Annotated in this window: 61 protein-coding genes and 1 tRNA gene (2 of these 62 running past the window's edge); 25 read left to right on the top strand and 37 right to left on the bottom strand. The window is 70.8% G+C overall.

The features are described 5' to 3' along the window. Positions 1-253: the 5' end (the start) of a phosphoribosyltransferase gene (locus ACZ6BB_RS19425; protein WP_471616392.1), read on the bottom strand. The gene continues 290 nt to the left of window position 1, outside the view; the window shows 253 of its 543 coding nt (coding positions 1-253); it begins with the start codon at positions 251-253; the stop codon falls past the left edge of the window. Next, entirely contained in the window at positions 250-825 is a 576-nt protein-coding gene (dcd, locus tag ACZ6BB_RS19420; protein ID WP_013001952.1) for a dCTP deaminase, read from the bottom strand. The genes ACZ6BB_RS19425 and dcd overlap by 4 nt, the downstream gene beginning before the upstream one ends. A gap of 611 nt (positions 826-1436) precedes the next feature. Between dcd and ACZ6BB_RS19415 the strand changes: the two genes are divergently transcribed. The 4 genes from ACZ6BB_RS19415 to ACZ6BB_RS19400 all read left to right on the top strand — a co-directional run bounded on the left by ACZ6BB_RS19415 (position 1437) and on the right by ACZ6BB_RS19400 (position 4313). Then, positions 1437-1510, top strand: a tRNA-Gly gene (locus ACZ6BB_RS19415). A 37-nt stretch (positions 1511-1547) separates the two neighbouring features. After that, complete coding sequence (locus ACZ6BB_RS19410; protein ID WP_471616391.1) at positions 1548-2024, top strand: hypothetical protein; 477 nt, start codon at positions 1548-1550, stop codon at positions 2022-2024. Positions 2025-2395: 371 nt separating this feature from the next. Beyond that, positions 2396-2683, top strand: coding sequence for a hypothetical protein (locus tag ACZ6BB_RS19405; RefSeq protein ID WP_471616390.1), 288 nt, complete (start codon positions 2396-2398; stop codon positions 2681-2683). A 349-nt stretch (positions 2684-3032) separates the two neighbouring features. Beyond that, a complete protein-coding gene (locus tag ACZ6BB_RS19400) occupies positions 3033-4313 on the top strand; it encodes an MFS transporter (protein ID WP_471616389.1) in 1281 nt (426 codons plus the stop codon). A 290-nt stretch (positions 4314-4603) separates the two neighbouring features. Here ACZ6BB_RS19400 and ACZ6BB_RS19395 read toward each other — a convergent pair whose 3' ends face one another. Beyond that, positions 4604-5545: a LysR family transcriptional regulator gene (locus tag ACZ6BB_RS19395; protein WP_471616388.1), complete on the bottom strand. Its 942-nt coding sequence runs from the start codon at positions 5543-5545 to the stop codon at positions 4604-4606. Positions 5546-5665: 120 nt separating this feature from the next. On the opposite strand from ACZ6BB_RS19395, the gene ACZ6BB_RS19390 reads away from it, so the two are divergent. From ACZ6BB_RS19390 to ACZ6BB_RS19350, 9 genes are all read left to right on the top strand, one after another. Continuing rightward, a complete protein-coding gene (locus ACZ6BB_RS19390; protein WP_471616387.1) occupies positions 5666-6649 on the top strand; it encodes a fumarylacetoacetate hydrolase family protein in 984 nt (327 codons plus the stop codon). Beyond that, complete coding sequence (locus ACZ6BB_RS19385; RefSeq protein ID WP_471616386.1) at positions 6646-7608, top strand: cyclase family protein; 963 nt, start codon at positions 6646-6648, stop codon at positions 7606-7608. Before ACZ6BB_RS19390 ends, ACZ6BB_RS19385 begins: the two co-directional genes overlap by 4 nt. Before the next feature lie 153 nt (positions 7609-7761). Continuing rightward, positions 7762-8925 (top strand): FAD-dependent oxidoreductase, encoded by a 1164-nt coding sequence (locus tag ACZ6BB_RS19380; RefSeq protein WP_471616385.1) that lies wholly within the window; start codon positions 7762-7764, stop codon positions 8923-8925. Then, positions 8922-9932, top strand: a complete 1011-nt coding sequence (locus ACZ6BB_RS19375; protein WP_471616384.1) for an amidohydrolase family protein — start codon at positions 8922-8924, stop codon at positions 9930-9932. Before ACZ6BB_RS19380 ends, ACZ6BB_RS19375 begins: the two co-directional genes overlap by 4 nt. A gap of 11 nt (positions 9933-9943) precedes the next feature. Continuing rightward, positions 9944-10882 (top strand): VOC family protein, encoded by a 939-nt coding sequence (locus ACZ6BB_RS19370; protein ID WP_471616383.1) that lies wholly within the window; start codon positions 9944-9946, stop codon positions 10880-10882. Positions 10883-10996: 114 nt separating this feature from the next. Next, positions 10997-11968 carry a fumarylacetoacetate hydrolase family protein gene (locus ACZ6BB_RS19365; protein WP_471616382.1) on the top strand — a complete coding sequence of 324 codons (972 nt, stop codon included), beginning with the start codon at positions 10997-10999 and terminating at the stop codon, positions 11966-11968. Continuing rightward, on the top strand, positions 11965-12708 hold the full coding sequence (locus ACZ6BB_RS19360; RefSeq protein WP_471616381.1) for an SDR family oxidoreductase: 744 nt from the start codon (positions 11965-11967) through the stop codon (positions 12706-12708). Before ACZ6BB_RS19365 ends, ACZ6BB_RS19360 begins: the two co-directional genes overlap by 4 nt. Before the next feature lie 22 nt (positions 12709-12730). After that, positions 12731-13486 (top strand): CoA transferase subunit A, encoded by a 756-nt coding sequence (locus tag ACZ6BB_RS19355; protein WP_471616380.1) that lies wholly within the window; start codon positions 12731-12733, stop codon positions 13484-13486. Then, on the top strand, positions 13486-14121 hold the full coding sequence (locus ACZ6BB_RS19350; protein WP_471616379.1) for a CoA transferase subunit B: 636 nt from the start codon (positions 13486-13488) through the stop codon (positions 14119-14121). The genes ACZ6BB_RS19355 and ACZ6BB_RS19350 overlap by 1 nt, the downstream gene beginning before the upstream one ends. A 356-nt stretch (positions 14122-14477) precedes the next feature. Here the strand turns inward: ACZ6BB_RS19350 and ACZ6BB_RS19345 are convergent, their stop codons facing one another. Together ACZ6BB_RS19345 and ACZ6BB_RS19340 are read right to left on the bottom strand one after the other, a co-directional pair. Next, entirely contained in the window at positions 14478-14855 is a 378-nt protein-coding gene (locus ACZ6BB_RS19345; RefSeq protein ID WP_471616378.1) for a DUF5958 family protein, read from the bottom strand. A gap of 645 nt (positions 14856-15500) precedes the next feature. Continuing rightward, positions 15501-16199: a hypothetical protein gene (locus tag ACZ6BB_RS19340; RefSeq protein ID WP_471616377.1), complete on the bottom strand. Its 699-nt coding sequence runs from the start codon at positions 16197-16199 to the stop codon at positions 15501-15503. Between the two features lie 273 nt (positions 16200-16472). On the opposite strand from ACZ6BB_RS19340, the gene ACZ6BB_RS19335 reads away from it, so the two are divergent. Continuing rightward, positions 16473-16787: a CPCC family cysteine-rich protein gene (locus tag ACZ6BB_RS19335; RefSeq protein WP_471616593.1), complete on the top strand. Its 315-nt coding sequence runs from the start codon at positions 16473-16475 to the stop codon at positions 16785-16787. Positions 16788-17026: 239 nt separating this feature from the next. On the opposite strand, the gene ACZ6BB_RS19330 is transcribed toward ACZ6BB_RS19335, so the two are convergent. The 3 genes from ACZ6BB_RS19330 to ACZ6BB_RS19320 are packed head-to-tail and all read right to left on the bottom strand — an operon-like array spanning position 17027 to position 18596. Next, positions 17027-17251 (bottom strand): hypothetical protein, encoded by a 225-nt coding sequence (locus ACZ6BB_RS19330; RefSeq protein ID WP_471616376.1) that lies wholly within the window; start codon positions 17249-17251, stop codon positions 17027-17029. Continuing rightward, positions 17176-17394 (bottom strand): LAETG motif-containing sortase-dependent surface protein, encoded by a 219-nt coding sequence (locus ACZ6BB_RS19325; protein ID WP_471616592.1) that lies wholly within the window; start codon positions 17392-17394, stop codon positions 17176-17178. The genes ACZ6BB_RS19330 and ACZ6BB_RS19325 overlap by 76 nt, the downstream gene beginning before the upstream one ends. A gap of 35 nt (positions 17395-17429) precedes the next feature. Further along, positions 17430-18596 (bottom strand): PQQ-dependent sugar dehydrogenase, encoded by a 1167-nt coding sequence (locus ACZ6BB_RS19320; RefSeq protein ID WP_471616375.1) that lies wholly within the window; start codon positions 18594-18596, stop codon positions 17430-17432. A gap of 614 nt (positions 18597-19210) precedes the next feature. On the opposite strand from ACZ6BB_RS19320, the gene ACZ6BB_RS19315 reads away from it, so the two are divergent. Next, a complete protein-coding gene (locus ACZ6BB_RS19315) occupies positions 19211-20731 on the top strand; it encodes an NCS1 family nucleobase:cation symporter-1 (protein WP_471616374.1) in 1521 nt (506 codons plus the stop codon). Between the two features lie 1219 nt (positions 20732-21950). Here the strand turns inward: ACZ6BB_RS19315 and abc-f are convergent. Further along, positions 21951-23579 carry a ribosomal protection-like ABC-F family protein gene (abc-f, locus tag ACZ6BB_RS19310; protein ID WP_471616373.1) on the bottom strand — a complete coding sequence of 543 codons (1629 nt, stop codon included), beginning with the start codon at positions 23577-23579 and terminating at the stop codon, positions 21951-21953. 351 nt (positions 23580-23930) lie between these two features. On the opposite strand from abc-f, the gene ACZ6BB_RS19305 reads away from it, so the two are divergent. Then, positions 23931-25199, top strand: coding sequence for an ATP-binding protein (locus ACZ6BB_RS19305; RefSeq protein ID WP_471616372.1), 1269 nt, complete (start codon positions 23931-23933; stop codon positions 25197-25199). Between the two features lie 407 nt (positions 25200-25606). Here the strand turns inward: ACZ6BB_RS19305 and ACZ6BB_RS19300 are convergent, their stop codons facing one another. From ACZ6BB_RS19300 to ACZ6BB_RS19225, 16 genes are all read right to left on the bottom strand, one after another. Beyond that, positions 25607-25957 carry an ArsR/SmtB family transcription factor gene (locus tag ACZ6BB_RS19300; RefSeq protein ID WP_471616371.1) on the bottom strand — a complete coding sequence of 117 codons (351 nt, stop codon included), beginning with the start codon at positions 25955-25957 and terminating at the stop codon, positions 25607-25609. 246 nt (positions 25958-26203) lie between these two features. Next, positions 26204-26557, bottom strand: coding sequence for a zinc ribbon domain-containing protein YjdM (locus tag ACZ6BB_RS19295; protein ID WP_471616370.1), 354 nt, complete (start codon positions 26555-26557; stop codon positions 26204-26206). 56 nt (positions 26558-26613) lie between these two features. Beyond that, positions 26614-27009 carry an STAS domain-containing protein gene (locus ACZ6BB_RS19290; RefSeq protein ID WP_471616369.1) on the bottom strand — a complete coding sequence of 132 codons (396 nt, stop codon included), beginning with the start codon at positions 27007-27009 and terminating at the stop codon, positions 26614-26616. Between the two features lie 36 nt (positions 27010-27045). Continuing rightward, positions 27046-27462, bottom strand: a complete 417-nt coding sequence (locus ACZ6BB_RS19285) for an ATP-binding protein (RefSeq protein ID WP_471616591.1) — start codon at positions 27460-27462, stop codon at positions 27046-27048. Beyond that, positions 27462-27869: a pyridoxamine 5'-phosphate oxidase family protein gene (locus ACZ6BB_RS19280; protein ID WP_471616368.1), complete on the bottom strand. Its 408-nt coding sequence runs from the start codon at positions 27867-27869 to the stop codon at positions 27462-27464. Before ACZ6BB_RS19280 ends, ACZ6BB_RS19285 begins: the two co-directional genes overlap by 1 nt. Further along, positions 27866-29590 carry a SulP family inorganic anion transporter gene (locus tag ACZ6BB_RS19275; protein WP_471616367.1) on the bottom strand — a complete coding sequence of 575 codons (1725 nt, stop codon included), beginning with the start codon at positions 29588-29590 and terminating at the stop codon, positions 27866-27868. The genes ACZ6BB_RS19280 and ACZ6BB_RS19275 overlap by 4 nt, the downstream gene beginning before the upstream one ends. Beyond that, positions 29587-29928, bottom strand: coding sequence for an ArsR/SmtB family transcription factor (locus ACZ6BB_RS19270; RefSeq protein WP_471616366.1), 342 nt, complete (start codon positions 29926-29928; stop codon positions 29587-29589). The genes ACZ6BB_RS19275 and ACZ6BB_RS19270 overlap by 4 nt, the downstream gene beginning before the upstream one ends. Positions 29929-30214: 286 nt before the next feature. After that, a complete protein-coding gene (locus ACZ6BB_RS19265; RefSeq protein WP_471616365.1) occupies positions 30215-31435 on the bottom strand; it encodes an HTTM domain-containing protein in 1221 nt (406 codons plus the stop codon). Continuing rightward, positions 31425-32117: a DUF5819 family protein gene (locus ACZ6BB_RS19260; protein ID WP_471616364.1), complete on the bottom strand. Its 693-nt coding sequence runs from the start codon at positions 32115-32117 to the stop codon at positions 31425-31427. The genes ACZ6BB_RS19265 and ACZ6BB_RS19260 overlap by 11 nt, the downstream gene beginning before the upstream one ends. 233 nt (positions 32118-32350) lie before the next feature. Then, positions 32351-33598, bottom strand: a complete 1248-nt coding sequence (locus ACZ6BB_RS19255; protein WP_471616590.1) for an ice-binding family protein — start codon at positions 33596-33598, stop codon at positions 32351-32353. A gap of 595 nt (positions 33599-34193) precedes the next feature. Beyond that, positions 34194-34364, bottom strand: coding sequence for a hypothetical protein (locus tag ACZ6BB_RS19250; RefSeq protein ID WP_471616363.1), 171 nt, complete (start codon positions 34362-34364; stop codon positions 34194-34196). Between the two features lie 157 nt (positions 34365-34521). After that, the gene (gene amaP / locus ACZ6BB_RS19245; protein ID WP_471616362.1) at positions 34522-35115 is read right to left on the bottom strand and encodes an alkaline shock response membrane anchor protein AmaP; all 594 of its coding nucleotides are present in this window, start codon (positions 35113-35115) and stop codon (positions 34522-34524) included. A 10-nt stretch (positions 35116-35125) separates the two neighbouring features. Continuing rightward, complete coding sequence (locus ACZ6BB_RS19240; protein WP_471616361.1) at positions 35126-35908, bottom strand: DUF6286 domain-containing protein; 783 nt, start codon at positions 35906-35908, stop codon at positions 35126-35128. Next, a complete protein-coding gene (locus tag ACZ6BB_RS19235) occupies positions 35905-36354 on the bottom strand; it encodes an Asp23/Gls24 family envelope stress response protein (RefSeq protein ID WP_471616360.1) in 450 nt (149 codons plus the stop codon). The genes ACZ6BB_RS19240 and ACZ6BB_RS19235 overlap by 4 nt, the downstream gene beginning before the upstream one ends. Beyond that, positions 36351-36578 (bottom strand): hypothetical protein, encoded by a 228-nt coding sequence (locus tag ACZ6BB_RS19230; protein ID WP_230215084.1) that lies wholly within the window; start codon positions 36576-36578, stop codon positions 36351-36353. The genes ACZ6BB_RS19235 and ACZ6BB_RS19230 overlap by 4 nt, the downstream gene beginning before the upstream one ends. A gap of 56 nt (positions 36579-36634) precedes the next feature. Further along, positions 36635-37066 (bottom strand): Asp23/Gls24 family envelope stress response protein, encoded by a 432-nt coding sequence (locus ACZ6BB_RS19225; protein WP_471616359.1) that lies wholly within the window; start codon positions 37064-37066, stop codon positions 36635-36637. 172 nt (positions 37067-37238) lie between these two features. Between ACZ6BB_RS19225 and ACZ6BB_RS19220 the strand changes: the two genes are divergently transcribed. After that, on the top strand, positions 37239-38012 hold the full coding sequence (locus ACZ6BB_RS19220; protein WP_471616358.1) for a hypothetical protein: 774 nt from the start codon (positions 37239-37241) through the stop codon (positions 38010-38012). Between the two features lie 168 nt (positions 38013-38180). Here the strand turns inward: ACZ6BB_RS19220 and ACZ6BB_RS19215 are convergent, their stop codons facing one another. From ACZ6BB_RS19215 to ACZ6BB_RS19205, 3 genes are all read right to left on the bottom strand, one after another. Further along, entirely contained in the window at positions 38181-38552 is a 372-nt protein-coding gene (locus tag ACZ6BB_RS19215; RefSeq protein WP_471616357.1) for an STAS domain-containing protein, read from the bottom strand. A gap of 511 nt (positions 38553-39063) precedes the next feature. Continuing rightward, on the bottom strand, positions 39064-39357 hold the full coding sequence (locus ACZ6BB_RS19210) for a hypothetical protein (RefSeq protein ID WP_471616356.1): 294 nt from the start codon (positions 39355-39357) through the stop codon (positions 39064-39066). A 5-nt stretch (positions 39358-39362) separates the two neighbouring features. After that, the gene (locus ACZ6BB_RS19205; RefSeq protein WP_471616355.1) at positions 39363-40007 is read right to left on the bottom strand and encodes a DUF5994 family protein; all 645 of its coding nucleotides are present in this window, start codon (positions 40005-40007) and stop codon (positions 39363-39365) included. Between the two features lie 369 nt (positions 40008-40376). On the opposite strand from ACZ6BB_RS19205, the gene ACZ6BB_RS19200 reads away from it, so the two are divergent. The 8 genes from ACZ6BB_RS19200 (at position 40377) to ACZ6BB_RS19165 (ending at position 46556) form a co-directional block, all read left to right on the top strand. Next, positions 40377-40649 (top strand): hypothetical protein, encoded by a 273-nt coding sequence (locus ACZ6BB_RS19200; protein ID WP_471616354.1) that lies wholly within the window; start codon positions 40377-40379, stop codon positions 40647-40649. 82 nt (positions 40650-40731) lie between these two features. Continuing rightward, entirely contained in the window at positions 40732-41088 is a 357-nt protein-coding gene (locus ACZ6BB_RS19195) for a PRC-barrel domain-containing protein (protein WP_471616353.1), read from the top strand. Positions 41089-41125: 37 nt separating this feature from the next. Further along, entirely contained in the window at positions 41126-41296 is a 171-nt protein-coding gene (locus tag ACZ6BB_RS19190) for a hypothetical protein (RefSeq protein ID WP_471616352.1), read from the top strand. 249 nt (positions 41297-41545) lie between these two features. Further along, positions 41546-43294 carry a PP2C family protein-serine/threonine phosphatase gene (locus tag ACZ6BB_RS19185; RefSeq protein ID WP_471616351.1) on the top strand — a complete coding sequence of 583 codons (1749 nt, stop codon included), beginning with the start codon at positions 41546-41548 and terminating at the stop codon, positions 43292-43294. A 248-nt stretch (positions 43295-43542) separates the two neighbouring features. After that, positions 43543-43788 (top strand): MerR family transcriptional regulator, encoded by a 246-nt coding sequence (locus ACZ6BB_RS19180; protein WP_471616350.1) that lies wholly within the window; start codon positions 43543-43545, stop codon positions 43786-43788. Next, a complete protein-coding gene (gene modA / locus ACZ6BB_RS19175) occupies positions 43742-44584 on the top strand; it encodes a molybdate ABC transporter substrate-binding protein (protein WP_471616349.1) in 843 nt (280 codons plus the stop codon). The genes ACZ6BB_RS19180 and modA overlap by 47 nt, the downstream gene beginning before the upstream one ends. Then, positions 44581-45468, top strand: coding sequence for a molybdate ABC transporter permease subunit (gene modB, locus ACZ6BB_RS19170; protein WP_471616348.1), 888 nt, complete (start codon positions 44581-44583; stop codon positions 45466-45468). The genes modA and modB overlap by 4 nt, the downstream gene beginning before the upstream one ends. After that, positions 45465-46556: an ABC transporter ATP-binding protein gene (locus tag ACZ6BB_RS19165; protein WP_471616347.1), complete on the top strand. Its 1092-nt coding sequence runs from the start codon at positions 45465-45467 to the stop codon at positions 46554-46556. Before modB ends, ACZ6BB_RS19165 begins: the two co-directional genes overlap by 4 nt. 59 nt (positions 46557-46615) lie before the next feature. On the opposite strand, the gene ACZ6BB_RS19160 is transcribed toward ACZ6BB_RS19165, so the two are convergent. From ACZ6BB_RS19160 to lanKC, 9 genes are all read right to left on the bottom strand, one after another. Then, positions 46616-47416, bottom strand: coding sequence for an ABC transporter ATP-binding protein (locus tag ACZ6BB_RS19160; protein ID WP_471616346.1), 801 nt, complete (start codon positions 47414-47416; stop codon positions 46616-46618). After that, a complete protein-coding gene (locus ACZ6BB_RS19155; protein WP_471616345.1) occupies positions 47413-49539 on the bottom strand; it encodes a prolyl oligopeptidase family serine peptidase in 2127 nt (708 codons plus the stop codon). Before ACZ6BB_RS19155 ends, ACZ6BB_RS19160 begins: the two co-directional genes overlap by 4 nt. Continuing rightward, on the bottom strand, positions 49532-50803 hold the full coding sequence (locus ACZ6BB_RS19150) for an MFS transporter (protein WP_471616344.1): 1272 nt from the start codon (positions 50801-50803) through the stop codon (positions 49532-49534). The genes ACZ6BB_RS19155 and ACZ6BB_RS19150 overlap by 8 nt, the downstream gene beginning before the upstream one ends. Further along, positions 50800-52743 carry an FtsX-like permease family protein gene (locus ACZ6BB_RS19145; RefSeq protein WP_471616343.1) on the bottom strand — a complete coding sequence of 648 codons (1944 nt, stop codon included), beginning with the start codon at positions 52741-52743 and terminating at the stop codon, positions 50800-50802. The genes ACZ6BB_RS19150 and ACZ6BB_RS19145 overlap by 4 nt, the downstream gene beginning before the upstream one ends. Before the next feature lie 103 nt (positions 52744-52846). After that, entirely contained in the window at positions 52847-52936 is a 90-nt protein-coding gene (locus ACZ6BB_RS19140; protein ID WP_471616342.1) for a class III lanthipeptide, read from the bottom strand. Between the two features lie 59 nt (positions 52937-52995). After that, positions 52996-53085, bottom strand: a complete 90-nt coding sequence (locus tag ACZ6BB_RS19135) for a class III lanthipeptide (RefSeq protein ID WP_199845602.1) — start codon at positions 53083-53085, stop codon at positions 52996-52998. A 55-nt stretch (positions 53086-53140) separates the two neighbouring features. Beyond that, a complete protein-coding gene (locus tag ACZ6BB_RS19130) occupies positions 53141-53230 on the bottom strand; it encodes a class III lanthipeptide (protein WP_199845602.1) in 90 nt (29 codons plus the stop codon). 53 nt (positions 53231-53283) lie between these two features. After that, entirely contained in the window at positions 53284-53373 is a 90-nt protein-coding gene (locus ACZ6BB_RS19125; protein ID WP_199845601.1) for a class III lanthipeptide, read from the bottom strand. After that, positions 53367-54420, bottom strand: the final stretch of a protein-coding gene (gene lanKC / locus ACZ6BB_RS19120; protein WP_471616341.1) for a class III lanthionine synthetase LanKC. Its footprint extends 1541 nt past the window's final position; only the last 1054 of its 2595 coding nucleotides appear in the window; the start codon falls outside the window, past its right edge; the stop codon is at positions 53367-53369. Before lanKC ends, ACZ6BB_RS19125 begins: the two co-directional genes overlap by 7 nt.

Genomic DNA, 54420 nt, shown 5'->3' with positions numbered 1-54420 from the left:
TGTCGAGGGTCGTGCCGACGCCCGTGTAGAACTCCACGTTCACGAGGTGGATGTTCTTGCAGTCCAGGGCGTAGGCCAGCCCGCCGGCGACGAAGACACCGCCCCGGGCGATGGACAGGACGATGTCGGGCTCGTACCCGTCGTCGGCGATGGTCTGCGCGAGTTCGCGTACGGCTGTGCCGAACGCCTCGTAGGTGAGGTTCTCGCGGGCGGGCGCGTCGCCGCCGGTACCAGCCGTCGCCTTGGTGCTCATACCTGGGTCCGGTGGAAGTTGAGGAAGGAGCGGGAAGCGGTCGGCCCGCGCTGCCCCTGGTAACGGGAGCCGTAGCGCTCGCTGCCGTACGGGAACTCGGCCGGCGAACTGAGCCGGAACAGGCACAGCTGCCCGATCTTCATGCCCGGCCAGAGCTTGATCGGAAGCGTCGCGAGGTTCGAGAGCTCCAGGGTCACGTGCCCGGAGAAGCCGGGGTCGATGAATCCGGCGGTGGAGTGGGTGACGAGCCCGAGCCGCCCGAGGGAACTCTTGCCCTCCAGTCGCGAGGCGAGATCGTCGGGAAGGGTGATGACCTCGTACGTACTCGCGAGCACGAACTCGCCCGGGTGCAGGATGAACGGCTCGTCGCCCTCGGGCTCCACGAGCCGCGTGAGGTCGGCCTGCTCCACGGACGGATCGATGTGGGGGTACCGGTGGTTCTCGAACACCCGGAAGAACCGGTCGAGACGCACGTCGACGCTCGACGGCTGCACCATGGATTCGTCGTACGGATCGATGCGTACCCGTCCGGAGTCGATCTCGGCCCGGATGTCCTTGTCTGAGAGAAGCACGCCCCGAGGATACGCAAGACGCGCGGACCGCCCCTAACCAGCCGGACGAACCCGCGCGCCTGTCCCTGCCCTGCCCGCTTCCACAGCGTCCGCGTTCTCGACCGACTGCTTCCGCCGCTTCTCCTGCTACCGCTGTTGCTGCTTCTGTTGCTGCTTCCGTTACCGCTTCTGCAGCGCCACCGGTACGACACTGCGCAACCGGGCGCAGCGTGGGCAGCGCATGAGCCGACCGGGGCCGAGGCGTTCGGCCTGCTGCATCGGGAACGAAGCGGTGCTGAACATGTGCCCATCGGCACAGCGGACGACGGTGCGCTCCATCAAGTCCAAGAGTCCCTTCCCCAAGAGGCGCGTCTGGCTGTCGACCTACGTCGACCTGACGACGAACCGCCACATTACGGGATACTTGGGACGGCCCTCCAGGCGGCACTCCGATCCCGCCGAAGGCCCACCCGGACCCTCTTCCGCACCTCCACCGTACGCCCCAACTCCCGCGCCCCGCAGCCCTGTCCCCACCCCACGAACACAACCGGGCCCCACGCCTTCAGCGCCCGGGGCCCGACATGAGGTAAAGTAACGAAGCGTTCCGACACCGGCACCGACCGGCGTCTTACGCGGGTGTAGTTTAATGGTAGAACATCAGCTTCCCAAGCTGAGAGCGCGAGTTCGATTCTCGTCACCCGCTCCAGAAAGAAACCCCAGGTCAGCGGCCTGGGGTTTGCTTGTTGTCTAGTCCAATTCGAGGCTCTGGTCCGGCCGCATACGCCGACCTCTACGAACGGCGTTACGCCGATGCCGCCACCGCGCTCTCGGCTGCCGAGAGGGTGGCGCGGCGAGGAGACAGCTCCCTGTCCACCCGCCACTGGGCCGCCTCCGTCCAGGCCGAGGCGTATGCCGGACTCGGGAACCTGTCCGCCTGCGAACGCGCCCTGGACGAAGCGGAGAAGGTCACAGATCTCAACGGCCCGTTCCACAACGGCGGCTGGCTGCGCTTCGACGGCTCCCGCCTCGCCGAGGAACGCGGTGCCCGCTACCTCCAACTCGGCCGCCTCGACCTCGCCGAGAAGGCCCTCACCACCGCTTTGAGCCAGGGCGTGCTCGCCTCCGGGCAGTCCTTCCGGCGCCGCGGCGCCGTCCTGCCCGACTGGCAGAAGGAAACCGACGCCGACATCTTCGAGGCCATCGAAGACGCCTCGAAGTAGCCGCGCCCCCGTTGGAGGGGAACGCCCCTGGGGCGCTACCTGCGATGGTGCTGGTGCCGACGCTTCGTCCCGTGGCCTAGGACATGAGCCCTCAACCGCAGTCACCGGATTCTGCCGACGCGTCCTGTTCGACTTCTGGCGAGGCATGGCGGCTGGGTAGGAGGGCGCGCCCGCTAGGGCCACTGGCGCAGCAGCAGGACGTCAACGGCAGCGGCCTCTGCAGCCCGTCCGGAACCAAGGACGCTGTCCATCCCTGCCTGTCAGCTCGTGTGGAGAACGGAGTGGAGTGCCGTGTCGATCGTGGGGTGGCCGAAGGTGAAGCCCGCCTTGTGCAGGGCCGCTTGGCGAGACGACGGACGACCGCCCAGCCGATGGCGCCGAGGACGACGCCGAACACCGTCAGCGGCGCGTACGCGGAGTGGTGCAGCGCAGCGAAGTCGTCCGACGCCCCCGCCGCGTGGGCGAGCAACCCGGCGGGGCTGCTGCGGTGGCTGGTGCCCGTGCTCGTGGTCGTGTCGTTCGCGCCCGACCTGTCCCTGCTCGGTGGCGGCACGCCCGGCAGTGGGCCGTTGGCCGTCGCTGCGCTGATGGTGATGCATGTGCTGGTCGCGGTCGTCGCCGCCGCCTGTCGGCGCGTCCTGCCGCTGCCTGTCCGCTGACGCTGCCTGGCGTGCGCGACCGTGCCGGCTGCCGGCTGCGGGCTGGGGCTGCGGGCTGCGTCCCGGGAGCCGGGACGACCGAGCTCCGGGACACCGCTGTTCGCGCGCAGGAACGGCCGTGCACGTCTTTCGTCCGCGTGACGGTTGCCCATCCCATCCACTGCGTGGATAACCCGGATACGGGATTCGGATTGCGCTGGGGATGGCACCGGCGCCTTGGCGCCCCCATAGTCGTCGCTACCGCACGCCGCCGTCCGGATGCCGCCGGCGTGCGAGTCCCCCAGCATGCCGTGCGTCGTCGGCGCCCGTGAGGCATGCCCGCTCCCTTACGCCGTTCCCTGGAGTCGCCATGCCCGGTTCCGTGCCCCCGCCGCCTCCCGCCGCGGTCGATGCCACCGCTCCGTCAGCCGTCGCCGTGTCGGGCCCGGCCCATCTGCTGCGGGTGACCCTTCTGATGGCGGGCAGCTGTCTGCCGATCCTGGGGGCGGTGCTGATCGCCCCGGTGCTGCCGAAGATGCAGGACCACTTCGCGTCGGTCCCGGGGGCCAAGGCGCTGGTGCCCCTCGCGCTGACGGTCCCGGCGCTCGCGCTGGCGCTGCTGGCCCCGTTCGCCGGTGTGATCGTGGACCGGGTGGGCCGCAAGCGCCTGCTGGTCGTGGCGACCCTGCTGTACGCCGCGTTCGGCACCGCCCCGCTCTGGCTGGACTCGCTGGGCGGCATCATCGCCAGCCGCGCCCTGGTCGGAGTCGCCGAGGCCGCGATCATGACAGCCTGCACGACCCTGATCGGCGACTACTACAGTGGCCGACAGCGGGTGAAGTACCTCGCCCTGCAGACCATGTGCGCCTCGGCATCGGCCACCGTCTTCTTCGTGCTCGGCGGCGCCGCCGGATCGGCGGGCTGGCGCATGCCCTTCTGGGTGTACGCCGTGAGCCTGGTGCTGGCCCCGCTGATGGCAACCGCCCTGCCCGACCCGGCGGCCCGTGCGGACGGCGACGAGGTCCCGGCCGCGGCTCCGGCCGAGGCGGAGGCCCGCCGCCCTTTCCCCTGGCGGCAGCTGGCGGGCATCTGTGCCCTCACCTTCTTCGGGGCGCTCGTCTTCTACACCGTCCCGGTGGAGATGTCGTACCTGCTCGACGACCTCGGGGTGGAGAACACCGGCGTGATCGGACTGGCCACCGCGATCGCCAGTGCCGCCACCGTGGGGGGAGCGGTCACCTTCGCCCGGCTCAAGCGTTCTCCCGACCCGATGCTTCCCGGCGTTCTCGCGGTCTGCGCGGTCGGCTTCGGGGTGATGTTCCTCGCGGACAACGCCCCGCTGCTGGTCATCGGGGCGGTCGTCAACTGTGTGGGCACCGGCATGCTGCTTCCCGCCCTTCTCACCAGTGCCATGTCCCGTCTGTCGTTCGAGGACCGCGGCCGTGGCACGGGGCTGTGGACGGCGGCCTTCTTCGGCGGTGAGTTCGTCTGCCCGCTGGTGCTGCTCGCCGGGGAGGCTGCCATCGGCAGTCTCCCCGGTGCGGTGGGCGTGCTGGGGCTGGCCGCCGCCCTCGTCGCGGCGGGGCTGTGGGCGGCCCGCCGTCGTACGGATGCCGTCGATCCCCGGTCGTTGCCGGAGCAGTTGGCCTGAGGGGGGCAGGCCGGTGTACGGGCGCTGTCGGTCCTTGGCCGTTGCTGGAGCGGTTGGCCTGAGGGCGCGCGGGCCGGCCGTTGTACGGATGTCGTCCGTTCCCGGCTGTTGCCGGAGCGTTGGCCCGAGGGCAGCAAGGTCCGCCCGCTGTACGGGTGTCGTCCCCAGTGGTTGCCAGGAGCGGTGGTTCTGAGGGCGGCCCGTCCGCCCGCCGACAGCGCGTCGCTCACGGGCTGCCGCTGGGCCCGGTCAGAGCCGGCCCGGCGGCAGCCCCGCGCTCTGGCCGACGGTCACGGCCTTCCCTGGGCCTTGGCGTTGCTGTAGCCGTTGCCCGCCAGCGTCAGGCCCACCTCCGCGGCCTTCTGCCGCAGCCAGATGTGGCCCGCGTCCTGCGCGTGCACCGGGTGCCACCACATCGCCTCCCGCACCGGTACAGCCTCGAACGGGCAGGGCAGGACGCGCACCGCGGCGGAGCGGACCGCCTTGCGCGCCAGGCGCTCCTGGATCATCGCGATCCGGCGGGTGCCCTCGACCATGTGGGGCAGCAGCTGGAAGGTCTGCACGGACACCTCCACCTGGGGACTGATCCCTATCATGCTGAGCTGGCGGGCGGCCGGGGCGTCGTAGGGACGCTGGTAGACGGCCCAGGGCAGACGCCCCAGCTGGTCCAGGGTGAGTTCGTCACCGATCTCGGGGTGATCGTCGGCGACCATGCACAGCCAGCGGTCCTGGTGGAGTTCGACGGCGGGGAAGCCGTCGATGACGCCGTGCGGCATCAGCAGTCCGTCGACGGTGCTCAGCACGGTGGCGGTGTTGTCCACGACGGACGGCGCCGGGTGCTGGAAGGTGAGCCGGATGCCGGGCGCCTCCTGGTGCAGGGCGCGGGCGAGTGCGGCGCCGAAGACGGCCGCCCCGTAGTCGGAGGCGAGCAGGGTGAACTCCCGGGTCTCGGCGGCCGCGTCGAAGTCGGCCTGGCTGGCGAAGACCCGTTCCAGCAGGTCGCACGCGGTGGCGCTGCGGTCGCGCAGGGCGGCGCCGAGCGGGGTCAGCTCGTAGGCGTTGCCGGTGCGGGCGAGCAATTCGTCGTCGAAATGACGGCGCAGCCGGGACAGCGCGGCGCTCATGGCCGGCTGGCTGAGGCCGATGCGCTCGCCGGCCCGGGTGACATTGCGCTCCTCCAGCAGCGCGCGAAGGGCGAGGACCAGATTGAGGTCGAGTCGGGACAGGTTCACCGGGCAACCACCTAGCAGCGAGAGTCATCCATGTCGTGGATTCGGCGCATCCACAGGATTGATTTCCGTGATTAACCGATCGGGGCCAGAGTAGACCGCAACCCAGCAGGAGGAAATCAGATGGCAACGCTCGCGCAACCTGCCGGCCCGTTCGCGCTCGGCACGTTCTCCGCTCAGGACGGGGAGTCGTTTCCCGGCCTCCTGGCCAAGGGCCGGGTACTCGACTTGAGCAGTGTCCTGGCCTGGGCACCGTCCAGCGTGCGCGCCGTGGTGGAGCGGTGGGAGGAGGCCCTGCCCGTCCTGCGCGTCCTGGCGGACGAGGACGCCCTCGGCCGGCGGCCACTGGAGAGCCTGCGGGTGCACGCCCCCATCGAGCCGCGGCAGATCTTCCAGTCCGGCGCCAACTACCGGCAACACGTGATCGACCTGGAGGTCGCCCACCGCTCCCCGGACGACCCGCGCACGGTCGAGGAGGCCCGCGAGGAGATCGCCGCGGTCATGGACCGCCGGGCCGCCGAGGACCTGCCGTACGTCTTCATCGGTCTGCCGAGCGCGATCACCGGCCCGTACGACGACGTGGTCCTGCCCGCCTGGGCCGAAAAGCCGGACTGGGAACTGGAGTTGGCGGCCGTCATCGCCAAGCCCGCCTACCAGGTGACGGTGGAGGAGGCCCTGGAGTACGTCGCCGGCTACACCATCGCCAACGACCTCACCGACCGCGCCACCGTGTTCCGCCGGGACATGAAGGCCATCGGAACCGACTGGCTGCGCAGCAAGAACGCCCCCGGCTTCACGCCGCTCGGCCCGTGGCTCGTACCGGCCGAGTCGATCGCGGACACCGGTGACCTGCGGGTCACGCTCAAGCTCAACGGCGACACCATGCAGGACGAGTCCACCAAGGACATGCTCTTCGGAGTAGCCCGGTTGGTGTCGTACGCCTCGCAGACGGCTCAACTCCTACCCGGTGACCTGGTGTTGACCGGCAGCCCGGCCGGAAACGGCATCCACTGGGGACGCCTGCTGCGCGACGGCGACGTCATGGAGGGTTCCATCACCGGTCTGGGCGTGCAGCGCACCCGCTGTGTCGCGGAGGGAACGACATGAGCCTGGACCGCCGCGACCCGGAGGACGCGATAGCCGAGGCCGCCAAGGCGTACTCCAACTGGGGGCGTTGGGGTGAGGACGACGTGCTCGGCACACTGAACTTCCTCGACGAGGCCAAGCGGCGCGAGGGCGCGGCGCTCGTGCGCCGCGGCGTCAGCTTCTCGCTGTCGCAGCGGTTCGACATGAACGGCCCGCAGAAGGGCTGGCGCCGGCGGACCAACCCGGTGCACACCATGCTCGACACGGGCACCGACGCGGCGCTGGGCAACCAGGGTTTCCCGCACGGCATCGGCGGCGCCGACGACGTGATCGCCATGCCGCTGCAGTGCTCGACCCAGTGGGACGGACTCGGCCACATCTTCGACCACGGATTCGCCTGGAACGGGCGGCGCGCCGACAAGGTGGTCACCTCCGAAGGCGACCTCGTCACCGGCATCGAGCACATGGCGCCGCACGTCGCCGGACGCGGCGTGCTCCTCGACGTCGGCCAGGTCGTCGGCACGGACGGCGAGCTGCCCGACGGGTTCGCCATCACCGAGGAGCACCTCGCCCGGGCCGCCGAGGCCCACGGGGTGACCGCCGGCCGCGGCGACATCGTGCTCGTCCGCACCGGACACCTCGCCCGCGCAAGGCGCGACGGCTGGGGCGACTACGCGGGCGGCCCCGCGCCCGGCCTGTCGTTCACCACCGCCGGCTGGCTGCACCGCACCGAGATCGCCGCCATCGCCACCGACACCTGGGGCTTCGAGGTCCGTCCCAACGAGTTCGACGACGCCTTCCAGCCGCTGCACCAGGTCGTCATCCCCAACATGGGCCTGCTGATCGGCGAGATGTGGGACCTCGACGCACTCGCCGCCGACTGCGCCGACGACGGCGTGTACGAGTTCTGGCTCACCGCCGCTCCCCTCCCCATCACCGGCGCCGTGGGCTCCCCGGTCAACCCGATCGCCGTCAAGTAACCCGCGCCACTGCCGGATGCGCCGTTCCCCGGACAGCAGCGGCGCATCCGGCCCCGCACCCCCGTCCCCACCTCTGGCCCGCACTCGCGGCGGGCGAGCCGCAGCCCCCGCCGCCCGAAGCCGCGCGGCCCAACCCCGGGAGGAATCCCCGACATGGCTGACAGCCGCACTCTCCCCCAGCCTCCGGCCGGGGGCACACCCACCGTCCTGGTCATCGGCGGGGGCGCCTCAGGCAACGCCGTCACCATCCTGCTGCGGCGCGCCGGCATCGCCGTCGACCTGATCGAGGCCAAGCCGGACTGGAACGCCACCACCGGCTCCGGCATCACCCTCCAGGGCAACGCCCTGCGGGTCCTGCGCGAACTGGGCGTGTGGGAACAGGTGAAAGCCTCCGGATACGCCTTCGGCTCGCTGGGCGTGACCACTCCCGACGGTACCGTCCTGTTCGTCGCCGAGGACATCCAGACCGGCGGGGAGGACCTGCCCGCCACCCTCGGCATGCAGCGCCCCCAGCTGCAGCAGATCCTGATCGACACGGTCGGCGCCTCCGGCGCCGACGTTCGTCTCGGCACCACCGCCGAAGCGCTGGAGCAGGACGCCGACGGCGTCTCGGTGCGCTTCAGCGACGGCAGCGAGGGCAGATACGACCTGGTGATCGCCGCCGACGGACTCAACTCCGCCACCCGCGCCGCGATCGGCGTCACCGACAAACCCGAGCCGACCGGCATGGCCATCTGGCGCATCGCCGCCCCGCGGCCCGAGAGCGTGACGCGCACCGACCTCGCCTACGGCGGCCCCGCCTACATCGCCGGCTACTGCCCCACCAGCGAGAACACCATCTACGCGTACGTCGTCGAAGCCTGCCGCGACCGCGCCTCCATCGACCCGGCCACCTACGCCGACGAGATGCGCCGCCTGGCGCAGAGCTACGGCGGGGTCTGGCCGGAGATCACCGAGCACATCACCGACCCGAAGAAGGTCAACTACACCTGGTTCGACCACCTGCTGGTGGAGGGGTCCTGGCACCGGGGCCGGGTCTTGCTGATCGGCGACGCCGCCCACTGCTGCCCGCCCACCCTGGCCCAGGGCGCGGCGATGTCCCTGGAGGACGCCCTCGTCCTCGCCGAGCTGCTCACCAGCGGACGGGACTGGGACGACGAACTGTTCCAGGCCTACCACGACCGCCGTATCCCCCGGGTGCGCACCGTCGTCGAGGCGTCCATGCAGATCGGCCAGTGGCAGCTGGACGGTGTGCGCGACGCCGACATGGCCGGGCTGGTCGGCCGCACCATGAACCTCCTCAAGGAGCGCCCGTGACCACCACCGCATCCTCCGCGCCGACCATCGACGTCCACGCCCACCTCCTGCTCCCGGAGGTCGAGGAGGCCGTCGCCGGTCATCCCGGTCTCGCCGCGGCCCGCGCCCTCGACGCGCGCCGCAACGGCCCGGCGGCCCTGGCGGTGAACGGTCCGATGGTCGGCGCGCGCGTGCCGAAGCTGACGGACGCCGCGGTGCGCCTGACGGCCATGGACGCGCAGGGCGTGGACATCCAGCTGGTCAGCCCCTCGCCGTCCCACTACCACTACTGGGCCGAGCCCCAACTGGCCGAGACGGTCTGCCGACTGGCCAACGAGGGCACCGCCGCACACTGTGCGAAGGCTCCCGACCGTCTTCACGGCCTGGGCCTGGTCCCGCTCCAGCATCCCGGCCTCGCGGCCCGCCTGCTCGACCACGCCCTGGACGAGGGGCTGAGGGGCGTGGAGATCTCCTCGCACGCGCCCGGCCACGAACTGTCGGACCCGGCGTACGAACCCCTCTGGTCCCGCGCGGAGGAGACGGGCGCCTTCCTCTTCCTCCACCCGTTCGGCTGCACCCTCGACGAGCGCCTGGACCGGTGGTACCTGTCCAACACCGTCGGCCAGCCCACCGAGAACGCGGTCGCCCTCTCCCACCTGATCTTCTCCGGCGTTCTGGACCGCCATCCGGGTCTGAGGCTGATCGCGGCGCACGGCGGCGGCTACCTGCCCACCCACATCGGCCGCTCCGACCACGCCTGGCAGGCCCGTCCCGACGCCCGGGGCTGTGAGCGGGAACCGAGCAGCTATCTGAAGCAGCTGTACTTCGACTCCCTCGTCCACGACCCTCAGGTGCTGCGGGAGCTGCTGCGAGCGGTCGGCCCGGAACGGGTCCTGCTCGGCTCCGACTTCCCCTTCGACATGGGAAGCGACGACCCGCTCGGCGCGCTGCGCGCCGCGGACCTGCCCGACACCGACTTCCACTCCGTCCGCGGCGGAAACGCCGCCGCTCTGCTCAACCTCGTCTGAGGAGCTCCCCCATGAGTAACCGCCTGCTCACCCACCTCCGCCACGTCGATCTCGCCGTACCGGACTACGACAAGCAACTCGACTTCTACGCCGGCGTCTGGGGCCTGACCAAGGTCGCCGAGGACTCCGGCATCTCCTTCCTGGCCGCCGAGGGCTCCCCCGAGCAGTACGTCGTCCGGCTGCGCAAGGCCGACGAGAAGCGTCTGGACCTCGTCTCCTACGGCGCCGCGAACACGACCGACGTGGACACCCTCGCCGAACAACTCCTCGCGACCGGCGTGCAGTTGATCTCCCAGCCGGGCAAGGTGGACACCCCCGGGGGCGGGTACGGCTTCCGGTTCTTCGACGTGGACGGGCGCACCATCGAGGTCTCCGCCGACGTCGAGGTGCGGCAGCACCGCAAGATCGAGGAGAAGGAGTCGATCCCGGTCAAGCTGTCGCACGTCGTCCTCAACTCGCCGGATCTGGACAGGACCAAGGCGTGGTACGAGGAGCACCTCGGCTTCCGGCTGTCCGACACGCTCGGCCATCCGCACATCGGCGACGTCATGCACTTCATGCGGATCAGCAACCAGCACCACTCCATGGCCATCGCCAAGGGCCCGCACACCTCGCTGCACCACATCTCCTTCGAGATGCGCGGAATCGACGAGTACATGCGCGGCTCCGGCCGTGTCATCCGCTCCGGCGCCCGCAAGATCTGGGGTCCGGGCCGGCACATGGCGGGCGACAACACCTTCACCTACTTCCTCGACCCGCACGGCAACACGGTCGAGTACACGACGGAGTTGGAGCTGCTGGACGAGGACACCTGGCACCCGCACGTCTACGACTTCTCGAAGCCCGAGGTCACCGACCAGTGGGGCACCGCCAACCCCATGAACGAACTGGTCACCAAGGAGTCCTTCAACGACGTCGACCGCGGCGTCTTCGTCGCCCCGCCGGTCTGATCGGCGAAGCCCTGAGTCCCTGGGGGCGCGGTGACCCTGTCACCTCCCTGACTCCCCTGCCGCGCCCCCGGCCTTCGTGCCACCCCTCACACCGACAGCCGACAGGAAACTGCCATGCGTTTCGCCACGTACGAGTACCGCGACCGACGCCAGGTGGCCGTCGTCTCGGAGGACGGCACTCTCCACCCCCTGCCCGGCGTCAGCTCACTGACCGGCCTGCTCGCCGAGGGCGGCGGCCTGCCCGAACTGCTCGACGCGGGCTCCGCGACCCTCGACGTCCCGGCCGGCCCCCACGTCTGCGACGTACGCCTGCTGGCGCCGCTCCAGCCGCCCACCGTGCGGGACTTCGTGACCTTCGAGGAACACGTCGAGGGCGTACGACGGTCCGTGGACGGGGCTGCCGGGGTACCGGAGCGGTGGTACGCGGCCCCGACGTTCTACTTCGGCAACCCCTACGCGATGTACGGGCCGCACGACGACATCCCCGTGCCGCCGGGGTCGAGCGTGCTCGACTTCGAGCTGGAGGTCGCCGCCGTGATCGGAAAGGAGGGCCGCGACCTCACCCCCGAGCAGGCCCGCGACCACATCGTCGGCTACACCGTCTTCAACGACTGGTCGGCCCGCGACCTGCAGTCCGCCGAGATGAAGGTCGGCCTCGGCCCCTGCAAGGGCAAGGACACCGCCACGACGCTGGGTCCCTACCTGGTCACCGCCGACGAGCTGGAGAGGTACCGCGACCCGGACGGCTTCCTGAGGCTCGCGCTCACCGCCTCGGTGAACGGCGAGATCGTCGGCAAGGACCTGCTGTCCAACATGAGCTGGACCTTCGAGGAGATGACCGCCTACGCCTCCCGCGGCACCATCGTCCGCCCCGGCGACGTCCTCGGTTCCGGGACCTGCGGAAACGGCGGCTGCCTCGCCGAGCTGTGGGGTGTACGGGGTGAGCAGTCCCCGCCTCCCCTGAAGCCCGGCGACACGGTCACCCTCACCGTCGAGGGCATCGGCTCCGTCTCCAACACCGTGGTGGCCGGCCCGGACCCCATGACCGTTCCCGTCGCCCGACGCCGCACGAGGCAACGGCCGTGACCGATCTCCATCCCGAAAGGCTCCTCGGCAGGGTCGTCGTGGTCACGGGCGCGGCCGGTGGCCAGGGCGCCGCGGAGGCCGAGGCGCTGACCCGCGAGGGCGCCCGGGTGATCGCCACCGACGTCTCGGAGTCGCCCGGTTGCCGCCGTCTCGACGTCACGAGCGAGAAGGACTGGGCGGAACTCGCCGCCGACCTGCGTGAGGCGTATGGGCAGGTGCACGGCCTGGTCAACAACGCGGGCGTCACCTGGCGGGCCCGGATCGACGACGTACGCCCCGAGGACATGGCCCGGGTCCACGCGGTCAATGTCACCGGCCCGCTGCTGGGCATCCAGCACCTGGCGCCGCTGATGCCGCCCGGCTCCTCGATCGTGAACGTCGGCTCGTCCGCGGCGCTCACCGGCCACTACCCGGTCGCCTACACGGCCAGCAAGTGGGCGCTGCGCGGCCTGTCGCGGACCGCTGCCATGGAACTGGGGCCCCGCGGCATCCGCGTGAACACGATCCACCCCGGCTTCATCGAGACGGACATGACCGCCTCCGCGGCGCCCGCCTTTCGCGAGGCGAACATCCGGGAGACACCACTCGGCCGCACCGGCACGGTCGAGGAGGTCGCCCCACTCGTGGTCTTCCTTCTGTCCGACGAGTCGTCCTTCATCACCGGCGCCGAGATCCCGGTCGACGGCGGCCTCACGGCGCACGGCGGCGTCAAGTCGATCTCCGACACCCTTCACCGGTAGCAGCAGAAAGGCCCTCCCACCCATGGACAAGGTCCGCGTGAGCGCGGCCGAGGCGGTCGCCGACATTCCCGACGGTGCGTCACTGGCCGTTGGCGGCTTCGGACTCAGTGGTGTACCCGAGGCCGCGATCCGGGCCCTGCTCGTGCAGGGCGCGACCGGCCTCGAAGTCGTGTCGAACAACTGCGGCGTCGACGGGCGCGGGCTGGGCGTGCTGCTGGCCGCCGGACGTATCGCCCGGGTGACCGGGTCCTACGTCGGTGAGAACAAGGAGTTCGCCCGCCAGTACCTGTCCGGTGAGCTGGAGGTGGAGCTGGTGCCGCAGGGCACCCTCGCCGAACGGCTGCGCGCGGGCGGCGCGGGCATCCCCGCCTTCTACACCCCGGCGGGAGTGGGAACGCAGGTGGCGCGGGGCGGTCTGCCCTGGCGGTACGCCCCCGACGGCTCGGTCGCCGTCGCCTCCCCTCCCAAGGAGACCCGCGACTTCCACGGCCGCCCGCACGTCCTGGAGCACGGCATCACCACCGACTTCGCCCTCGTACGGGCCTGGCGCGGCGATCGCCACGGCAACCTGGTCTTCCGCCGCGCCGCCGCCAACTTCAACCCCCTCGCCGCGATGGCCGGGCGGACCACCGTCGCCGAGGTCGAAGAGCTGGTCGAGCCCGGTGAGTTGAGCCCCGACGAGGTCCACCTGCCGGGCGTCTTCGTCCAGCGGATCGTGGCCCTCACTCCTGAACAGGCGGCCGACAAGCAGATCGAGAAGAGGACGGTACGACCCTGATGGCCTGGACCCGCGACCAGATGGCCGCCCGCGCAGCCGCCGAACTCACCGACGGCTCGTACGTCAACCTCGGCATCGGCCTGCCCACTTTGATTCCCGGCCATCTGCCGGTCGGCGTGGAGGTCGTGCTGCACTCCGAGAACGGCATCCTGGGCACCGGGCCCTACCCGACCGAGGACGGGGTCGACCCGGACCTGATCAACGCCGGCAAGGAGACCGTCACCGTCCTGCCCGGGGCCTCCTTCTTCGACTCGGCCCTGTCCTTCGGGATGATCCGCGGCGGCCACATCGACACCGCCGTGCTCGGCGCCATGCAGGTGTCGGCCGCCGGTGACCTGGCCAACTGGATGATCCCCGGCAAGATGGTCAAGGGCATGGGCGGCGCGATGGACCTCGTCCACGGCGCCCGGCGCGTCATCGTCCTGATGGAGCACACCGCCAAGGACGGAACCCCCAAGATCGTCGAGGAGTGCACCCTGCCGCTGACCGGCGAGCGGTGCGTCCACCGGATCATCACCGACCTCGGCGTACTGGACGTCACACCGGCCGGCCTCGCGCTCGTCGAGACCGCCCCCGGGGTCACCGCCGAGGACATCGCCGCCCGCACCGAAGCACTTCTGGTCCGGAAGCCATGAACACCGGGGCACCATCCGCTCATGCGTAGGCGTTCCATCGAGCCACGCGTTGACGCTGGGCGGCCAGGGACCGTGGTCCCTGCCCGCTGTGAGCGCGGTGAGCACACCAACCCACCAACTGTTGGCCCCCATAGGGCAAGTATCACGCTGGCGCAACATGTCACGGTAGGCCGCACAGCACCGTTGCGGTCCCCAGCCACCGTCTCAGTTCCCGTCTCATTCAGGTCTGGGCCGTCCCTGGGCCGTCCGTGGTCGCTCAACAGTGGCCGACCACCAGGCGCACGAGCACACCGCCCCTGACCAGCAAAATCCCAGCTCACCAAGATCCCCGACAAGACCCAGGGCAAGAAGTCGTCTTAGGTTGCGTCCCGTGGCGGATCTGGCAGGTTGTGCCACGCGTGACCACATCCGCTAGCGCAGTACAGCGTCCGCCTGCGGGTGTCCGCGATGCTGAAGAGGGTGACGAGCAGGCGGAAGGACTTGGTGAGTTCGTAGGCCGGAAGGGCTCCCATCCCGAAGCGCCACTTCGTGAGCATCACCGCCGGCGTGTGAGTGGGGCGGATGCCGGAACGCGCGATGCTCTCCGGCACGTCCTCCTCACAGGCGCGGGCCTGCCCGCAGAACAGCACCAGTGCGTGAAGGACCTCGCGCTGGTCACCCTCTGAGAGGCCCTCGAACCACTCGACGCCCTCGGCCACCGGTCTGAGCCCCTGTGCAAGATCGTTCAGGATCACCTCGTGTGCGTACAACACAGACTTCCACCCTCATGGTTCAGACCGACGGTACGCGCACGGCCGCCCGTGAGCAGCACAGTTTCTCGTGCCCTGATGGCACAGCCAGGTGACGCAAGCAGCAGGCTCCCCGTCGAACCCGCCAGCGCCTTCCACATGGTTCGCGTCCCGAGTGAGTGTCTAACTGCGTGACAACGCAGGCAAACAGCGGCGGACAAGCACGGACGTCTGCGGACCATCAGCACAGGTGAGGGCCACACCAACCCAAGGCAGCGCCCCCGCCCAAGTTGCTTCGGGACGAAGCGGTCGCTCCGTTAAGGTGCGCGGCATGACCGACGACGCCCCGGCCTGTCCCGAGTGCAGCCAGCCCATGAAGTCTGGCGGCTTCGTCCTCTCCAGGCGGGAGGACGATGGCCGGCGGACCTGCCGGACGTTGTGGAGGTGTAGCGGTCGGCATGTCTGGTGGAACTGGGCCGACCGGCCGGATGAGCCTTTGGAGCCCTGCCCCGTGCCGCAGCTCTTCCGCTGACATCCAACGTTGACATCAACGCCCCCGGACGGCGGCGACACTCAGCACCCACGTGTGGCACCGGTGCCTGAGGTGGGCCCGTGCCAGGGCGAGAGGAGATCGAACTCCTAAAGCGGTGCTCAGCTCCCGTCGTGCAGCGCGCTACTGATCTCCAGAAGGCGTCCCTCAGGCAGAGCGAAAGCGTTGCTGGGGTTTCGGTGGGAGTGTCCACCATCGTTGATCCGGACACCGTCTGCCAGCGTCCAGCAAACGGGAGCCCATTGGCCCTGGTTCTCAAGGAGCATGCTCGCCACGTCGGCGGGCTGCTCGATCAAGGTGAGAGCGCTGAGCGCGGTAGTGAGGGTAACGGTTGCGTCGTCGGGAAGTCGCGCGTCGCCGAGTGTGGGGAAGAGCAGCAAGAGACGGGCGTCGGGGTCGTCAACGCCCTTTGTTGACGACTGTCGAGCAGCGGACAGCAACTCCGGCCAGGCCATGCCGGGGCCCATGAAGTGACCGTCATCCACAGCGAGGGTTTCCGCTGCCGGCCAAGTCGGGTGATGGATCAGATAGTCCACCCCTCGCTCTCCGTCGAAGTTGCGATAGACGACGTAGATGATGTGGCCGGAGCGGAGGGGCACACTGAACGTCGGCCACTCCTGCTCGGCGGAGAGCACGCGGTAGAGCTCCATGGCCGCGTCCCAGTCAGCTCCGAACGCGGCTCGCTGCGCGTCCTCGCCGCGCAAACAGGTGCCGAGGTGCAGGGGCCAGAACAACGGATCGTCAAGGTAAGCGTCACCCTCGACCAGAGGACCACCTTCATATCCGGGGATCTTCAACATGCGAGGATGATGGCACGAGGGACCGACACCACCAGGGCGTGAGGGCCCGGCCACCGCTCCGTCTCAGTTCCCGTCTCATTCAGCGCCGCTCACGGTCGTTCAGACGAGACCCAGAGCCGTCCCCGCCCCGATGGCTGACCGCTCATGAACGCAGGTGAACGCCCCCCGAACGACGCCCACGACCCCACCACCACAGTTGGAAAGCGTGCACCAACGCCCAAAAAACCATGGGCACATGCTGGAGCTGGGGACCAGGATGCAGACGTGACGTTCATGATTGTTCGTGGGAGTGCCCAGAACGGGCCATACCGCTGCCCGTGCTGCGGGTTCATAACCCTGTCCGAGCGTGGAGCGTTCGAGATCTGCGATGTCTGCTACTGGGAGGACGACGGCCAGGACGAGCACGATGCCGATGCGGTACGCGGTGGCCCCAACCATGACCTCAGCCTGCGGCAGGCACGCCAGAACTTCGAGGCGATCGGCGCGTGCAACGAGTACTGCGCCCAGTTCGTACGCGCCCCGCTGCCCAACGAATACCCGGATAGCGGCATGCCTTACGGAACGGGCTCGCTCTACTCGTGGTCGTAGCGTCCAGGAGCTCCCGCCGCACCATAAGCGCACCAGATCGAGCGGGGAACAGCGGGGAACCACGGTGACAACAGCCGAGCCCAACGAGGCCATGCCTGAGTCGCTGGCACAGGTCAGCGCCCGATCGAGCCTCACATGATCGCAGCTTCCCAAGCTGAGAGCGCGAGTTCGATTCTCGTCACCCGGTCCATGAAGAAGGCCCAGGTCAAAGACCTGGGCCGTTTCGCTGTCCGCTGCGATCACTCGCCGCGTGCCAGATTCCTGCCAGAACGCTGGTCGGGCTCCTTCTCCTGCTGCTTTTCCCTGGCCACAGCCCGAGACTTCCGCACGGTCGCAGACAGCCCGGCGGCCATCTCCTCCTGCCGCTCGTGGTCGGAGTGCTGGTGGATCAGCGCCACCGTCTCCGAGGACTGCCCGACCGCGGCGGCCAGCAGGCCGATCGCCGTGGCGGGCTGCCCGGGCACCTTGATGAGCCGGCGACGATCACCGTGGCGGGATTCGTGCGGCGCCTGCGCGCGAGGTAGACCGCGGCGGCACCGACCGCCGCGACCGCGAGACCGGCACCCGCGAGGACGGGAGTGCTGCTCGACGCGCCAGTCTCGGCGATCCCGGAGGTGATCCAGCCGACCTGGGTGATTCCGGCTACTCGGCGGCTTCTTCATCCGCCGGTCGTTCCGCCGGGTCGATGCGGGAGACGCTGCCACGCAGGTCGAGTACGTACAGCTCGCCATTGCCTCCCTGCACGAACGAGACGACCCGGCCGCCGTCGGCTCCGAGGTCGCTCACGCCGGTCACCTCGCCGTTCTCCATCCGCAGAGCACGGAGGGTGCCGTCGCAGTAGTCGCTGAACACATACTGACCCTTGAGGTCCGGGATCGCCTCGCCTCGGTAGACGTATCCGCCGGTCACCGAGCAGCCAGGCCCGCTGCGGTCGTACTCGTAAACCGGCGGTGTGTGGTTCGCGGGCTCCGTGCCGCCCCGGAAGGGATGGTTGCCCTCCATCTGGGACCAGCCGTAGTTCTCGCCGCCCTTGCTGGTCGCCGGGGCCCAGTCGATCTCCTCCCAGGCACTCTGGCCGACGTCCCCGATCAGCAGATCGCCCGTGCCCGCGTCGAAGGAGAACCGCCACGGATTGCGCAATCCGTACGCCCAGATCTCGTCCTTCGCGTTCGGGTCGTCCACGAACGGGTTGCCCGGCGGGATCGCGTAGGGCTTGCCGCCGCTCGGATCGATCCGCAGCAGCTTGCCCAGCAGCGTGCCGAGGTTCTGCCCGTTGCCGTGCGGGTCGCCGGCCGATCCGCCGTCGCCGAGCGCGATGTAGAGGTAGCCGTCGGGGCCGAACGCGATGTCACCGCCGTTGTGGTTCGGGTAGGGCTGTGTCTGGGTGAGGACCGTGCGCCGGGTGTTCGGCTGGATCTTGCCGTCCCGCACCGCGAACTCGTCCACGGTGCTGGTGCCTTGGAGGTTCGTGAACGAGATGTAGAAGTGCGCGAACTCCTTGTCGAACGTGATGCCCAGCAGGCCGCGTTCGCCGTTGGTGGTGGTCTCGCCGGATATGTCGATGACGGGGTCGCCGAGCCCTTCATCGTCCAAGACCCTTACCTTGCCCGCGCGTTCGGCTATCCAGACCGTGCCACCGGGACCGGCGGCGCCGGCGGATGGATTCCGGGCCGTTGCCACTTTCTCGAGCACGACCTTCGCTGCCTGACGTGGGGTGCTGAGCTCGTCGGCAGACGCCGTGGTCAAAGCGAGGGAAGCGACGAGGCAGAGGGCGCCGATGATCGCCGAGCTTCTGGTGCGAACTTTCACCGTGATCCTCCTAGAGGCGGCGAACGGGGGAGAGCACCCGGCTGCCAGGGGCAGAAAGGCGGGTGTCGTCCACGCCGGCACGCACACCTGGGGGGTGGGGGGATGGTGCGCTACTGGCCACAGGTGAGGCTACCGGGATAGGAGTTGTTGAAATAGACCACACTCCGCCATCCATTCACCTCCTCCGCTCCGCTTCCCGTCGCGGCCTGAGCCTCTCCGTTCCCCGGCGCACAGACACTCGACGGCGACGGCGCCAAGGCCGGGCAGGCAGTTCCGAGGGAGGCGCGACAGTCGATCCCGGAGCGCAGGGGCGTAATGCGTCGGAGCCCAGTGCGCTCGCGAAGGCTCCCCGAGCCGGACGGACGAACCAACAAAGTCAAGCGCCGCACTCGTTCGTGCACACGCTCGATCCGCCGTTCTTCGAAGCCGTGCCCCATCCGCACCCGCCGCATCGGGATCAACCGGCGACTCGATCCTGAAAATGGAAGAGAACTTCCGTTGACGGGTCTGGTACGCGCCGGACACGCGGGTGCAACAACCGGGTCGTTAGCTGCCGCATCAACCGTCCGGCGCAGCGCCAGCAGGGGACGGGGCACAGCACGAAGGAGCAGGACATGACGGCCACGGACAGCGCGGACGCGGACAGAACCGCCGCCCCGCCCGGGTACTCCCCCCGTCTCTACAACGCGGACCTCGCCCCCGCCACCGAACGCAAGTGGGGCGCCTTCAGCATCTTCAACGTCTGGACCTCGGACGTGCACAGTCTGTACGGCTACTTCCTGGCCGCCAGCCTGTTCCTCGTCGCGGGCAACACCTTCAAGTTCCTCATCGGCATCGGTGTGGGCTCGCTGATCATCTACTGGCTGATGACCCTCATCGGCAAGGCGGGCGTCAAGACCGGTGTCCCCTACCCGGTCCTCGCCCGCGCCTCGTTCGGCACCTTCGGCGCCAACGTCCCGGCTCTCGTACGGGCCGTGGTCGCCACCTTCTGGTACGGCGCCCAGACCAGCGCCGCCGCCGGCGCCATCGTGGCCTTCCTCGTCCGCTACGACGGACCCAAGCATCTGCACGAGACCAGTCGGCTCTTCGACCACAGCGGCCTCGAAGTGCTGTGCTACCTCGGTGTGTGGGCCGCCCAGTTGCTCATCATCAGCAAGGGGATGGAAACGGTCCGCCGTTTCCAGGACTTCGCCGGCCCGGCGGTCTGGGTGATGATGCTGATCCTCGCGATCGCGCTGTCCGTGAAGGCCGGGACGCTGTCCTTCTCCGTCGACATGCCGAGCGGCGACCTCGCCGCACTCGCCAAGAGCGCCACCGGGCTCGACGTCAGCCCCGGCTCACTCGCCGCGATCGCGGCGATAGCCGCCACCTGGGTCACCTACTTCGCCGCCCTGTTCCTCAACTTCGGTGACTTCGCACGCTTCACCCCGGACACGAAGGCCCTGAAGAAGGGCAACCTCTGGGGCCTGCCCGTCAACCTGATCCTCTTCTCCCTCGTCGCCGCGATCACCACGGCCGCCGCCAGCAAGGTGTACGGCGAGGTCATCCTCGAACCGGCCGAGATCTCCGCCAAGTTCGACAGCGCGTTCCTCGTCCTGCTCGCCGCCTTGACCTTCGCCGTGGCGACCCTCGGCATCAACGTCGTCGCCAACTTCGTCAGTCCCGCCTTCGACTTCGCCAACGTGGCCCCGAAGTACGTGACCTTCCGCAGGGGCGGCCTCATCGCCGCCGTCATCGCGCTCCTGCTCTACCCGCTGCACCCCTGGGACAACGCCCCCAGCTTCGTCAACGCCATCGGCTCGACGATGGGCCCCATCTTCGGTGTGATCGTCGTCGACTACTACCTCATCCGGAAGACACAGCTGAACGTGCCCGCTCTGTACGAGGAGGACGGGGAGTTCCGCTTCCAGGGAGGCTGGAACGTACGGGCGTTCGCCGCCGGTGTGGTGGGCGCCGTCTTCTCCAGCATCCTCCCCGTCTACGGACCGTCCGGATACGGGGCGGCGCTGGGTCCGTACTCCTGGTTCATCGGAGTCGCCGTGGCCGGGGTGCTCTACTTCGCGTTCAGCAGGGGCAAGAGCCCCCACACCGCGAGGACGGCGGCGACGGAAGCGCCGGAGGCGACAGTGGCATAGGAGTCACCTTCTTCCAGCAACCCGAGGAGGGCGCCCGACCTGGGCTGATGCCGGTCAGGCGCCCTTCTCGTCGTGCAGCGGGCGGCGCTGTCGGCATGCCGACACCCCTGGTTCCGGCTCCCCGACCTCTCACCAGCGCACAGCACGAACAGCCCGCGGCGACCCCATCCCGGCAACAGAGTAGGGCGCACTTCGCCGGCGAGGTTGTGCCCTCGCGAAGACCGCCCAAACCGGATATCCGTACCGGCCGAGCCACGCGCAGAGCCCGTTCCCGCCCGCACGCTGCCCACGGCCGTTCCACGAAGACCACGAGGCCGACTCACGTTGGCGATCAGCCTTGGATGAACCCCGGTGACCGCCCTTGTACGTAGCCCGGAGTCCCATCAACCCAGTTGGAAAGCGTGTGGGCAAGAGCGCGCAGCGTGATGAGCGGAACCGCTACTCCTGGACGGGGAGGTCGGGGTGGGTGGCTAGAAAGATCATGTAGGCGATCGCCGCTGTTCCTCCCAGGAGGGACAACACACCACCCACTACGGCTCGCGACCTGCTCGCTCGGTCATGCGCTGACGCCTGGTACTCGATGTAGGCCCGCACAAGGCCGACGAGGGCCATGGGCAGAGCAAGGAAGCAGACGAGTATCCAGAAGGGGCAACAGAACCAGCACGCCACGGACGTTCCGCCGAACCAGACCGCGAGTCTTTGGACCTGTTGTGTCTCGTCCGGTGCGCCAACGGAAGTCATGGGCCGATTCAAGCAGCACCCTTGCGGGAGCTCCGCAGCGGGAGAAGCCGCCGTCGGCGACAGAGGTCGGCGTGCCACCGCCGCCAGGGAGCCACAGCAGACGTGCGCCACAAGCGCACCAGATCGAGCGGGGAACAGCGGGGAACCACGGGGGAAAGCGGCCGGGCCCGAGGAGGACACGCCGTAGCCGATCGCCCAGGTCGGCGCCCGTGCCAGCTCCAAATGCCCGCAGCTTCCCAAGCTGAGAGCGCGAGTTCGATTCTCGTCACCCGGTCCATGCGGAACCCCCAGGTCTGAGGCGGCCCGGGGGTTCTTTGTCGTCCAGGCCGGTGGGCGGGGTACGCATCACGACCGCGCAGAGGTCTGGACGTCGTCGGGGCCTCCCCCTGCCGACAGGAGGTGACTGACGGCGGCGAGAGTCTCCTCGCCGATACGACTGCCATCTCAGCCGGAGCGGCGATGACGCGGTGCGGCCCGGTCACCGGTCCGAGGCGAGTTCGAGAACGGGCCCGGGGAAGGCCGACCGCAGCCGCCGGTCGTGAGTGACGACGATGAGCGTGCCCTCGTATGCGGTGAGGGCTGTCTGGAGCTCCTCCACCAACGAGGGCGAAAGGTGGTTCGTCGGCTCGTCGAGCAGCAGCAGATCGTGCGCGACCGTGACCAGGCGGGCGAGTTCGAGGCGGCGGCGCTGGCCGGTGGAGAGGTCCCGTACGGGCCGGGCCAGGTCGGCTTCGCGGAAGAGGCCCAGAGCGAGCAGCGCGTCGGCGCGGTCCTCCCCGAGGGCCGTGAGCAGTGGTCGGCTCCCGTCCTCGGGGGAGGTGGGCGCTGTTACCTGGCGCAGGAACCCGACCCGCGCGGGTCGGGCTAGCGTCGCGCCCGGCTCCGGCGTCAACTCGCCGGCGAGGACCCGCAGGAGGGTGGACTTGCCCGCGCCGTTGGGGCCGGTCACCAGCAGCCGGCCTCCGGCCGGAACATGGAGCGAGTCCAGTACCAGGCGGCCCGGAACGCGCAGCTTCGCCACTTCCACCGCGCGGTCCGCCGCCCCCGCGATGTCCGCCGAGAACCGTAGCGGCTCAGGAGGCGCGGACACCGGATTCTCGGTGAGCCGCTGCAACCGCTCGCGCGCGTTGCGGATGCGGCTCACGGCGCCGTGGGCCCGCGAGCGGGCCCTGAACGCGCCCGCGCCGCTGAACGACCGCGGCCCCCTACGCGGGATCGCGTCGAGGCGTCCGATGTGGGAGTCGACGAGCCGGGATTGGCGGGTCACCTCGGTGCGCCACTCCTCGTACTCCCGGTGCTGTCGGGCGCGTTCGGCGGACTTGGCGACGAGGTAGCCCGTGTAGCCGTCGCCGTAGCGGCGTACGGAGCACGTGGAGTGGTCGACCTCCAGAATCGTGTCGGTGACCCGGTCGAGGAACGCCCGGTCGTGGGTGACGGCGACGAGTGTGCCCCGGTGGGCGCGGAGCCGCTCCTCCAGCCAGGCCACGGCCTCGTCGTCCAGGTCGTTGGTGGGCTCGTCGAGCAACAGCAACTCGGGGGCCGAGGCCAGCGTCGCGGCCAGGGCGAGGCGGGAGCGTTGGCCGCCGGAGAGCGTGCCGAGCGGCCGCGTACGGTCCAGCCCGGTCGGCTCACCGAGGTGACACAGGGCGACGTCGACGCGGCGGTCCGCGTCGTATCCGCCGCGTGCCTCGAACTCCGCCTCGATCGCGGCGTACCGGTCGTACGCAGCCGGGTCGGCCCCGTCGAGCGCGGCGCCGGCCGCCCGCATCCGCTGTTCCCCTGTGCGCAGTTCGGCCAGCGCCAGATCGATGGCGTCACCGACGCACGCCGTGTCAGGCAGATCGAGGGTCTGCGCCAAGTGCCCTCTACCGCCGGGGGCGATGACGCTGACTTCTCCGTTGTCGGGCTGTACGGCGCCGGAGAGCAGCCGTAGCAGTGTGGACTTGCCGGAGCCGTTGTCGCCGATGACCCCCACCTTCTCCCCGGGCCGGACGGAGAAGGACACGCGGTCCAGGACCGGGTGATGGCCGTAGCGCTTGCTGACATCAGTGACGGTGAGCTGGGAGACGGCGGTACGGACCGAGGGTGGTGCGGGAGCACGGAACAAGTGGTGTCTTCTTTCCTGGATGACATTGAAGAGACGATACGTCTCGTCTCGCTTCGCCTGTAGACCGTAACCCTTGTGCGCCATTCAGGCAAGACGGAACGTCTCGCCAGTGGGTGTGGATGACCGGCCACCGGTTCGGAGGGCGACGGTGTTTGCGCAATTGCGCAGACGAGCCGAGGGCTCGAGCGTCCGTGCGCACGCGAAGGCGCTCCCTGCCTGGACGTCCGACCGCCGACGCGCCCCTCCTGTGATCGAGTGGCGCGGTCCCGCTCGACCGGGCCGGGGCTTGCCGCGCGCGTACCCCGCGCTGCGGCCGATGATGGGAACACGGCCGAAGACACGGAGCTGGTCATGACGGGTTGGCGGGTCCGGGACTACTCCCCGGACGATCTCGAGGGAGTTCTCCGTGTCGACTTGGAGAGCGGCACGACCGAGGAACCGGCCCTCTTCCCGCTCTCGGACGCCGTGACGGCCCTCCAGGCCCTCCACCCCGCTGTGGTGGCCACGGCGAACGACGTTGTCGTCGGCGCCGCGGTGAGCCGGGTGGAGGGTGACCGGGCGTGGATCCTGCGCATCTGCATGACACCTGCCTGGCGCCACCAGGGGCTGGGCAGCGCCCTGATCACGGCCCTTGAGCGACGGCTTTTCACCGACGGTGTCCGCGCGGTGCACGCAGCCCTGCCCGAGGGGGAGACCGGTGCCACCGCGCTGCGTAACTGCGAGTTCGGCGCCCGATCGGGCCTGGTCCTCTTCGAGAAGCGCGGACCGGTGCCCCGGCAGGCGGCCGACATGCTCTCCTCGCTCGGAGCGGAGCTGCCGCCCGGCGGACTGTGGCAGAAGGTCGCGGGCATGCAGAAGGAGAAGCAGCTCATCGAGCGCCGTCTGGTCCTGCCACTGGCGCATCCCGGAATGGCCGCGGAGCACGGTGTGGAGCTGCCGCGCGCGGTGATGCTGTTCGGTCCGCCCGGCACCGGCAAGAGCACCTTCGCGCAGGCGATCGCCAGCCGCCTCGGATGGCCCTTCCTCGAGCTGTTCCCCGCACGTCTGGCCGCCGAGTACGGCCTGGCGAGCGGGCTGAGCAGGCGCTTCGACGAGATATCCCGGCTCGACCACGTCCTGGTGTTCATCGATGAGGTCGAGGAGGTCGCCGGCGCACGTAGTGGCGCGGACGCGACCGCGGTCGGCGTCGTCAACGAGCTGCTCAAGGCGATCGTCCGGTTCCGCAGGCAGGACGGGCGGCTGCTCGTCTGCGCCACGAACAACGTGACCACGCTCGACTCCGCGTTCCTGCGGCACGGCCGCTTCGACTACGTACTGCCGATCGGCCCTCCCGACCACCGCGCCAGGACCGCGCTGTGGGAGAGCTACCTGGCACGAGCGGGCGCGGAGGCCGACAGAGAGGCGCTCGCGTCCGCCAGCGAAGGTTTCACCCCGGCCGACATCGCCCACGTGGCACGAACCGTCTCCCAGGCCGGATTCGAGCGCACCTTCGACACCGGAACCCGCGTCCTCCCCTCCACGGACGACTACCTGGACACGATCCGCGACACACAGCCAACGGTCAGCGCCACCGTGGCCCAGGAGCTCGCCGAACAGGCGGAGCAGTACGCACGCCTCTGACGTCCCTTCCCGGGAAGCGCGGGACCGGTGCGCGGAGCTGTCCTCGTGGCTCTGCGCACGCTCGGGGCGCACCATCTCGTCAAGGTGGAGGGAGGAGCGGGGCCACCGGCCCCGGTGTGCGCCTTCCAGAACACGGCGGCCGCTTCGTAGCCGTACGTGTCCGGTTGAGGGGCGTGCCCAGGGCAGGGTCCGTGTCGTCGTGCCGGACCCGGCGGCGGGGCCGGCCGCTGGAGGGGCGGTCGCGGACCGGGCGGAAGCTCGGTGCGGTGGAGGTGGCGACGACGCCCGGGTGCGTGCCGGCCTGCGGGGGTCTGCCGGTCAAGGGTGCTCGCGGGTGGCTCCTGCTCCCCCGGATGGCCATCCAGCTGTCCGACTCCCGCGAGACGGGCGCTGCTTGAGGGTCGGCACTACGACGGCGGCTTCCGCTCACCCTGCGCGGCCCGGAGGTCGGCCAGCAGCTCGGCCTGCCCGGCGAGTACCCCGGACAGGATGGTCCGTGCGACCCGCAGAAGCTCCGCGACCTGGGGGCTGGTCAGCGAGTAGTACACGGTCGACCCCTCCTTGCGGGTCTTGACCAGATTCGCCCGCCGCAGCACCGCCAGCTGCTGGGACAGATGAGCGGGTTCGATACCGACCTCGGGCAGCATCTCCGCGACCGCGTGTTCACGTTCGCTCAGCAGCTCCAGGACCCTGATACGGGCCGGATGGCCCAGCGTCTTGAAGAACTCGGCCTTCAGTTGGTACAGCGGCGTACTCATCGTGCCGTCCCCTCCCCGACGCAACGGCACGGCCCCTCCGGCCGGAGCACGGCGTATCGCAACCACGCACTCGTCAAGAACATGGGGACCATCCTCGCCTGCGGCGCCGGTCACGCCGAACCCGGATGCGAGCGGCCGAAGCAGCTCGGATCCAGCCGGCTGGGACGACGCCCGCACCATCGGGCGGCATACGGGAAGCCGCCCGGGACGCGTCGTCCCGGGCGGTCGGCACAGCACGGTGCCGGATCAGGCCTTCTTCACGACGCTGGACTTGAGCTGCATCGCGCCGAACCCGTCGACCTTGCAGTCGATGTCGTGGCCGTCCACGCCGTCGACCAGGCGGATGCCGCGCACCTTGGTGCCCGCCTTGATCCCGTTCGGGCTGCCCTTGACCTTCAGCGCCCTGACGACCGTCACGGTGTCACCGTCCGCGAGCACGTTGCCGACCGCGTCCCTGATCACCTTGCCTCCGGAGGCGCCGTCCGCGGACTCCGCGGACGGTGACCACTCGTGCCCGCACTCCGGGCAGACCAGGAGCGCACCCATCTCGTAGGTGTAGGCGCCGGAGCATTCGGGGCAGGGGGGAAGGTTGTCACTCATGGCACAGGTGTCTTTCGGTCGGTGAGCGGATACGGGGTGGTGAGCGGATACGGGGGTCAGGTGGGCCGGCCGTCGGTGCGCCACGCCTGCTGTGCCTCGTCGGGAGGCGACTTGTGCCGGGCGTGGGCGGAGAGGGCGGTGGCCAGGTCGCCATGGACGGGGATGTCCGGGCAGTCGCCGGGCGGGACGAACGAGCCGTCGGCGGGGATGGCGGCCAGCTCCAGGCTCCGGCCCATGCCGGCGAGGCGGCGTGCGGTCTCGGTGACGGCCAGCCGGCCTTCCGCGGACCACCCGCGCAGTTCGCTCAGGTCGAGGACGACCGGTCCGGTTCCGCGGGCGACGACCCAGCCGACCGCTCCGTCGAAGCGACGGACCGCCGCCGGGCCCAGGTGGCCTGCGACGGAGAGCACCCCGAAGCCGTCCTCGACGGTGTAGCGCCACTCGATGGTCATGACGGTGAACTTCCTTGCGTGGGCGGCCCGTAGAGGTCAGAGGGGGAGAGTGGTCCAGATGCTCTTGCCGTCGGCGTCGCCGTGCACGGCGACGGTGCCGCCGAGTTGCCGGGTGAGCTCCATGACCGTGCCGAGACCGCCACCGGTGCCGGTTGCGGACTGGCGCAGCGAGGGCTGGTGGGGGTGGCGGTCGTGGACGGCGAAGGCCAGGCGGCCTCCGCTCGCCGCGTACATGACCGTGATCTGCGGGGACACCTCGGCGGCGTGCCGGACGCTGTTGGTCACCAGCTCACTGAGGATCAGCAGCGCCGCGTCCACGACGGGCCGGCGCAGATCTATCCCCCACTCGACCAGCGCCTGTTCGGCGGTCTCACGGGCGAGACGGACGGCGGACGGCTCGTTGGGCAGGGTGAGCACGTGCCGGTACGGAAGGACTTCGAGAACGGGGACCATCATGTCTCCAGGCGGGCGAGGCGGAAACCGGTGACGCTCTGGGGGTGCAGGCGCAGCAGAGTGTCGTGCGGGCCGTGTGTCCAGCCCGGCAAGGTGCGGCGGTGATGGTCTGCCTCGTCGGCGTCGCCGAGTACGTCGGCGGGGCCATGGACGGTGACCGTCCAGCCGGTGCCGTGCACCGCCCGGATCTCGTCCACGTGGTAGGTCACCGTGGCCGGTATCGCCGCCGCTTGGACGGGGGCCCGGACGATCAGCCGGCCGTACTCCCACACATGCCGGGCCGGCCGTACGACGGTCAGCTTCCGCTGCTGGTGCAGCAGCCGTCCCAGGCTGCTGCCTTCCAGCAGCCACAGGGCCTCCGCTCCGGAGATCTCCACCAGTCGCAGGGGCGCGGGGGCAGTGCTCATCGGACGGCTTCCTCGCTGGATGTTCGGGGCTTCTGGGCAGGTACGGCGGTCAGGACTCCGGTCGTCGCCAGGTGATCCCGGGCGGCCCGGATCGCCTCGGGGGTGGTGGCGTGCTCCCGGCCGTCGTGCCGCAGCAGTTCCAGCGCGCCGACGGAGTCCAGAACCTGGCGCTGGCCGGTGCGGATCCCGGAGGCCAGGACGAGGATGCCGCGCCGCTTCAGTTTCTCCACGGCGTCCTTGAGGACCAGGGCGCCGGTGGCGTCCATGGTCGACACCCGCGACATGCGCAGGATGACGACGCGTACGTCGGCCACCTCGGTCAGCTCCAGCAGGAAGCGGTGCGCGGCGGCGAAGAAGAGCGGCCCGTCGATGCGGTACGCGACGATGTGCTCGGCGAGGAGGGCGTGTTCTTCGGCACTGTGGTCGCCGCGGTCGAGCGGGACCTGGTCGAAGCGGGCCTGCTTGGCCACGGCGCGCAGGGCGAGGGCACCCGCGACGACCAGACCGATGATCACCGCGTACACGAGGTCCAGTGCCAGGGTCGCGACCGCGGTGAGGACGAGGATCAGCGCATCCGAGCGGGTGGCCTTGGCCATCGCCCTGAGCGAGCCCACCTCCACCATGCGGACCGCGGTGGCCAGCAGCACGCCGGCGAGGGCGGCGAGCGGGATCCTGGAGACGAGGGGAGCCGCGGCGAACACGATCACCGCGAGGATCGCGGCATGGGTCAGGGCGGCCAGCCGGGAGACGGCACCCGTGCGGACGTTGACCGCGGTCCGGGCGATCGCGCCGGTCGCGGGCACGCCGCCGAACAGCGGGGCCGCGATATTGGCCAGCCCCTGGCCGAACAGTTCGCGATCGGGGTCGTGCCGCTGCCCCACCGTCATGCCGTCCGCCACCGAGGCGGACAGCAGGGACTCCAGGGCCGCGAGCGCCGCCACCGCCACCGCCGGGGCGAGCAGGGTGCTGAGCGAACCGAGTTCCAGGAAGCCGAGTGAGGGCGCGGGCAGCCCGGACGGAAGGTCACCGATCGGCTGCGCCGCGTCCAGGCCCGCGACCTGGGTGACGGCCGTGGCCGCGACGACCGCGAGGATGGAGAACGGGACGGTCGGCCGCCAGCGGGCGCCCACCAGCATGACCCCGGCCACCGTGACCGCGAGGCCGACCGCCGTCCAGTTCGGATCCTTCGCGAACTCCACGACGGCCCGCCAGGCCACCACCAGCACCCGATCACCCTCGGCCCTGGGCACCCCGAGCGCGTTCGGGACCTGCTGCAGTCCGATCACGCAGGCGATCCCGAGGGTGAAGCCCTCCACCACGGGCGCGGGCACGTACTGCATGTACTTGCCGGCCCGCAGAGCCGCCAGCACCACGAGCATGACGCCGGCCATCAGCCCGACGGTCAGCACGCCGGTGGGCCCGTACTCGCCGACGATGGGCACCAGCACCACGGTCATGGCCCCGGTCGGCCCGGACACCTGGAGGTTGGACCCGCCGAACAGCGCGGCGAGCGCGCCGGCGACCACGGCGGTCGCCAGTCCGGCCTCGGCACCGAGACCGGAGGAGACCCCGAAGCCGAGAGCGAGCGGCAGGGCCACGATCGCCACGGTGAGGCCTGCCAGCAGGTCCCTGCGCGGATCGCGTCGCATGTCCGCCAGGTGGGCGCGGGCGGGCATGAGTGCGGTGAGCCGGGCCCCGGCCCGGCTGATCCCCGAAGTCATCGCGCCGCGCCCTCGGCTTCCCGCAGCTCTGTCAGCAGCTCGCCCTGCCCGGCGAGCATCTCCGTCAGGATCCGGCGCGCGGCCCTCATCAGATCAGCGACGTCCCCGCCCGCCAGCTCGTAGACCACCGTCGAGCCCTCGCGGGTCGAGGTGACGATCCCGGAACGCCGCAGCACCGCCAGCTGCTGGGACAGGCCGGGCGGCTCCACCTCGATGGCGCCGAGCAGGTCCCGCACCGGCAACGGCCCGTCCTGCAGGAGTTCCAGGACGCGTATGCGCACCGGATGCCCCAGCATCCGGAAGAACTCGGCCTTGGCCTGGTACAGCGGAACAGACACAACCCCTCGGCTTCCCTGCGAACCCCACCCCGCCGGGGCGGGCACGAAGGCTGTGCCCGCGACCACCGGGCAACGTGCACAGCAAACTCAGCATCTAACCAATTGCTAAATTTTGCAATTCCGCATGAGTGGCTGGTGGACCGCCCCGAGCAGAGGGCGCGAGGTCGATTCTCGTCACCCGATCCATGCGAAACCCCCAGGTCAGAGACCCGGGGGTGCTTTGTGTCTCGGGGTGGCCGGTGGGCTGTGCCGGCACGGCCGCAGCTTCCTGGCCTGCCGTGCCGAGTCAACCGCTCGTCGGGGGGACCCGGGGGGACGGGGACTCGGTCGTGAGCGCGGTGTCGTCCCCTCCTGCGGGGAGGACGACTCGACGTTTTGGACCGAGGGCGCCGCCGGGCCCACCTTGCGCAGGTACGGTCCCGGATCCTGCCGCTCCTCCGGGGGCCGGACGCCGGCTGCCGGGCCGGCGCGTCATGTGGCGGCAGAGGCGGGGCAGGAAGGTGTAGAAGCGGTCGGGAAGGAACACGGCGTCCGCGACGATCATCGCGCCGGAGAAGAGCGGCAGCCCCATGAGCACCGCGATGCCGATGTGCATGCCCAGCAGCATGGCGAGAACGGGGTACTTGAGCCTGCCGAAGAGCACGAACGGGAAGGCCACCTGCAGGAGCACGGTCAGGTAGCCGGCGATCGCGACCACGAGCGTGCGCTCGTCCACGAAGTGGGAGAGCGCGGGCCAGGGCCGGAAGAGTTCGAGGTTCAAGGCGTAGTGGAGCGCGGTGCCACCGCTCCAGGTAGGCCCCTGGACCTTGTACAGGCCGGCTGATCCGTAGAGGAAGCAGACCTGTGCCGCGATGACGAACATGCCGCAGTTGTGCACCACTGTGACCAAGGTGTTTCGGGTATCGCGGAGGTGCCTCGCGAAGGGGCTCCTCGGGCGTTCCGGCGCGTTGCCCTCACGAGCCGTCCGAACCGTCCGAACAGTCCGAACCGTCTTCAGCCGGTTTCTGCGCGCGTCCAGGGACCAGCGCCGGCCGCAAGCCGTGAGGACGAGATAGAGGGACATCAGCAGGACCAGGTTGTCGCCCCCGTCCGTCATGAAGATCGCCCTGGCGTGGAACGAGGTCACCACGACGGCGAAGAGGACGGACAGGACGCGGGTCCGCCAGCCCAGCATGAACAGCACGGCCGTGACGAGGGCCAGCACATAGCAGAGTTCGAAGTAGGTACGGCTGTCGGACAGGGTCAGGATGCTGAACCAGCCCGTCTGCTCGAAGAGTTGGCGTGCCAAGGCGGGCGTCCACGCGGAGCCTGGACCCCAGATCTCGGCACGGTGCGGGAACTCTCGCAGCAGAAGGAGCAGATAGAGCAGTCCGTAGCCGATGCGCAGCACCGACGCGGCGTACAGGGACACCGGGCGGCCGGTCAGGAGGTCCCCTGCCGCGGTGATCCGGGCGGCGGTCCACCGGGCAGCGCCGGCGGACGTGGTCCTCTGCGCCTCAGTTTCCATGGCGGGTCACCTTCCACCAGGGCAGGAGCCGGTTCTCGACCGGCGTCGGCGGGCGCTTGCCGGCGGCGGTGCCGGGCGCGTCGATGGGCAGGGTGAGGACGCGGAGCTGAATGAAGTCGAAGGCGGCGCTTTTGTTGGCGGCGAGGCGGTCGGCGGCGATGTTGGTCAGGTACTTCCGCATCATCAGGGCGCGTTCCGTGCGCGCCCTGTCGTCTCCTCCGTGTGTGTCGACGTAGCCGGTCCAGGCGCGGCGCAGCATGTTCTGCGCCGTGTGGCTCGGGAACGGCTGATGTTCGACCGCGGAACTGTCCACGGCGGTCAGGTCGAACCAGGGGCTCACCTGCACCGCTCCGTCGGAGCCGGTGTGCGCGGTCCTCACCAGAATCTGCCGGTTGATGGATTCGGGGTCCGGAGCGAAGAGGCGCCAGTTCTGTTCGAAGAAGGGGTACACCCATGCGTGGATCTGCGGGCTGTATCGCTTGGAGACGGTGTTGGCCGGTGCCACGTGAAGGAACACAAAAATCACGTGAACGACGCTCGTCGCCAAGCACAGGACCACGGCGGCATGCAGTCCGGACTTCATCAGCACCCAGGCACCCCTCCGCGACTTGCGCGGCACGGCCGTGGCGTCAGGACGTTCCTGCCCGGCCGGACCGGAGTCGGACTGCTGGATTTCCTGCATGTCCGCTGAGTCGATTCCGCTCGACACCGCCTACCTATCTTTCTGCCATTCTTCGCTTCCGCACTACTTCGCTTCCGCACTTCCGCACTTCCGCACTTCCGCACTTCTGCATTTCTCTGCCGGCTGCTCACGCCTGGATTTTCCGCTGACTGCCACCGACGGCGCGCGGCGGACTCGATGTGAATTCCGCCGCGCGCCGTCATCCGGTGAACAGACCGACCGCAGTGCGATGCCTAGCTCTCGTAGCCCTTGGGCACCTCGTCGTAGCCGTAGGTCTCGTCGGGCTTGCCGTGCTCGGGCTTGCCGTGGTGGCCGTGCTGCCCGTTGTCGGGCTTGCCGTCGTGACCCGGTCCTCCGTGGTTGCCCCCGTGGTCCGGTCCTCCGTGGTTGCCCCCGTGGTCGGGGCCTCCGTGATTGCCTTCCTGGCCCGGCCCTCCGGGCTTGCCTTCGTCGTCCGGTCGGCCCGGCGCCTGGTCGTGCCCGCCGCCGTTACCGCCGGACGTGTTCCCGGCCGTGTTGCCCATGGTGTTTCCGGAAGTGGAGTTACCGGCGGTGTTGCCGGCGGTGTTCCCGGAAGTGTTGCCCGCGGAGTTGCCGGCGGTGTTGCCCTCGGTGTTCCCGGACGTGGTACCGGCGACGTTGCCCGCGGACGCGCCGGGCGAGAGGATCGGTCCGCCCAGGAGGCCGCCGCTGACGAGACCGCCGGTGACGAGGCCGCCGTTGACGAGCCCCCCACTGGTGGTGCCGGTCGTCGTGCCGGTGGTGGTGGTGCCTGTCCCGCAAGTCGGTCGGGTGATCGTGTTGGTGATCATCGACACGATCCCGGACTCGGCCACGGCGCCGGCCAGTACCCGGCCCTCGACCACCGCCCTGTTCTCCATGGTGATCGACGTGTGGGCCATGAAGGTGCCCACGGAGAAGGAGTCGCTGCCGAAGCTGGCGGAACTTCCGATCTGCCAGAACACGTTGCATGCGTTGGCGCCGCCGGTGAATTCCATGCGGCTGCCGGATGCCAGCGTCAGTCCGGACGGGACCTGGAACACCCAGACGGCATCAGGGCCACCGTTCAGGGTGAGGACACCCGAGTTCGTCACCACACCGGGGACGAAGTTGTACAGGCCCGGACCCAGCCCCGTCGGGCCACCCGCGCCGCTGAGCTCCGAGTTGAGGGTGCCGTCGACGGGGCCCCGGGCTGCGGCGACGCCGTACGCGTTCTGCAGTGCGGCGTGTGCGGCGTTGGCCGACCCGTCTGTCACGTGGACGGTCCCGTTGATCACGTTGGCACACGGCGGAGACGCGGGGATCGCCGGCGGTGGCGGGTTGCAGAATCCCGTGATCGAGGTTCCTGGCGACACCCCGACGTCTCCGCTGAGCAGGGAGGACCCGGTGTTGGTGACCGCCTCGCCGCCCAGCACCGCGAAGCTGCTGGCAGCACCAAGGGGAACGGGGGTTGTGATGGCACTTGCATGCGTCGGCACCATCACCACTGCGGCAGCAGCGAACAGCACCGTGGCGACCGACGCGATCCAGGCGGGCATTGCGCGCCGCTGATACGCACCAGAGGTTTTCTGCGTCATCGAGGGGACTACTCCTCTAAGTATGTACGGTGAATTTTCTTACTGTCCTTTTCGAATTTCCACGAGCCAGAACCTCTCCCTCTCCGGCAGGCGCCGCAGGCTTTCCCATGACCTGTCGACGGCCTCAGGAAAGAGGTTTGCTTCAGATTAGCCAGAGAAGGACCGCAGAGAGGGCCCAGGCGCGATGCATTCGAGTGGCTTCGGCGGACACAATCACACCGTAATCGGAGTATCACATGGACCTCAGGATGCGATGCCATTTAATACCTATGAACAGAATTATCACGCACCTCCGAGAACCGCGAAACACGAAAGGCCGAATGACCGAAACAACCGAAAAAATGAAAACCCGAAACAACCCGGCGTGTATACGCCGGGGTCGTTGGCGCGCAGTGGCCGGGCGTGACTTCGCGGTCGTCGCACCGTTCGAGGTCCGCCATGGCGTGCCGAGCGGGTCGGGCCCGGACTGGTCCTGGGCAGCCGGGAATTGGGGCTTCGGTCAGCGCGCCGAATGCCGGGGGGAGCGCCGGATGGAGCGCGCCACCAGGTAGACCAGATCGGCGATGAGAAGCAGTACGCCGACGGACATCAGGTAGAGAGCACCGTCGATGGTCGCGCCGATGGCGAGCAGAGCGATGCCGGCGATGAGCAAGGTCGCGAAGAGGACCATGACGGGATGCCTCCTGGGACGGAACCACGGGATCTGCGCGATCTCCCGGCTACGGAGGGACCTGAGAACCCTGGGGGCATGCCGGGGCGTTCGGCTCCGGGAGTCCTGGGCGCCTCGCCGCCGATGGCCACGTGCGGCTTCGCCCAAGGGGCGGTAGTCAGGCAGCGCGTCGAGCGCGGTGGCGGACTTCCCGGAGTCGGACCTTCGAGGGGAGGCGGTCCAGGCCGGTCGAGTCCCGTGCGTGTGCGAGCGTTTCCCGGCTCAGTCGCCCGAGGGTCAGCGCTGGATCGGCATGGGGCTCCAGCATCAGCCGTACACGTGCGGTGGGAGCGGTACGTCGGCCCGCCAGCCGTACGTGGGCCCGCGAGACCCCGTCCAGGGCTTGCGCCTCCTCCTCGATGACGTCCTCCAGAGTGCGGCCGTCGAGCCGGGACGCCTCGCCGTCCTCGCTGTCGACGAGGACCTGGCCCAAGCGGTGTACGCGTTGTGCGAAGAGCCACCACAGCAGCAGGACCAGCAGCACGGCGAGCACCGCGATGACGGTCGGCCACCACCAGCCCTCCTCCCGCCACCGGGTGCGTCCCTCGACGCCCAACACCACGTCTCCCGGCCCGCGGAAGGGCCACCAGCCCGGCATCACGAAGTCCCAGTGGCGCTGCAGGTCGAGCCCGCCCAGCAGGACGCCGCCGCCCAGGGCGAACAGTCCGAGGCCGAGAAGCCCCAGCAGCACCCGGTTCACCGTCTTGAGCATCAGGATCGCCTCAGTCCTTCCCAGGGCGCCGGACTTGCACGGTCAGCATGGGGCGCCGGGCGAGACGCAAGGACGTCATGGTTTCCCCGAGCGTGGCCTCCAGGTCCTTGCGGACCTCCCCGAGTTCACGGAAATGTGCCCGCGCCCGGGCCTTGACCTTGCGACGGCCGACAGCGACCTGCACCGATCGGACACCGGGTACCCGCATGGCCCGGTCACGCAGAATCAGGGCGACCGCGCGACGGTCGAGCCCGGCGCGGACCTCCTCCGTCCGGGGGATACCGGGTGGCCGGCGCATGGGGAGCAGCCTGCGCAGCCCCGGCGTCACCGCCAGGAGGAAGAGACACAGGCCGAGGGCCATCGCCACGGCGGCCCCGACGATCATCCAGGTGTCGTCCAGGGGCCGTGTGGCCAGTTCGTCGGCGAGCCGCCGTCGCCAGCTCATCGCGGTCCACCCTGCCCGCACCGCGACCACGTCGTACAGGAGCAGTCCGACGGCCACGGCGGACACCAGGGCCACCAGGGCCGCGGGGAGCCGTCGCGCCGACCAGAAACGGCGCGGCGGCCGGCCTGCTCCGTCCTCCGCCGCCGTCACGTCCGCGGCTGCTCCACCTCCCGCCACCGTCACATCCGCGCTCGTCTTCTCGTCCGGCCCCGGACTGGCGTCGGCGGACGGAGCCGTCGATCCGTCGGCGGACGGAGCCGTCGATCCGTCGGCAGGCGGAGCGGGCGGTCCGGAATCGGGGGGAGGGCCGCTGTCGCCGGTCGGCTGCCGCCAGGTGTTCGCGCTCATCTCACCCTCTCCAAACCCGAGGGCCGCCGCCGATGCGCCGAGTGCAGCCGCTCGACCGACATCGCCAGGTCGGACACCTCCATGCCCGCCCATGCCCTGAGCCGCTCGGTGACCTCCCGACGCACCGCGGCGCACTGTACGCCGATGTCGGACGGATAGCCGAGTTCGACGGTGATGTGTATCCGTGCCTCGCCGAGCACCGCCCGCCGTCCCGCGGCGGGTTCCATGTCCCGCCCCTCGGTGTCCCGCTCCGGGGCCCGTCTCACGGTTGCGGTCACGTGCGGTGTCCGTCGGCCGGGTGGTACGTGGCCGGTCGACTCGGTGAACCGGCTCAGCGCCTCGCGCGCGACCCGGGCAGCGGTCTTCGCCACGACCCGGTCGTCGATGGTGATCGCGCCGCGCTCCCTGCGGGGGACGCCTGGACGCGGGCCTGCCTCACCGGTCACCGTCGCCAGTCTTCCCGAGCCCGTCGCCGGTCATCGCTGATCCGCTCCTGTCGGTCCCGGCGGCGGACGAAGTCGCCCGGTTCGAGATCACCTTCCATGAACCGCCCGACCACGAGACCGACGACGCCCAGCCCCAGCACCAGCAGGAAAGCCCAGAAGTCACCGAAATACGCGGCGAAACCCAGCGCCATACCGGCAATCAAGCCCACCACGGCCCTGCTCATCTCGCCCTCCTTCATTCAAGCGGGCTGCTCCGCCCCGGTGCGGTGCTCCGCTCCGGCTACTGGACCCGCTGCCGCACTGCTTCCTCGTCCTCCTCGTCCGGCAGCTTCACGTCGCTGACCGTGATGTTGACTTCCACGACTTCTCGACCCGCCATCCGCTCCACCGCGGAGATCACGTTCTCCCGCACCTCACCGGCGACGTCCGTGATCGAGACGCCGTACTCGACGACGATCTCCAAGTCGATGGCCGCCTGCAGCTCGCCGACCTCGACATCGACCCCGCGGGTGGCGGATTTGCCACTGCCTGCGCCAGGCATCCGCTCCCGCATCGATCCCATCGAGCGCGCGAAGCCGCTGCCCAGGGCATGGACGCCGAGCACGTCTTGTGCCGCCATTCCGGCGATCTTCTCCACCACCACGTCGGCGACGGATGTCCGGCCGCGAGAACCGGGCGCACCACCGCGTCCTACGCCGGTGTTCTCAGTCATCGGGATGTTCCTCCCTCGTGAGGCTCACACAGCACTCATGGATGCAAGTATATTCGTTTTATTGGCATTGAACCCAGTTTGCGAATCTTGGGACGAAATGTTCGGTCAATCGGACAAGCGGCCCAGGCAAGGCGGAAGACCACTGGCCACGGGAGAAGGAGGGTGAGACAAGGTGAGAACCGTCGCGTGGACGCAGTCGGTACGGAACCAGCTCGCCCTGGGCCGGCTGCTGCCGCTCGGCGGGCCCGCGGACGGGGCGTGGATCACCGAGCAGGCCGTCGTACGGGCTCTCGGGCGCGCGGCCGCTGAGATTCCCGGGGTCCGGCTGGGGACCCTGCGCGTCGGGCCGGTACCGCTGGAGCCCGTGTCCGAACCGGCCGTCCCTGCGCCTGCGGGCGCGCTGCCGCCTGGCCCGCTCAGGATCGAGGCCGCCTTCACGGCATCCTTCGGGCAGCCGCTGCCCGAGGCCGCCGACCAGTTGCGGAGCGCCCTGCTTCACGCGGCCGCCGAACGGCTCGGCCTGGCCACCGCGACAGCCGATCTGCGGATTTCGGATCTCCTTGAGGGCCCGGACGAGGACCCGAACACCGAGGCGATGTCGCCGCCCGCGACGAGGGCCGTGAGGGCGACGCCGGAAGACGTCACCGCGCGCGGATCGCGCCCGGTGACGGAAACGGGGCCCGCGCGGGGGCCGGCCGGGAGGATGGCAGATGTCGCGTTGGCTGTTCCCGGCGTCGCCCACCTCACCGCCGTAATGGGAAGCCGTCCGGTCAGGCTGGACGACCATGTCGATCCGCCCGGCCGGCACGTCGAGATCCACTTCGCGGTCGGCCCCGGGCACCATCCACTGCACGTCGCCCGCGCCGTGCGGAAGGCCGTGGCCGCCGCGGCCGCCGATGACACGACGGACCCGGTCACCGTCGCCGTCCTCATCACGGAGACATGAGTCCAGGCCGACCGGAGGTCGTCCCGCACGGGGACTCCACGGACAGATCCGCCAGGTCCTCCCGCAGGGGCTCTGCCTGCCGGCGGTTCAGCCGGCGCAGACGTACCGCGTGCGCGGGAGCCGCCGTGCCCGTCGGGCCACGCTGCGGCTCCCGGCGGTCCGGGGCGGTCACAGCGCGCCACCCGCGACGGTCGGCACCCGGGGTCGGGCCGGCCGGACCGTGTGGTGTTCGTCGAGGAGGAAGCCGGAGCCGGTCAGCTCGATGACCCGGGCCATGGCCGGAGGCGGATGGTGCAGCCTGAGGATCGTTCCCCCTTCGCCGGCGAGCCGGAATGTGGTGAGGAACGCGTTGAGTCCGCCGGCGTCGCAGAAGGTGACCGCCGTGAGATCGACATCGATGGTACGCACGCCGTCACGCAGGCATCCGGCCAGTGCGGCGTACACGAGCGGGGCGGTGGCCAGGTCGATCTCTCCCGAGAGGGTGACGAGCGCGCGGGTGGTGCGGTCGTGCCGGTGGACGGTCAACTGGGGCAGGGGCATGGTTCCTCGGTTCTCGGCGTCCGTCGGTGGTTCCGCGCGGCAGGGCCAGGGGCCCGGCCGCTCGCGGCGTGCCGCCGATACGGCGGGGGCGGGTGACGGTGACGGTGACGGTGACGGTGACGTGCGAACGACCGGTCCGTTCAGGCCGGTTGGCGGGCGTGCCGGCGCATCGGACGGCTGGAGGATGCCCCGTGAACGGCCGGACAGGGGGCGCGCCCGGTGGGCATCGTGACCTGGAGGGGTTTGTGCCGGGCGCGGACGGTGGTGACGAACTCCTTGTCGTCCCCCGCTCCCGGTCGGCCCTGCCCCGGCCGACGCCGAGCCCCTGGCCGCCGAGCCCCTGACCGTCGGGGCCGGGCGGGTCGGGCCACGGGAGGCCGTCGGCCTGTCAACCGCCGTGCCATGCCGGGGAGTCCGGGCCACGGGCCATTCGGCTGCTTCGGCCGGTCCTGAACGGCCCGGCTTCGGCCGGTCCTGAACGGCCCTGATCGGCCCTGATCGGCTCTGCGGCCTATGGGCGCACCCTGTCCGAGCGGGTGCTCACAGCGCCCTCATGGGTGCGGCGGCGGAGGCGGTGGTGGAGGCGTCCACGTCCGGCGTCACGCCGACGGTCCGTGCCGGTCGTCCCCGCCCGGGCACGTGCCTTCCGCGGAGCGGGCGGTGGCGGTCCCGCGACGGGCATCCTGGAGTGACCGTAGTGGAAGGCGGCGATACGGTCGCCGTGCTGTGAGTTGAGCCGGTGGATGAGGAGCGCGCCGAAGGCGATCACCGCGATGATCACGATCACGGTCAGGAACGTCTCCACGGTTCTCACCTTCCCGTCGGCCGGTGCGGCATCGCCGCGGTCGTGGCGGCCGGCACCAGGGTCGTGGGCGGGATCCGTGACCGTACGGCCTGATCGCCGGCCTCATGTCCCCCGTCATGTCCCCCTTCGGAGTCCCAGACCGCCTCCCCGGCCAAGTCGGTCTCCGCCACCGCCGGCAGACGCGCCTCCCGCTCCATCAACCGGCTCCCGGACGACGTGCCCAGGGGGTCGCTCGCGGCGGCCATCAGCCGGGCGGCCGATGCGGGGGACGTCTGCGGTGGGATCACCAGGAGATTCCAGCGGCCCACATGGTAGGAGAGCAGCAGCAGTTCGTGCGGGTCCTGCTCGGACCGGAACCAGCCCACCTTCACCACGTGCCCCGCGACGGGCACCTTGCGCGGAACGACCGGCCAGTGGACGGGATTCACCGTCACCCGGGTGATCCGCCCCCACAGCGGGTCCAACACGGCCGTCAGGGAGGCGAGTTCCACCCCGAGATCGCGGGAACGAGGCCACCACGCGCCGTCCAGCAGAGCCGGCGCGGGACCGGCAGGAGCCAACGACAGACGGAGCGACGAGGGCGAGGGCGAGGGTGAGGAGGAACGGTCAGCGGCTTCGGCTGTCGGCGGGTGGGAAATGGTCACGGTCATGACGCGGACCCTGCCCCGGGCCGATCACGACCGGCCCGGCGTATTCGATCGCCGAAAACAACACGAGCCTGAAAGCCGGTGTGCGAAGTATCCTCGGTGTCTTCGAGCGTACTCCGCGAACGACCCCCCGGACCCCGGGCGACGGAGACTCCAGCCCGTGGGCTCCTCCCGCTGACCGTTGTCGGCAGCCACCGGCGGCACTCGGGGCGGCGTCCGGAGCGGCTTGCAACGCCTCTTCGGGGAGTGGCGTGAGCCCACGTGGAGCATGTCGCCGACGAACCGCTGGCCGTGGGCAGGTACCTGTGTACGGCCCGGAGTAGAGTGACGACGGAGAGCCGGTCCGGGAGCCCAGGACGAGTGGCGGCGACCATGGCAACACTGCACCAGCGGAAAACCCACCGCGAAGCGATCATGAAGACCCTGTACGAGGACATGGAAGGCAGTGGCCTTCCCGATGTCTCCGGGGCAAGGCTGCGCGACGAGTTGGAGATCCCCGAGCACGATCTGGCCGCGGCCTGCACCTACCTGGTGGGCGAAGGGCTCGTCACGGTCCGCTGGGCCCATGGAGAGGTGCCTGCGACGGTCGTGCTGACGCATCAGGGGATACGGCGCATGGAGGCCGCGGAGGAGAACCGCGACTGACCGCGCGAAACCAGCCTTGGGACACGGGAGCCGGGGTACTCGTCCGTACCACCCGGCACAGCGTGCAGACAGGGAGCAGGCCATGATCCGTCCAGCCGACATCCGCGAGTGGCGCAACCAGGACGTGGTCGACGAGAAGCAGCGCAGGATCGGCATGCTCGAAGCGGTCTACGTCGACACCGCTACCGACGAACCGGCCATGGCCACCGTCCGGACCGGGCTGCCCACCCGCCACCGGCTGGTCTTCGTCCCCCTCGACGACGCGGTCCTCGGACCGGACTACGTCCGGGTCTCCTACACCAAGGGACAGGTGCGGAAGGCCCCGTCGATCGGTACGGACGACGTCCTGCCGGCCGAGCAGGAGAAGGAGATCTTCCAGCACTACGGCATGACGTACCGGCCGGGGGCAGCCGGCGAACGTCAGCTCGCACGCCGGTGACCGCGCGCGTCCGGCACGGAGGAGATGGTCCGCGGTGATGGCGCTCTTCCTTCTGCTGCTCCTTGTGGCCGTCGTACTGGGAGTCATCGGTGTGACGGCGGAGGGCCTCGGCTTTCTCCTGGCCATCGGCATCGTGGTCTTCGCCGCGACCCTGATCTTCTTCACGGTGCGGGTGTCCCTGCGCACCAGGCGGCGTCCCGTCCGCTGACGCCGGGGCCGAGGCCGACACCGTGGACCGGCGTCATGCCGTGCCGGGGCGAGCACTCGGGCAGGCCGGGGGCGAGCACTCGGGCGCAGGGCGACGAAACGTCTTGCCGGGCGTGCGCGCGGGTGTCCGTCGGGGGACCATCGGTAGCGGGGGAACCCTGGGTCATCGGTGGGTCGGTTCCCTGCCCTGTATGTGGTTCCCGACGTGCCCGCGGTACGCGGTGCGAGGCCGTCATGGCGGGAGGACGGCATGGTCGAGGGTGCGGTACCCGGTGCGGGGGACGAGGGGCGGTCGCGGCCGGCGGCCGAGCCGGACCTCTGGCGGCAGGTGGTCGAGCAGCTGAGCACCGCTGTGATGGTGGTCGATCCGGCCGCACGGATCCTCGCTGTCAACCCGGCCGCCGAGCGGCTGCTGGGCCGTGCCGCCGAAGCGATGCGCGGAAGGGACGCGCACGAACTGCTGCACCGGGACGCGGGCGGCGGTGCTCTGATCCGCGAGCGCTGCCCGCTGCTCCGGGCGCTGGCCGAGAGGGCTGCCGCGGGCGGGGACGGCGACAGTTACCTGTGCGGTGACGGGCGTCTGGTCACCATCGCCTGGTCCGCCTCTCCCTTGACGGACTCCGGCTCCTTCACGGGCATGGCCGTGCTGTTCACCGACGCCACGGGCGGCCACGGTACGCGCCGGGAGCGGGCGGAACGGGCGGAGCGGGCCGCCTACACGAGTGCCCTGGAGGACCTCACCGAGCGGCTGACGCTGGTCGCGGACATCACCGACGTACTGGGCCAGACCCTGGACGCCGACGAGGCCCTCGCGCGGCTGGGCCGCCTGCTGGTGCCCCGCCTCGCCGACTGGACCGCGGTGGACCTCCGGACCGGTTCCGGGCAGGTGCACCGCGTCGCGGTGACAGGCCCCGCGGGCCGCGAAACGGCGCTGGAGGGCGCGCGCGAGCCCCTCCCCGAAGCGGGGGAGGCGGACCCGTCGCCCCTCGTCCAGGTGCTGAACGGCGGTGATCCCGTGCTGTGGGACGGGGTGGGAGCGGCCCTGCCGTCCGGCTCCCCCCTGGCCGCCCACCACGGCGACCTCCTGCGGACGGTGGGCGCGACATCCGCCGTGACGGTGCCGCTGGGCTCCGGACGGCAGATCACCGGTGCGCTGACGCTGATCCGCACCGACCCCGCACACCCCTTCGACGCCGCCGACCTGGAGGTGGTGAGCGACATCGGCCGCAGGGTCGGTCGGGTCGTCGACAACGCGCGACGGTACGGCCGCCAGCGTGCCGTCGCCGAGGCCATGCAGCGCAACCTGCTCGCCCCGCTGCCCCGGCCCGGCCGGCTACGGCTGGCCGCCCGCTACCAGCCCGCCCCCGTCGGGTCCCAGGTCGGCGGTGACTGGTACGACGCGTTCGAACTGAAGGACGGCACGCTCGCGCTGGTCATCGGCGACGTCGTGGGCCACGACCTGACCGCGGCGGCCGGGATGTCCCAACTGCACGGCATCCTGCGCTCCCTGGCCTGGGACCACGTAGGGCCGCCGGGCAGCGTCGTCGACCGCCTCGACGACGCCATGCCCGCGATAACCACCGTCCCCATGGCCACCCTCGTCCTCGCCCGGGTCGAAGGCCATCCGCACGACGGCCCGTGGACCCTGCGGTGGACCAGCGCCGGGCACCCGCCGCCGCTCCTCCTCACCCCCGGCGGACACGCGCGGTACCTCGAAGCCGGGCAGGGACTGCTCCTCGGCGCCCGCCTGGGCGACAGCGGCAGCCGGCCGAACGCCACGGAACCCCTGCCGCCGGGTTCCACGCTGCTGCTCTACACCGACGGCCTGATCGAGATCCCCGGCAGTGACCTCGACACCGGCCTGACCCGCCTGCGCCGCCACGCCCTGGGGCTCGTCCACACTCCCCTGGACACGCTGTGCGACCAGCTGCTTGCCCGTATGCCGCCCGGGAGCACCGACGACGTGGCCCTCCTCGCCCTGCGGCTGCCGTCGGCGTGACAGCGGGCGGAGAGCCGCCGTAAGAGCGCAGACTGCCGCAAGATCACACGAACCGAAATGGCGTCGTCTCGTGATCTGCGGCTCGCTCCGCGTCCACGACACCCGACCCGAACCCGACGGCCGCCCCCTGACCGTACCCGAACACCCTTCCCGTACAAACGCACATACCATGCCAGTGGACGCAGAGTGCAGCTCATGCCATGTGACAGTAGATTTTCACCTGGCATCTGCGGAAGTATGATCGATGCATGCGCGCCTACCGGATCGGTGCCGCGGCTGCCTGGCTCGGTGTCAGCGACGACGCCGTGAGGCGTCTGGTCGACGGCGGGAGACCCACCGCCGAACGCGAGGAGTCGGGCCGCCGGATCCTCTCGGGGCCGTCAGCCGTGAGTCGGCTGAGGAAGACCGTGGCCGGGTCCGTTCAGGACCAGAGGGAGTGGACCCGTGATGACCCGTTCCGTACGTCGGACCCGTCGGACCCGTCGGACCCGTAGGACCCTGCAGGTGGTCGGCGCGAGCACCGCCGCTCTGCTGGCCCTCAGCGCCTGCGGCGGTTCGTCCGACGACGACGCCTCCGCGAAGGCGGACGCCTCGGGCTCGGGCTCGGACAAGCTGTCCGGTGAGGTGACCGTCTTCGCCGCCGCCTCGCTCAAGGAGAGCTTCACGACGCTGGGCGAGCAGTTCGAGAAGGAGCACCCGGGTACGAAGGTGACGTTCAGCTTCGGCGGCAGCGACGCGCTCGCGGCGAGCATCACCGGCGGCGCCCCGGCGGACGTCTTCGCCTCCGCCAGCCCCAGGACGATGGCGATCGTGACCGAGGCCGGCGACGCCTCCGGCACCCCGGAGACCTTCGTCCGCAACCAGCTGGAGATCGCCACCCTGCCCGGCAACCCGGACAGGATCTCCTCCCTGAAGGACCTCACGAACTCCGACCTGAAGGTCGTGCTCTGCGACGAGGCGGTCCCCTGCGGTGCCGCCGCGCAGAAGGCGATCGACGCGAGCAGGCTGAAGCTCACGCCCGTCTCGTACGAGGAGGACGTGAAGTCCGCGCTCAACAAGGTGGTGTTGAAGGAAGCCGACGCGGCGGTCGTCTACAAGACCGATGTGAAGGCCGCGGGTGACAAGGTGGAGGGCGTGGAGTTCCCCGAGTCCGCCGACGCAGTCAACGACTACCCCATCACCCTTCTCAAGGAGTCCGAGAACACCGAGACCGCCAAGGCGTTCATCGAGCTGGTGCGGTCCGCCGACGGCCAGAAGGTGCTCACCGAGGCAGGATTCCTCCAGCCGTGACCTCCCCCTCCTCTCCGTCCCCGGACGAGACCGGCGCCGCGGACACCCTGAACGGGGGCCCGCGGCGCCGCCGCGTCCCCGGTCACGGCCGCCTCCGCAGGCGTCACGGAGGCGCACCGCTGCCCCTCCTCCTGCCCGCGCTGATCGGCCTCGCCTTCCTCGTCCTCCCCCTCGTCGCCCTGCTCGTCCGGGCACCCTGGCGGAGCATGCCCGACCTGCTCACCAGTACCGAGGTCTGGCAGGCGCTCCAGCTGTCGCTGGTGTGCGCGACGGCGGCCACCGTGGTCAGCCTGGTGATCGGGGTGCCCTTGGCGTGGCTGCTGGCCAGGGTCGAGTTCCCCGGACGCGGTCTCGTACGGGCCCTCGTCACCCTCCCCCTCGTGCTGCCGCCGGTGGTCGGCGGTGTGGCGCTGCTGATGGCGCTCGGCCGGAACGGCGTCGTGGGCCGGTGGCTCGACGACTGGTTCGGGGTGACGCTGCCGTTCACGACGGCCGGGGTCGTGGTCGCGGAGGCGTTCGTGGCCATGCCGTTCCTGGTCATCAGCGTGGAGGGCACGTTGCGGGCCGCCGACCCCCGGTACGAGGAGGCCGCGGCGACACTGGGGGCGTCCCGTTTCACGGCGTTCCGCCGCGTGACGCTGCCGCTGATCGCGCCCGGCGTCGCGGCGGGTGCCGTGCTGGCGTGGGCCCGCGCGCTCGGCGAGTTCGGCGCCACCATCACCTTCGCCGGCAACTTCCCCGGCCGTACCCAGACCATGCCCCTCGCCGTCTACCTCGCCCTCCAGAACGACCCGGAGGCGGCGATCGCCCTCAGCCTGGTCCTGCTCGCGGTGTCGATCGCGGTGCTGGCGGGACTGCGTGACCGCTGGATGACCGCCTCATGACCGACATCGCCAAGACCGCCGTCACCGCCCCCAACGGGAACGGTGAGGGGCTCGACGCCCGGCTGGTCGTCGAACGAGGTCCCGCGTTCCGGCTCGACGTGGCACTCACCGCCGCACCCGGCGACGTGGTCGCCCTCCTCGGCCCCAACGGCGCGGGGAAGACGACGGCGTTGCGCGCGCTCGCCGGTCTCGTCCCCCTGGCGGGCGGTGGCCGGCTCCGTCTGGACGGCGTGGAGCTGGACCGTACGCCCCCGGAGGCGCGGCCGGTCGGGGTCGTCTTCCAGGACTATCTCCTCTTCCCTCACCTCTCCGCGCTCGACAACGTGGCCTTCGGGCCCCGCTGCCAGGGCGCGACCAAGGCCGAGGCCCGCGCCCGGGCCGCCGCCTGGCTGGAGCGGATGGGGCTCGCCGGGCACGCCGGAAGCAAACCCCGGCGGCTCTCCGGCGGGCAGGCGCAGCGCGTCGCCCTGGCCCGCGCCCTGGCCACCCACCCCCGGCTGCTCCTTCTCGACGAACCACTCGCCGCCCTCGACGCCCGCACCCGTCTCGACATCCGCGCCCAACTCCGCCGCCACCTGGCCGACTTCGAGGCCGTCGCCGTACTCGTCACACACGACCCGCTGGACGCGATGGTGCTGGCCGACCGTCTCGTCGTCGTCGAGGACGGGCACGTCGTCCAGGAGGGCACCCCCGCCGACATCGCCCGCCGCCCGCGTACGGACTACATCGCCCACCTGGTCGGCCTCAACCTCTACCGGGGCGAGGCGGAGGGGCACACGGTGCACATCACCGACGGCCCCGCGATCACCACCACCGAAGACATGACCGGCCCCGTCTTCGTCGCCTTCCCGCCCGGCGCGGTCACCCTCCACCGCGACCGGCCCGCCGGCTCCAGCGCCCGCAACCTCTGGCGCTGCGAGGTCACCGGCCTCGAAACCCACGGTGACCAGATCCGCACCGCCCTCACGGGCGAACTGCCACTGGCCGCCGATCTGACGACGGTCGCCGCGGCGGAACTCGACCTCCACCCCGGCGCCGAAGTCTGGGCCACGGTCAAGGCCGCCCAGACCCATGCGTACCCCGCCTGACCGGAACCTTGAGCGGATACCCGGACGTCTGAGCATCCGCACCCCGCGCCGCCCCGGTCTCAGGTGCCATGGGGCTGGTGGCCGGGCGGGCCGTCGAATCGCTTCATGCGTTCCAGGAGCCGGCCCGTGTCCGGCTGCCAGAGGTCGTCGACCACGTGGCCGTCGGCGAGGAAGACGACCCGGTCCGCGTAGGCCGCGGCAGCGGGGTCGTGGGTGACCATCACGATGGTCTGGCCCATGTGATGGACCAACCGGCTCAGCAGGGACAGGACTTCGGCTCCCGCACGGGTGTCGAGGTTGCCGGTCGGCTCGTCGGCGAAGACGATCTCCGGTCGGCCGGCGAGCGCCCGGGCACAGGCGACCCGCTGCTGCTGGCCGCCGGAGAGCTCCCCCGGTCGGTGGGTGAGCCGGTCCGACAGGCCGAGCGCGGTGACGACCTGGTCCAGCCACCGCGGGTCGGGGCGTCGGCCCGCGATCCCCAGGGGAAGGGTGATGTTCTCCGCCACGGTCAGAGTGGGCAGGAGATGGAACGCCTGGAAGATGAATCCGATCCGGTCGCGGCGCAGCAGGGTCGACCGGCGGTCCGAGAGCCGGGACAGTTCCATCGCACCGATCCGGGCCGATCCGGAGGTGGGCGAGTCCAGGCCCGCCAGGCATTGCATCAAGGTGGACTTCCCGGATCCGGACGGACCCATGATCGCGGTGAACTGCCCCCGTGCGAAGGAGACGGAGACGCGGTCGAGGGCGACGACCCGGCGGGCTCCGGTGCCGTACACCTTGGTGAGGTCCACGGCGGAGGCGGCCGGAGGCGGCGTGTGCGGCTGCTGGACCAGGTGATGCGGGTACGAGGCCGAGGTCATCCGGGGCTCCTCAAGGGTGATTCAGGTGATGAGGGGCGTAGGGCCCCGGGGGCGCTCAGGCCGGTACGGGTGGCGAGCAGGTACAGGACGCGGGCACCCAGCGTGCGCGCGTCGTCCCCCGCCCGGCCGTAGTGCCCGGTGTCGTCCTGGTGGTCCAGGAGGACGGGGGCGTCGGAGGCGGTGGCCTCCTGCAGGGCGGCGCAGAGCTTCCAGGCGTGCCAGGGGCGGACACGGGCGTCGTTGCCTCCGGTGACGAGGAGCGTGGCCGGGTAGCGGACACCGTGCCGTACGTGGTGGTACGGGGAGTAGGACAGGAGCGACCGGAGGGCGTCGGGGTCGGCCGGGTCTCCGTACTCCTCGCGCCAGAGCCCCCCGAGGCCGCCGCCCTCGGCGTAACGCGCCATGTCGGTCAGGGGAGCGGCGCAGGTCACCACGGAGAAGAGGTCCGGGGCACGTGCCATCGCCGCGGCCAGGACCAGGCCGCCGTTGCTGGCGGCCAGGCCGGCCAGTTGGCCCAGGCGGGCCTCGCCCTCCGCGAGGAGCAGGCGGGATGCCGCGCACAGGTCGTCCACGACGGCGGACTTGCCCGGCCCGCGGCCGGCCGACGCCCACTCGGGACCGAACTCGCCGCCACCGCGGGTGTGCACCCACGCGATCCGCCCGCCGGCTGCGAGCCACGCCGCGAAGACCGGGTCCCAGGACGGTTCGAGGGGAACGCCGAAGCCTCCGTAGACCGTGACGAGGGTGGGTCTGGGGCGGCCCGCGGTTCCCGGCGCGGGGTCGCACAGGGTGACGGGCACGGTGGTTCCGTCGCGGCTGGTGGCGGTACGGGTGCGCAGCGAGGAGCGGCGGGCGACGGCGGGGGCCGGCGTGTGCCCGGTGGCGCGGTGGCTCAGTGCGCCGTGGCGGGGGTCGTCGGCGAGCAGCCAGACGGCGCCGGCGAGGCGCCCGTCGCGGTCGTACGCGGCCGGGCCGAGACGCAGGCGCGCGTGCCAGCGGAATCCGTGTGCCTCCGGTTCCCGCCCGGTCCCGTCCCCGGCGGTGGGCAGGATGTCGAGTCGGCGTGTGGTCCCGGACTGGCGCAGGACCGCCAGTCGGGGCAGCGGCCCGGCGTCGAGAACCCGCAGCGCCTTGATGCTGCCTCCCGGCTCGTCGGGCAGAAGGCGGAGAGGGGCCGGGCGGAGAGGTGTCGCCGGCTCTCGGGCGACGGCGGCCAGGTCCAGTACGCGGATGCCCTGCCCGCGCACGGCGACGTACAGGGCGTCCGTTCCCAGCGCGAACGCGCTGATCCCCAGGCCGTCCAGGGGGAGGGGCTGCCAGTGGGGCGTGCCGTGACCGTGCCGGTCCGTGTACCACCAGCGGGCGGGGGCGCCGTCGGGTGTCCGGGTCCGCAGCAGCAGATGGCCACCGGGACCGGTGTACGGGGACAGCCGTACGGGGCCGGGCACCGGGCTCGGCAGTGTGCGGGTGGTGCCGTCCGCCAGTCGATGGGCGCGCAGGACGTGTTCGGTCCGGGTACCGGCGCTGTACAGCAGCAGGGAGTCGGTGAAGGCGACGGCGGTGTGCGGTGCGGCGTCCTCGATGTGCCGAGTCCCCTGAGCCGAAGCCGCATCAGGGGCCGCAGGGACGGGGTCAGGTGCCGGATCAGGGACGTGGTCAGGGGCCGCATCAGGGGCGCTGTCAGCGGCGGGATCCGAGGCCGGGGCCGGGGCCGGGGTGACGGGGATCAGGTGCAGGCCGCCGTTCTCCCGTCCGTCGTGGTGGAGTTGGGCCACGATCGCCTGTCCTCGGGGGGCGGCGCACCATCCGGCCAGGCGGCCCACCGACGCCTGATGGCCGACGCGGAGGAGCACCCGGCTGTGGCCGTCCGCCCCCACCACGCTCAACGACTGCCCTTCCTGGGGGGTCAGTTCGTGGGTGAACAGCGAGCCTCCGGCTTCGGCGTTCGGGCCGAGCGGACGGCCGGCGGCGGCCGTCCCGATCTCCGCGAGCGAGCGCTCCCACGCCGCCGTGTCGGTACGGTGCCGGTCGGCATGGCTGTCCGACAGGGCGCGTTGCCCGGACAGCCACGCACGCGTACGCGCGGAGTCCTCGTCCTCCAGCCAGCGGTAGGGGTCAGCCACGACGCGCCTCCGTGAGCGCGGGCTCGACGTCCCCGGGCCCGTCGGTCACCCGGGCATGACGTGCCGCCACGAGACCACCGACCAGGGCGAGCACGAGCACGACGACGGCGGCTCCGGTCACCGTCGCGGTCAGGCCGAAGGCGTGGGAGCAGGACGCCGCCAGCAGAGGGCCGAGCGGGGCGACGGCCTGGGCGAGAAAGCCGCTGCCGCTGTACACGCGTCCTTGGAGCCTCGGCGGGGTGATGCGTACCTGGGTGGCAGAGATGACCACCGTGATCACCGGGCCCGCCGCCGTGGCGACCGCGAGCGACAGGGCGGCTCCCCAGGTGCTGTGGACGGTGGCGAAGCCCAGCAGCGCGACGGCGATCACCGCGGTGGAACCCGCGATTCCGGGAGCCGGCGGCAGCCGCCGCGCCACGGGGGCGGCGACGAGTGAGCCCGCCAACGCGCCCGCGCCCAGGGAGGCCGTCTGCACGCCGACGCCCAGTTCGCCCGCCCCGGAGCCCTCGGCGTTCGCGATGACGACGATGAGGAGGCCGTTGAAGACCAGGTTGAGCACGGTCGCGTTGAGTGCCCCGTACCGCAGGAAGGGGGAGCGCCACAGGAAGCGCAGCCCTTCGGCGGTGGCCTTCAGGGGTGCCTGGTTCGCCTCGGCCGTGGGCCCCGCGCCGGACGGGAGCAAGGTCGCGCATCCTGCGGCCAGCAGATACGTCGCGGCGTCGGCGGCGAACACCCAGGCGGCGTCGACCCTGAGCAGGACGCCGCCGACGAGCGGCCCGGCGATCATCGCGACGGCCGCGCGGCTCTGGATCAGCGCGAGGGCACGGGGCAGCAGGTCGGCGGCGACGAAGTTGCGTACGGCGACGTTCTCCGCGGGTGCCAGGGTGCTGCCCACCGTGCCGAGCAGGAACGCGGCGAGCACCAGCACGGCGAGCGGCGTGGCGTCCGAGCTCTCCAGCACGGCGAGCAGGCCGAGGACCAGGGCGCCCGCGGTGTTGCAGGCGAGCAGCAGGGTGCGGCGCTCGTAGCGGTCGGCGAGAACACCGGCGGGCAGCCGGGCCAGGACGATCCCCAGGGACATCGCGGTACCGATGAACCCGGCCTGCCGGACGTCCCCGCTGTGCTGGAAGGAGACCAGCGGGAGCGCGACGACCGAGGCGGCGGTGCCCACGGCGGAGGCCGACTCGCCGAGGAACAGCAGCCAGAACCGCCGGCCGAGGCTCCGGTTCCCGCCTGTGTTCGGTGCCGTTCGCCGCGCTCTCATGCCGCTCTCCTCGCGAACTGTTTCCGGGCGTCGGACATGGGGTGCGCCGTGCAGGCGGAGGGCAGGGCGACCGCCAGGACCGAGGCGGCCAGTACGCCGACGGTCCAGGGGACGTCGACGGCCGGGAGGGTGCCGGTGCCGAGCACCACCGCCAGCGGGACCAGACACGCGGCGGCGGTGACGGCGGCCAGCGCCACGCCGACGACCGTGGCGCCCGCGGCCTCGTACAGCACGCAGCGCAGCAGCTGGAAACGGCCGAGGCCGATGGCCCGCAGGTACGCCCGTTGTGCCCGCCGGTCGCGCTGGGCGAGGGAGCTGGTGTTGGCGGCGGCCAGCAGCGCGTAACCCGCGACGACGGCCACGATCAGCCGTGAGGCCAGGTCGTCGGCCGCGTTGCGCGGGGCGAGGTCGTCCAGGTAGGCGGTGCGGGAGGCGACCTGCCGGCCCCGCACACGGGGCCAGTCGCCCGCCGGCCCGGTGAGCAGGATCCGGTCGGCGTACGCGGACGGCGTGTGCCGCAGGGCGGTCGACCGCGGGATGACGAACTCGGGGAAGGCGAGGTCCCGTTCGTAGACGGCCACCAGGGTCAAGGTCTGCCGGGAGCCGTCCGCCAGGGCCAGCCTCACCTTCTGGCCCAGGCGCCAGTGGTGTCCGTCGGCCTGCATGGCACCCGCCGCGAAGGTTCCCCGGCCCACGGCGGACATACGGCCTTCCCGCACATCGAGGTCCAGCACCTCGGACAGCGGGCCTCCGTCGGCGCCCCAGGCGCCGCTGGCCACCGGCCGGTCGTCGTACCACGTGGGCGGGGCGGTGACCTCCGTCGCCACCAGCGCGGTCGCGCTCCCCGCGGACCAAGCGGGTGCCGTCGCGGGGAGGCGGGTGCCGGGCTCCGCGGTGACGACCGCGTCGGCGCGCAGCCCTTGTTCGGCCTGCCGCTGCACCGCCTGCCCCATGGTGGCCCCGGCGCCGAGCAGGGACACGGCGATGCCGACGGACAGGAGGACCGGCACCGCCATGGCCGTGGCGCGGGCGGGCGTCGCCCGTAGTCCCGCCGCCGCGACGCGTCCGACGCGACGGTCGAGGAGACGGATCACGGCGGCCGTCGGGCGGATGAGAGGGGGCACGATCCAGGGCGCGAGGACGGCCAGCGCGGGGATCACCATCAGCGCGACCCCGGGAGCCATCGCGGCGCGCATGGTCGCGGGCAGGTCCATGAACGCCATGACGAACACCAGGGGAGCGCACATCGTCACGAGCAGCACCAGGCCGGTCACCAGGCGCCCGACGCTCCTCGTGGAGGCCATGGACAGCTCCGCGTCCCGGAGCAGGGCTCCGGGGCCGACCCGGCCCGCGGCCAGCACGCTCGCCAGGGCGGCGAGCACACCGACCCCCGCCGTGGCGAGACAGACGGCCACCGCCGTCGCCCAGGTCTGCCCCGGGGAGGGCAGCGGCGTTCCGGCGGGGAACAACTGCCGGTCCAGGAGCACCCGGTGCCCCAGCCGTGCCAGCGGAACCATCCCCACCGCGGCGCCGAGAGCCGCCGAGACCAGACCGAGCCGCGCCACGTCGAAGGCGACGAGGCCGCGCAGCCGGCCCGCGGTGACTCCGAGGGCGCGCAGCACCGCGAACTGGGAGAGGCGCTGACCGGTCCAGAGCGAGACGGTGGAGCCGATCACCATCACCGCGCACATCAGCAGCAGCGACATCAGGAGCGACAACAGGTTCCGCGCGTCCTGCGCGGCGGCCTCCGCCACCGAGTTCTCCGGATGGTCCGGAAGGCTCGCTCCGACGAACAGCAGCACGGCGGCCCCGAGTCCGGCGGAGGTCGCCGCGCAGGCCAGCGCCGCGCCCGCCACTCTGCCGGGGTAGGTCCTGACCTCGGCGACGAACAGTCGGCGCATGCTCGTCGAGTCGGCGAGGGAACGGGAAGGCGCGGACACGTTTGCTGTCCTCCACGGGAGCAATAAGCTGGAAGGAGCCGGGGAGGCCGCCCACATCGCGGCCTCCCCGGACTCACATCTTTCGAGCGGGTGTTGCGCCGGGTCAGCTACACGAGAAGTAGCTGAGGGTGCTGATCGGGGCGTCGACGACGATCTCCTCGTCGAGCTCCTGAAGCGCCAGGATGTTCAGCATGCGAGTCACCTCCCTCCTCCATGAGCGATGAACGGAACCCTCCTCGACGCGGCCACGGGTCAGTGGCAGCCGGCGAGGCTGATGGTGCTGATCGGGGCGTCGACGACGATCTCCTCGTCGAGCTCCTGAAGGGCCAGAACGTTCAGCATGCGAGTCACCTCCTCTCCGATCGGGCCGTGCGTGGGCCGAGCGCGCTGTCGCGGCTCAGTGGCAGCCGGCCAGGCTGATGGTGCTGATCGGGGCGTCGACGACGATCTCCTCGTCGAGCTCCTGAAGGGCCAGAACGTTCAGCATGCGAGTCACCTCCTCGGGGGTGGTTCCGGGCGGACCGTGGGTGGTCCGGCGGCTCAGTGGCACAGGACGACGCTGACGGTGCTCACGGGGGCGTCGACCACGACGTCCTCGTCCAGCTCCTGAAGGGCCAGAACGTTCAGCATGTGAAATCACCTCCCTCCCTGTCCCGTTCGGTCAGGTCACCGGGAACGGTCCGGCCGGCCGGAGGCCACTCGTGGACGGAGTGGGCTCCGGGGAGCAGACAGCTACCGGGGGTCTGTGCGGCTCTCAGCGCGAGGACCGCGCCGGCGGAGCCGGTCGCCAGGTCCGTCGACAGACGGACCAGCTGATCTCCGTGCAGCACCTGGGCGTCTCCGCGTCGCGCGACGTGGAGTGCCAGTGCCCGGAGGTGGTGGTCGAGCTCGTCCCTCCAGCCGGGTAGACGCGGCAGGGCGTGGGAGAGCACGTACGCGAGTCCGGACCGGCCGTTGAACAGCCCTCCCTGCACGACGACCCGAACGGCTCCGGCGCGCACGGCTCCCGTGATCAGAGCCTCGGCGCCGACCGCCTCCGCCTGTGCCTTCGGCAACGCCATGACGGCCAGGGCGAGACCACCGGATCCTTCGGCCAGGTACGGCAGCAGACGGTTCGAACTGTGGGTCTGGAGCATGCCGTCGACGTCCCGGGCACGGGTGAGATCACACCGGACCGCCTGCTCGGCGGCCTGGGCCCATTCCACGTTCCCGGTCGCCTCGGCGCAGCGGGCGAAGAGGACGGCGGGCCCCGACCAGCCGTGCATCAGACCGGGCCGGTCCAGCAGTCCCGGCGTGCCGATCAGTCGGCGTACGCGCTCGGCGAGGTCGATGCCCTCGTCCTTCAGCCCGGCGTCCAGGAGAAGGTGCGCGATTCCGGTCAGCCCGCCGAACAAGCCGGGCGAGGCGGGCAGCGGTCCGGCCGTCAGCCGGTCGAGGGTGTTCGCCGCCTGCGCGTGACCGAGCCTGTGCAACAGCCAGGCGGCACCGCCGAGGCCGTCGTACAGGCCGGCGGGGGTGTCGGACGGAGCCCGGCCCACGGCGCGTACCAGCCACTCCACATGCTCGGCGGACGGCTCGGTCCCGGCGGCCCATTGGGCCAGGAGGACACCCGGGGCGCCGTGGGCGAGACCGAGCGGGGCGCCGGGGCGGTGTCCCGCGACATCGGCGGGAAAGAGC

The sequence above is a fragment of the Streptomyces sp. NPDC041108 genome, from assembly GCF_055592645.1.
The sequence above is the reverse complement of the archived record's forward strand: the minus strand, read 5'-3'. Positions and strand labels throughout refer to the sequence as shown.

Excerpts from the sequence above, each read along its gene's own strand:
- ACZ6BB_RS19295 (WP_471616370.1), bottom strand. The coding sequence starts at position 26,557 with ATGAGTGACAACCTTCCCCCCTGCCCCGAATGCTCCGGCGCCTACACC.
- ACZ6BB_RS19240 (WP_471616361.1), bottom strand. The coding sequence starts at position 35,908 with ATGAGCGCGAACACCTGGCGGCAGCCGACCGGCGACAGCGGCCCTCCC.
- ACZ6BB_RS19185 (WP_471616351.1), top strand. The coding sequence starts at position 41,546 with ATGGTCGAGGGTGCGGTACCCGGTGCGGGGGACGAGGGGCGGTCGCGG.
- modA (WP_471616349.1), top strand. The coding sequence starts at position 43,742 with ATGACCCGTTCCGTACGTCGGACCCGTCGGACCCGTCGGACCCGTAGG.
- ACZ6BB_RS19370 (WP_471616383.1), top strand. The coding sequence starts at position 9,944 with ATGAGTAACCGCCTGCTCACCCACCTCCGCCACGTCGATCTCGCCGTA.
- ACZ6BB_RS19365 (WP_471616382.1), top strand. The coding sequence starts at position 10,997 with ATGCGTTTCGCCACGTACGAGTACCGCGACCGACGCCAGGTGGCCGTC.
- ACZ6BB_RS19385 (WP_471616386.1), top strand. The coding sequence starts at position 6,646 with ATGAGCCTGGACCGCCGCGACCCGGAGGACGCGATAGCCGAGGCCGCC.
- ACZ6BB_RS19380 (WP_471616385.1), top strand. The coding sequence starts at position 7,762 with ATGGCTGACAGCCGCACTCTCCCCCAGCCTCCGGCCGGGGGCACACCC.
- ACZ6BB_RS19190 (WP_471616352.1), top strand. The coding sequence starts at position 41,126 with ATGGCGCTCTTCCTTCTGCTGCTCCTTGTGGCCGTCGTACTGGGAGTC.
- ACZ6BB_RS19285 (WP_471616591.1), bottom strand. The coding sequence starts at position 27,462 with ATGGTCCCCGTTCTCGAAGTCCTTCCGTACCGGCACGTGCTCACCCTG.
- ACZ6BB_RS19400 (WP_471616389.1), top strand. The coding sequence starts at position 3,033 with ATGCCCGGTTCCGTGCCCCCGCCGCCTCCCGCCGCGGTCGATGCCACC.
- ACZ6BB_RS19215 (WP_471616357.1), bottom strand. The coding sequence starts at position 38,552 with ATGCCCCTGCCCCAGTTGACCGTCCACCGGCACGACCGCACCACCCGC.
- ACZ6BB_RS19255 (WP_471616590.1), bottom strand. The coding sequence starts at position 33,598 with ATGGTGCCGACGCATGCAAGTGCCATCACAACCCCCGTTCCCCTTGGT.
- ACZ6BB_RS19355 (WP_471616380.1), top strand. The coding sequence starts at position 12,731 with ATGGACAAGGTCCGCGTGAGCGCGGCCGAGGCGGTCGCCGACATTCCC.
- ACZ6BB_RS19290 (WP_471616369.1), bottom strand. The coding sequence starts at position 27,009 with ATGACCATCGAGTGGCGCTACACCGTCGAGGACGGCTTCGGGGTGCTC.
- ACZ6BB_RS19140 (WP_471616342.1), bottom strand. The coding sequence starts at position 52,936 with ATGCTGAACATCCTGGCGCTTCAGGAGCTCGACGAGGAGATCGTCGTC.
- ACZ6BB_RS19180 (WP_471616350.1), top strand. The coding sequence starts at position 43,543 with ATGCGCGCCTACCGGATCGGTGCCGCGGCTGCCTGGCTCGGTGTCAGC.
- ACZ6BB_RS19280 (WP_471616368.1), bottom strand. The coding sequence starts at position 27,869 with ATGAGCACTGCCCCCGCGCCCCTGCGACTGGTGGAGATCTCCGGAGCG.
- ACZ6BB_RS19205 (WP_471616355.1), bottom strand. The coding sequence starts at position 40,007 with ATGACCGTGACCATTTCCCACCCGCCGACAGCCGAAGCCGCTGACCGT.
- ACZ6BB_RS19160 (WP_471616346.1), bottom strand. The coding sequence starts at position 47,416 with ATGACCTCGGCCTCGTACCCGCATCACCTGGTCCAGCAGCCGCACACG.
- ACZ6BB_RS19305 (WP_471616372.1), top strand. The coding sequence starts at position 23,931 with ATGACGGGTTGGCGGGTCCGGGACTACTCCCCGGACGATCTCGAGGGA.
- ACZ6BB_RS19390 (WP_471616387.1), top strand. The coding sequence starts at position 5,666 with ATGGCAACGCTCGCGCAACCTGCCGGCCCGTTCGCGCTCGGCACGTTC.
- ACZ6BB_RS19230 (WP_230215084.1), bottom strand. The coding sequence starts at position 36,578 with ATGAGCAGGGCCGTGGTGGGCTTGATTGCCGGTATGGCGCTGGGTTTC.
- ACZ6BB_RS19165 (WP_471616347.1), top strand. The coding sequence starts at position 45,465 with ATGACCGACATCGCCAAGACCGCCGTCACCGCCCCCAACGGGAACGGT.
- ACZ6BB_RS19135 (WP_199845602.1), bottom strand. The coding sequence starts at position 53,085 with ATGCTGAACGTTCTGGCCCTTCAGGAGCTCGACGAGGAGATCGTCGTC.
- ACZ6BB_RS19250 (WP_471616363.1), bottom strand. The coding sequence starts at position 34,364 with ATGGTCCTCTTCGCGACCTTGCTCATCGCCGGCATCGCTCTGCTCGCC.
- ACZ6BB_RS19260 (WP_471616364.1), bottom strand. The coding sequence starts at position 32,117 with ATGCAGGAAATCCAGCAGTCCGACTCCGGTCCGGCCGGGCAGGAACGT.
- ACZ6BB_RS19350 (WP_471616379.1), top strand. The coding sequence starts at position 13,486 with ATGGCCTGGACCCGCGACCAGATGGCCGCCCGCGCAGCCGCCGAACTC.
- ACZ6BB_RS19125 (WP_199845601.1), bottom strand. The coding sequence starts at position 53,373 with ATGCTGAACGTTCTGGCCCTTCAGGAGCTGGACGAGGACGTCGTGGTC.
- ACZ6BB_RS19195 (WP_471616353.1), top strand. The coding sequence starts at position 40,732 with ATGATCCGTCCAGCCGACATCCGCGAGTGGCGCAACCAGGACGTGGTC.
- ACZ6BB_RS19275 (WP_471616367.1), bottom strand. The coding sequence starts at position 29,590 with ATGACTTCGGGGATCAGCCGGGCCGGGGCCCGGCTCACCGCACTCATG.
- ACZ6BB_RS19405 (WP_471616390.1), top strand. The coding sequence starts at position 2,396 with ATGGCGCCGAGGACGACGCCGAACACCGTCAGCGGCGCGTACGCGGAG.
- ACZ6BB_RS19340 (WP_471616377.1), bottom strand. The coding sequence starts at position 16,199 with ATGTTGAAGATCCCCGGATATGAAGGTGGTCCTCTGGTCGAGGGTGAC.
- ACZ6BB_RS19225 (WP_471616359.1), bottom strand. The coding sequence starts at position 37,066 with ATGACTGAGAACACCGGCGTAGGACGCGGTGGTGCGCCCGGTTCTCGC.
- ACZ6BB_RS19315 (WP_471616374.1), top strand. The coding sequence starts at position 19,211 with ATGACGGCCACGGACAGCGCGGACGCGGACAGAACCGCCGCCCCGCCC.
- ACZ6BB_RS19265 (WP_471616365.1), bottom strand. The coding sequence starts at position 31,435 with ATGGAAACTGAGGCGCAGAGGACCACGTCCGCCGGCGCTGCCCGGTGG.
- ACZ6BB_RS19300 (WP_471616371.1), bottom strand. The coding sequence starts at position 25,957 with ATGAGTACGCCGCTGTACCAACTGAAGGCCGAGTTCTTCAAGACGCTG.
- ACZ6BB_RS19200 (WP_471616354.1), top strand. The coding sequence starts at position 40,377 with ATGGCAACACTGCACCAGCGGAAAACCCACCGCGAAGCGATCATGAAG.
- ACZ6BB_RS19150 (WP_471616344.1), bottom strand. The coding sequence starts at position 50,803 with ATGAGAGCGCGGCGAACGGCACCGAACACAGGCGGGAACCGGAGCCTC.
- ACZ6BB_RS19130 (WP_199845602.1), bottom strand. The coding sequence starts at position 53,230 with ATGCTGAACGTTCTGGCCCTTCAGGAGCTCGACGAGGAGATCGTCGTC.
- amaP (WP_471616362.1), bottom strand. The coding sequence starts at position 35,115 with ATGCTCAAGACGGTGAACCGGGTGCTGCTGGGGCTTCTCGGCCTCGGA.
- ACZ6BB_RS19335 (WP_471616593.1), top strand. The coding sequence starts at position 16,473 with ATGATTGTTCGTGGGAGTGCCCAGAACGGGCCATACCGCTGCCCGTGC.